The following is a 57,671-nucleotide window of genomic DNA, read 5'->3' on the forward strand; positions in this document are numbered from 1 at the left end:
CGTGTTCGTTATGGCGATGTGGTTTATGCCAGCATGACGCTGAGCGGCAATAATGTCCGCCTTTATTCCTATAAGGACAGCAATGGCGATGTCGACTTCTATAACCAGAAGGGCGAATCGTATCGCCGTGCCCTGATGCGGACACCGATCAATGGTGCGCGTCTGTCATCGGGCTTTGGTGCGCGCAAGCATCCGATTCTTGGTTTTACCAAGATGCACAAGGGTGTGGATTTCGCAGCACCACCGGGAACGCCAATCTTTGCGGCCGGTAACGGCACCGTTGCCCAGATCGGCCGCAATGGGGGTTATGGCAACTATATCCGTCTGCGCCACAACGATTCCTATGATACCGCATATGCCCATATGAAGGGCTTCGCCAAGGGCCTTAAACAGGGATCGCGGGTCAAGCAGGGGGATGTGATCGGTTATGTCGGCACCACCGGCGCATCGACCGGCCCGCACCTGCATTTCGAAATCCTGAAAAACAACGCCCAGGTCAACCCGATCAAGGTCAAGATGCCAAGCGGCAAGACCCTTAAAGGAAACGAACTGAAAACTTTCCTGGCCAAGGCAGAGGGAATGCGCGGGCAGTATGCGGAACTTTCGATGCATAACCGCAAGGTCGCCAGCGCCGAATAAACAGCACTTCCTGAAAATTTAGCAAGCCCGCCATTTGGCGGGCTTTATGCTTTTGGTGCCTGTTCACCACCCAGTATTTTATCCAGTTCAAGAATAAGACCGTCATAGAAATCACGTGCCATACCCGATAACGGCCGCACGTTGGACGTAATGATTTCCAGTGGCTCCATAATGCGAGGACGAAACGGCAGCAACCGGATGTTGGGAAAGTTGAAGGCATCGCTGAAATACCGGCAATTAAGCGCATCTACCAATGTCAAACCCATGCCGAGATTGACAAACGACATGGCATGAACCGTCGTATGGACCTCGATGATACGATTGAACGTGATCCCGGCATCGTCATAAGCCCTGCGCAATTCCCGTGTAGTGGCATTTTCCGAATCAAGTGTGATCCAAGGTGATGTTCCGGCATCCGCCAATGTCACCTCATCAAGCTGTGCCGCAGGATGATCAAGTGGAACGGCACAGAAGCAGGGCAAATCCATCGAAACCGACTCATGGCTAAGCGAGCTTTCCGATTTATCCACCAGTCCGATCTGATACTGCCCGGATGCCACCCCCTGCCGGATCACTGAACAACCCGCATGATGCAGGCTGACCTGCACTCCGGGATTCCTTTTCATGTAATCGGCAATCAGTTCCGGCAAAAAGCGATAGGCAGGGCCAAAGATGGAACAGATCCGAAGACGCCCGCCCTTGTTATTGCGTGCCGCTTTCAGACTGTCTTCAAGATGGCTAAGCCCTTGCAGGATTGAATAAACTTCATCATGCAGGAAGTGCGCTTCGTCGGTCGGCAGGAGTTTACCGTTATGCCGCACAAACAGCTTGTAGCCGATTTCCGCCTCGAAATTCGCCAGCATCTTGCTGGCAGCAGGCTGGCTGACGAAGCTTCGTTCGGCCGCGCGGGTGATGCTGCCAGTGACAAAAACCTCGTGAAATATCCGTAAACGCTTGATATTCATCAATCATAACTCGAAGTTATCGAACCATTAAAAACATTCAATACCATTATTCTCGTTCTTATCCTAGGATCACGATGATTTTGCACCGGGGGCCGGAAATCGCGTCTGATGCAGCAGCATCACAGATTGCGATACGGAAAACCGGTTTGCAGAAACAGCATCAACAAGAATCTTAATCAGGGAAGCATAATGAATAAATTTGCCTCGGCTCTGGCTGTCAGTGCAGCCATGATTTTCGTCCAGACGTCGGCCAGTCAGGCCGAAGAAGGCACATCAACACTTCAGGCCGTCAAGGATCGCGGCAGTGTTAGCTGTGTGATCGGGAACTCCTTCCCGGGCTTTTACAGCCTGAACAAGGAAGGCGAATGGCAGGGCATGGATATCGATATGTGCCGTGGCGTTGCCGCAGCCGTTTTCGGAGATGCAGGCAAGGTCAACTTCCTGCCGGTTCAGTGGGCACAGAGCTTTACCACGATCAAAAGCGGCAAGGGCGACATCCTTTCCAAAGGCATGACCTGGACCCTGTCACGTGATGTAAGTCAGGGCCTCGACTTCCTTGACACCTATTTCTATGACGGTCAGGGCTTCATGGTCCGCAAGGACCTTGGTGTCACGTCTGTCAAACAGCTTAAAGGGGCGACGGTCTGCGTGCTGACCGGCACATCGAGCGAACTGAACCTTGCCGATTACAGCCGGACACATGGTCTGGACCTGAAAACAGTTGTTTTCGATGATTCGGCCGTGCGTAACACCGCGTTCTTTAACGATAACTGCGACGCGCTGACCAATGACAAATCCGGCCTTGCCGCCCAGCGTTCCGCCGCACCGAACCCGGCAGATTATGTTGTTCTGCCCGAAACCATTTCCAAGGAAGCCCTGTCATTTGCCGTCAAACAGAATGACAGCGAATGGGCCAATGTCGTGAAATGGACCTTCCAGGCGATGGTGGCCGCCGAGGAGTACGGCATAACCTCGGAAAATGTTGATGACATGCGCGCCAATTCGGAAAGCCCGATCATCCGTCGTATTCTGGGGGTCGAAGGTGATCTGCATGTCGGTCTGGGATTGCCGCAGGACTGGGCCTATCAGGTCATCAAGAATGTTGGCAATTACGGCGAAATCTATGAACGCAATGTCGGCCCGGACAGCGTTCTTGGTCTGGACCGCGAAGGTACGCTGAATGCCCTTTGGCAGGATGGCGGCCTGATGTATGCAAAGTCATTCCGTTAATTCCGTACGTTCAGACAGGCTGGTGATCCAGCCTGTCTGAGTGCCCCACATTCCCACGGTTACCCCGGTATGAACTTTATTTCGCCATCGCGTCCAAAACCCGGCATCGCGCACAGCATTTTCTCCTGTCTGAACAGGGATTCAACACGTGGCGTGGTCATACAGGCCGCAACGCTTGGCCTTGTGCTGGCAGTACTTTTGTATCTGTTTTCAAATTCGGCACAGAACCTTGACAGGCTCGGTCTGAGTTTCGGGTTTGACTTTCTGCAAACGACCGCCGGCTTTGACATAAGCTGGAGCCTGATCGCCTATGACCCGAGTATGAGCTATTGGCGGGTCTTTCTGGTCGGGATCGTCAACACCCTGTTCCTGTCCTTCTGTGTCATTGTCTTTGGCACCCTTATCGGCACCATTGTTGGCATTTTGCGCCTGTCCCATAACCCGTTGGTATCGCAACTGGCGCGTTGTTATGTCGAGGTGGTCCGCAATGTCCCGCTGCTGATCCAGATTATTTTCTGGTTCACCACCGTCTTTTCCGCCCTGCCGCCACCGCGCAGCGGTTACGGATTTGCCGGGCTGGTCTTTTTGAACAATCGCGGCTTTTACATGCCATCCGCCGTCACCGATATGTCCGGCTGGCTGATTGCGGCAGGAAGCCTGACTTTGTTTGGCACACTCTGGTTCCTGCTGCGTGGCATACGTCGCCAGCAACGCCAGAACGGATCGGTCAGCCGTTCGTACCGGATTGCCTTTGCCCTCTGGGGGCTTGTGGTATGTGGCATGGCCCTGATCGTTGGCAGTTCATTGCGCTGGTCTGTACCCGCGTTGCAGGGCTTCAATATCGAGGGTGGCATGTTTTTGCCCTCGGCATTTGGCGCGGCCTTTATCGCAATGACGGTTTACCGGTCCGCCGCCATTGCCGAAACCGTGCGTGCGGGTATGGAATCCATCAGCAAGGGACAACATGAAGCCGCCGCAACCATCGGCTTTTCACGGTTTCAGACGCTTCGCCTGATCCTGATTCCGCAGGCCGTTCGTGCCATTATTCCGCCGCTTGCCAATTCCTGGCTGGTCGCGACCAAGGATTCGTCGCTTGCCGTTGCCATCGGCTTTCCCGAACTGGTGTCGGTCTTTATGCAGACATCGGTCAACCAGACGGGGCGCGCGATCGAGATCATTACGATGGTGATGGGCTTTTACGTCGTGGTCAGTCTGATCATTTCATATCTGCTCAACAAATATAACGCCCACGTGCAAATCAAGGCGAGGTAAGCAATGTCTGAACAGAAGCTCAAACATTTCGTTCCCACCCCGCCCCGCCTTCCGGCCACGAACGAGCAAAACCTGCTGCGTCGCATTCAAAAGCGCTGCTTTAACAGCATCGGCAACAGCCTGCTGACCATTTCGGTTCTGGTGCTGATCTATTATGTCGCGAAGTCGTTTCTTGACTGGGCTGTCTTCAACGCGGTGTGGAATGCGGCCACCCGGCGCGAATGCATGGATATAAGCCCGGATGGTGCCTGCTGGGCCGGTGTGATCGACTGGTTTAACGGCCTGATTTACGGGCGTTATCCGGATGAAGAACAATGGCGCGTCAATGGCGGTGTCATCATGGCGCTTTTGTGGTTATTGCCCCTGATGACCCGGCGCATTGCCTATCGCAATTCCATCCTGATCAGCTGGATCACCCTGTATCCGTTCCTTGGGGCCTATATGTTTCTTGGCGGCACCATCGGACAGGATGTCGGGATCATTCATATGATCTTTACGTCGCTGGCTGCGGGCTACTTCATCCTGCTGTATCTGAACTGGATGCTGTGTGCCGCCGGGCAGCCATCCCTGCCGGAAAGGCTGACACCGCTGACGTCAAAGCTGTTTCGGCGCGGGCAACATATGAACGGTTTCCTTTTGGTCTGGGCCGTTCTGTCGATCCTTTGCGGCGGCGTACTGGCGCAGGTGCATCTGGAACCGGTTCCGGTGGATCGTTGGGGCGGATTGTTCCTCACACTGATCATTGCATCCTTTGCGATTACCATGTCCATTCCGGTCGGCATTCTGCTGGCACTCGGGCGACGCTCGAAACTACCGGTCATTCACTGGCTATCGATGATGTTGATCGAACTGGTGCGCGCGGTGCCGCTGATTACCGTTCTGTTCATGGCCGTCACCCTTTTGCCGATCTTTTTGCCAAGCGGTGCCGAGCCCGACAAGCTGTCGCAAGTCCTGTTTGCGGTCTGCCTGTTTGCCGGGGCCTATATGGCCGAAAACATTCGCGGCGGCCTGCAAGCCATTCCCGACGGCCAATATGAAGCCGCCCAGACACTGGGGCTTGGCTATTGGCTGACGATGGGCCTGATCATTCTGCCACAGGCCATGCGGCTGATGATCCCCAACATCATGACATCCTTTATCAGCATGCTCAAAGACACGACCCTGGTTTCGATCATCGGCCTGTTCGACATCATGCTGATGGCGCGCAATATCTCCAACGACAAAAACTGGATCGGCCTGCATACAGAGCCGCTTGCCCTGATTTCGATCCTGTTCTTTGTGATGTGCTACGGCATGTCGCAATACAGCCTGAACCTTGAAAAACGACTGAAAGCGCATCGCTCATGACTCTGTCTGATCCGCAGGCACCGGCAGGCAAACTGTCCCGCCCGGCCATTGAAATCGATAACCTGAACAAATGGTTTGGATCCTATCACGCATTGCGTGACGTCTCCCTGACCGTTGGCGAGCAGGAAATCATGGTGGTGTGCGGCCCCTCTGGCTCCGGCAAGTCCACTTTGATCCGTTGCCTCAATCATCTTGAGGAATATCAGGAGGGCCGGATTTGCGTCTTCGGGCAGGAACTTGCCCGCGACCAGAAAAGTGACCGGTTCATTCATCAAACCATGGGCATGGTATTTCAGAACTTTAATCTGTTTCCCCATCTGACGGTTTTACAGAACTGCACGCTTGGCCTGACATGGTTGCGCAAGAAAACCGAAAGCGAAGCCCGCGATATCGCCATGGGATTGCTTGAACGTGTTGGCATCGAGCATCTTGCGGATCGCTTCCCCGGGCAGCTCTCCGGCGGTCAGCAACAGCGCGTGGCGATTTCGCGCTCCCTCGCGATGGACCCCAAAATCATGCTGTTTGATGAACCGACATCAGCCCTTGACCCCGAAATGGTCAAGGAGGTGCTTGATGTGATGGTCAAGCTTGCTGAAACCGGCATGACCATGGTGTGTGTCACCCACGAAATGCAGTTCGCCCGTCAGGTCGCTGATCGCGTGGTGTTCATGCAGGACGGCGAAATTGTTGAAGTTGGCCCACCTGAGCAAGTCCTCTTGCATCCGCAATGGGATCGCACGCGGGAGTTCCTCAATCACATTCTTTAGGTCCTGATCCCCTAATCCCCGATACACGCCCTGAAACGGAACACATCGAGATGTTGGCAAAACATTCATCGAACTATATCCATGCGCCTTATTGGCAGGCGGCCATCGCGCCGAAAAAAACAGAAGCATCGATCAACCACCGCGATCTTCCCAAGCGTGCCGATACTGTCATTGTCGGCGGGGGCTATACCGGCATCTCGGCCGCCATCACCCTTGCCCGTGCCGGGCAGAAAGTCGTTGTTTTCGAAGCCGACGCGTTCGGTAACGGCGCCAGCAGCCGCAATGGCGGAATGCTTGGCCCGAGCTTCAGCAAGCTGGGTGAAAATGGCCTTGAACGCCAATATGGCCGCGAACAGGTTCACGCCACGATCCGCGAAAGTCTCGCCGCCTTTAACTGGCTGGTCGATTTCATCCGCAACGAACAGATCGACTGCGACCTTCAGATTTGCGGCCGTTTTCGCGGCGCCAGTCACCCCGCTCACTATGCCGGTCTGATCGAACAGGCCAGCGAAATCGCCAAGATTGTCGACTTCCCCGCGATTGAAATCAGCCGCACCCAACAGGGCGACGAAGTCGGATCGAACGCCTATTACGGCGGCGTGGTTTATCCGACCGATGGCGCGGTCCATCCGGCCAAGCTTTTTCACGGTCTGTGTGAAATTGCAAAGCGCGACGGGGCATTACTGTTTGATCACAGTCCCGTACGTCAGGTGATCAAAAACAACAGCCAGTTCAACATCAGCATCGATGACAAGAAAATCACCGCCGATCATGTCATCATCGCGACCAACGGATATACCGGCGGGCCGTTCGGTAAATTCAAACGCCGCCTGATTCCGATCCGATCCGCGATGATTGCAACCGAAGAACTGCCGGAATCCGTCATCCGGTCGGTGTCACCCAAACTACGCTGTCACGGCAGTACCGAACGCCTGTCGGTCTATTACCGTCCCTCCCCCGATGGCAAACGCATCCTGTTTGGCGGTCGATCGCTTGGGTATGGAGATTGCCCGCAGATATATCATAAATACCTGCAGGACTTCATGACGCGCCTGTTCCCGCAGCTATCAAACGCAAAACTTGATTACGTCTGGTCGGGCAAAATCGCCTACACCTTCGATCATGTCCCGCATATCGGGGTAATGGATGGCATGCATTATGCCATGGGCTATTGCGGATCGGGCGTCGGACGGGCGAATTACTTCGGACGCAAGATTGCGCAAAAGGTGCTTGATCAGGCCGAAGGTTACACAATCTTTGAAGAATTCCCCTTCAAGACCCGCCCGTTCTATACCGGTCATCCGTGGTTCCTGCCCGCGATCATGAAATGGCACAGCTTGGCGGATCGACTTGGGTTTTAGGGGCGGCATTAATCCCCCTCGGAAATAAGAAAAGGGCGGCCCGACGGAGCCGCCCTTGCTTGTCTTTTAATCCATAGCCGATTGCTGGGGCCTATGCCGCATCCTGTTCGAACTGCAACCTGGCCAGACGGCCATAAAGCGGGTTTGATTCCATAAGTTCCTGATGGGTCCCTATGGCAATCAGCTTTCCGTCATCAATCACGGCAATCCGGTCGGCATGCAGCACGGTTGCCAGTCGATGGGCAATCACAAGGGTGGTGCGTGTTGCCATGATGGTTTCAAGTGCCTTCTGGACCACCTGCTCGCTTTCGGCATCCAGCGCACTGGTGGCTTCGTCAAGCAGCAGAACCGACGGATTGCGCAGGATTGCGCGTGCAATCGCGATGCGCTGGCGCTGCCCACCCGAAAGACGAACGCCCCTTTCCCCCAGGAAGCTGTCAAAACCGTCGGGCAACCGATCAAGGAATTCGGTTGCATGGGCGGCATCGGCCGCCGCCCGGACGTCCTCGTCGGACGCGTCAGGGCGGCCATAGCGGATGTTTTCCCACGCATTGGCGGCAAAAATCACCGGATCCTGCGCCACCAGACCAATCCGTTCGCGCACGGCTATCGGATCAGCCGTACGGATATCGACGTCATCGACTTTGATCACGCCGTTCGCCGGATCGTAGAATCGCAGCAGAAGCTGAAACACCGTGGTTTTGCCCGCACCCGACGGGCCGACAAGTGCGACGGTTTCCCCCGGTTTGACCTGCAACGAGAAACCGGTCAGTGCCGAGCGGTCCGGGCGCGCCGGATAATGGAAAGTGACGTTTTCAAAACTGACATGGCCAAGATGTTTTTGCGGCATCTGGACGGGGTTTGCCGGTGCGGCAATCGCCGGTTCGGTTTCAAGCAACCCCATCAGGCGTTCAGCCGCCCCCGCCGCGCGTTGCAGATCACCGATCACTTCACTAATGGCACCGACGGAACCGGCAACAACAATGGCATAGAACACAAACGCCGAAAGGTCCCCGGCCGAAATCGTGCCATCAAGCACGTCATGCCCGCCGATCCACAAAATCGTCCCCACCGCGCCAAACACCATGACGATGACGATGGCAGTCAGAAGGGCGCGCGCCGAAATACGCGAAATCGCGGTTTTGAATGCGCCTTCGACGAAGCCATCAAACTTGTCGCTTTCAATCTTTTCGTGGGTATAGGCCTGAACCGTCCGCAGGGCATTGAGCGATTCTTCGGAAAAGGCACTGACATCGGCAATGCGATCCTGTGCCTCACGCGACAGGCGGCGTACCCGGCGCCCGTAACCGATGATCGGCACAACCACCAACGGCACGACCAGCAAAACAAGTGCGGTCAGTTTGGGGCTGGTGATCGCCAGCATGGTCAGACCGCCGACAAACATCAGGATATTGCGCAGCGCAATCGAAACACTTGATCCGATCACGACCTGCAAAAGGGTGGTGTCTGTTGTCAACCGCGAGAGGACTTCACCCGTCCGGGTAACCTCAAAGAATCCCGGATCCAGCCGGATGATGTGGGCGTAAACCGCCGAACGGATATCGGCAACCACGCGCTCCCCGATCCACGATACCAGAAAGAACCGGGCATAGCTTGCCCCGGCCATAAGCAGCGTTACGGCAAACAGAACAAAAAGCGCCTGATCAAGCAGGGAGGCATTGCCATCGGCAAACCCCTGATCAACAAGCATGCGCAACCCGCTGCCAAGCGCAAGCACCGTGCCCGACGCAACAACCAGTGCCACCATCGCACCGGCAACCTGCAACCTGTAGGGCCGAACGAAGGGGATAATGGCGCGAAGAGCGGAGAAATTACGACTGGAGTCCCTGTCTGCAAGACGGGGTGAAGTACGAGGATTTAATGCCACAGCAGCCTTCCAGTTTACGCTTTTCCTGCCATTTCCATGATCGGATCAGTCGAGATCAAGTCGCCGACCGGTCTTCACCGCAAGATCAGCCGAAAGCTGATCGGTCAGCGTCGTCGACCCGCGGGTCGAGGTCCAGCTTTCATTGTCTTCATCGAAATCATAATGGCTGGCCCCGCTGACCGGCGAGGACATCCATATCTGGCGGTTCGGACCATGTTTATTGATGATGAACTGTTCACCCGAGTCGAGCTCGATCGTCAGGATTCCCGATTGCAGATCGACATCAAGATCATCGCCCATCTCGTCATCTATATGATCCGAGAGGGTTTCGATGGTGTCATCAGCAAGCTGATGGAAGCGGGTTTCATCAAGGGCCACGATCAACACTCCGTCTGTCAAAAGGGGCAAAACGCCCCCTGGCAAGGCGACAATTCCATATGCTGGCGCACCATACTATATAAAGAGTCTCGCGCAAGTCCGCATCACACAGGAACCACGGATTATTACCCGATGCGGTGTGCAATATCACCCTGCCCGCTGGGAAAAAACGCCTATCGCAACCGTTAATCAGGCTTTATCCAATAATTCCCGGATACAGGGGTTGCATAGGTCGATTTTTTACCTTATACACCGCGCTTCAAATTCCGGAGTGATAGGCGATGAAAAAAGACATCCATCCCGATTACCATGAAATCACCGTTCAGATGACGGACGGCAGCAGCTTCACCACCAAATCGACCTGGGGCAATCCGGGCGACGTTCTGAAGCTTGACATCGATCCGAAAAGCCATCCGGCTTGGACTGGTGTTCATCGTCTGCTCGACAGCGGCGGTCAGCTCGCGAAGTTCAAAAAACGCTTCGCCGGTTTCAATATCGGTAATAACTAAGCAAATTTCGCCTTCCTGGCGATTTATGGGATCAGCGCCCGCTAGCGTCTTCATGATGCTGCGGGCGTTTTTCTTTTCCGGATGCAGAATCAAATCACATGCAACCCAGCCATACGCGGCCTCTAACCATATTTAATGGTCATCCGGACATTTTCTTGCCATAATCTTCAACCGGCGCTATACCGCGCGGAGAACGGGGATGGGGTCCCCCTATTGTCAGGAAGACTGGGCTAAGCGAATGAACCAGGTGATTGCGCGCACCCAGGTCAGTTATGAGGTCTATGTAAAAGACCGTTCAGGGCGTTGGGAAATTCACGCCCACTTTACCGGTGCGCAGAAAAAGCAGGCCGAGGAAGAGGCACGCTCGCTTGAAAAGATGGCGCATGTCTCGGCTGTGAAGGTCATTCGCGAAGTCTATAACCACGCGACCAATGCCGCGGATGAATATGTCATCTATGAAACGCGGCAAAGCGGCGCAAAAGACAAACCCCAGAACGCACCAAAGACAGCACCAACCCGCCCGGCCCCGGCGCGTGCGCCAGCAAGCCCCCCCGAACAGGTTTCCCCCCCGGCCCCAAAACCGGCCCGGACAAAGGTCAAAACCGCCAGCCCGGATGAAAGCCCGGGCCTCATTGCTGTGGCGCTGAAACTGGTGATGGCGTTTTGCATCGCGATTGCCATCGGTCTGGCTGCGATGCTTGGCGCATCTCACGGGCTTGAATATCTGCCGCGTATGGGACTTTCGATCAGTCAGGGCTTCTACGACAAGGCCAATTTCATATCCTTTATTGTCGGCTTCCTTGCCAGTGCGACACCGATGCTGATGAGCATCACAAGCAAATTCAAGGGCAAGGCACGAACAGAGCCGGCGCAACAGCCCGTGGCCAAACGTTCCGCCAGACCGGGGCGCAAGACGGCATCGCCGAACCGCCCGTCCTTATCGGGCAGCTTTGCAGAAATGGCCGCCGAGGTTGCGCGTTCTGAAAATGAAGCAATGCCCGACATCGATGCGGATGAAACCGACGATACCCAATCCGCATCCGAACCGCGCGATGACGGCATCCCCGATCAGCCAATGACCGTAACGCCAGCCCTTCAGGCCACGCGCGAGGTCATGAAATCCTTCATCGCCGGTTCGATAGAAGCCATCAAGCGGACCGTTCCGAACATGGACGCCTATCACAAATTCGGCGTCAATCTATACGTTGCCGGTGCCTGTGACGCCTGTAGCGAGAAGAACGCCCTTGGCACCAGTCAGGGACGAAGTGTTCTGAAGGACTGCATTTCCGCACTTGGGGCAACCCACAATATGGCCGACACATTCTGCAAGAATGTTGACAGCTATATCCTGGAACCAAAATACAAGGACATGTATGGCGCGGGCAGAAGCTCGATGGATGCCTACATGAAGGACGAGCAGAGCATCACCACATCGGTGTCGCGTGCGATTGCGTCATGGTCGGAAAAGCCGACTGGCGCGCCAGCAAACGCGAATAACAAGCTGCATGCGCTGATGTTTACCGACATCGTCAATTCGACCCAGATGACCCAGCAACTGGGTGATGTCGGCGCCCAGAAGATGGTGCATATCCACAACCAGATCGTGCGCACTGCCCTGATCAATAATTACGGCAAGGAAGTGAAGCATATGGGGGATGGCATCATGGCCGTGTTCCCGTCGTCTGCAAGTTCCGTCGAAGCCGCCATCGAAATTCAGCGCAACATGGCGCAGCATAATGGCCGCGAGGACCTGAAATTCCAGATTCGCATCGGCATCAATGCCGGCGAGGCCATTGCCGAAGAAAACGATCTGTTTGGCAGCGTCGTGCAGCTTGCCGCACGTGTCTGCGCCCAGGCCGGTGGGGATGAAATTCTGGTATCGCAGAACGTGAAGGATACCTACGCCGGCAGCCGGGCGACCTTCACATCGAAAGGCACACGCCAGATGAAGGGCTTTGCCGAACCGATAGAAGTCTTTGCCGCGACCCCGCGCGCCTGAAGCATTTTGCCTTTAATCTGAAGAAGGTCGCTGAACCGTTGCTCAGGCTGAACAGCGTGCCGCGACCTGAAGCTCCATCCGCGCCGTTCGCATATAAAGCGAATGGGCCCGTTCCATAAGATCGCGAAGGGCGGGGGGAAATCCTGTTTCTTCGTCGCAGTCGTCACGAACACAGATTTGCAGATCGACCATCAGATCATCAATATCAACCGCATCTTCCCAATCAATCTCGCCCTCTTCAACCGCCCGCACCGCAAGCAGCCACGCCATCGCCCGAATCAGGCGGCTGGTCATGCGCATCTCCTCAACGAATTGCTTCATTTTGGCACTGCCGTGAATCCCATGGCGCGATGCGGTTCGATTTGCGGAAAGATAATTACGCGCCTCCACCAGCAGGGTGAAAGCCTCGTCATAGGTTCGCGAAAGAGGAACAATCGCGAAGTTGCTTTGATAGGGTTGCCCGATCCCGGTCGGGTGATCCTTTTTTGCCATAAAGCTTATATGGGAAACGGACACCGGGCTTCAAGCATCCGGTAAAATTTGCTCTGAATTTGCCCCGAAATAGCCCGAAATAGAAAGACCGCCCCAAAGGGCGGCCTTGCCTCAACCTGCTAAACTTGCCGGACTTTTTTTTATTCTTGATCTTGTTTGTGGCCGAACTCTAGCTAGCGGTTGGCAAGGGGTCAAGGTAATAAGTGTCGGAAATATGACAGTACGTATTAATACGTACCGAAATACGTATAAACAGTACGTAAAAGGCGAAAACATAAAAAGAACCGCCCTGAATTCGGGCGGTTCAGTTTAACAGGGAGGCATCGAAACATCACGTTCGACAAGGGGCCAAACAGTGGCCCACTACCCATATATAAGACGGTAAGTTTAAGATTCAATTAACCGGAGGTTTAAAAATATATCCTCACGTTTAATGTTTTGGCGTACCCGCCCCCGTCAGTTCTTGAAAAGCGCTTCCGCCCCGGCACGAACACCATTGCGATGCTCCATTGCCGCATCAACCCGCACCAGTTCCTGCTCCAGGGCGGCTCGATAATCGACAAGGTTTTCAATCGACATTCCGTCAAGGCTCCGCGGCAGGCCGAACATCGCGGCCAAAGGTTTTTGCAGGTCGTCTTCTTCCACAGTCATCCTCCTTTGACATTTTGCCCCTGGCGGTTTTGCCGCTATTACATAGGGATCGAATTTATCATTCGCTATGGAGTTTTGTCATGACCTTGCCAGACGACCTTGCCCCAAGCCTTGCCCCAGACCTTGCCAAAGACATGCAGGCAATCGAAATCCGTATTGACGGCGAAAACCGCTATCTTGCCACGGGCAAGGTCGCGATGCCGGAAATCGCGCAGGGCGAGGTTCTGGTGCGTATTCGTGCCGCCGGGGTCAACCGGCCCGATCTGATGCAGGTGGCCGGGATGTATCCCCCGCCCCCCGGCGCGTCGGAAATCCCGGGGCTTGAACTTTCCGGTGAAATTGTCGCCACCGCCCCCGATGTCACGACATGGAAGGTTGGTGATCAGGTTTGCGCGCTGGTCACCGGCGGCGGCTATGCCCAATATGCCGCGGTCCCCGCCGCCCAATGCCTGCCGGTCCCGGCTGGTCTTTCCATGACAGAAGCCGCAAGCCTGCCTGAAACATTCTTTACCGTCTGGCATAATGTTTTTGACAAGGCCGGGCTGAAATCCGGCGAAACCTTCCTTGTTCATGGTGGCACATCGGGGATCGGCACCACCGCGATCCAGCTTGCCAAGGCATTTGGCGCGCGCGTTATCACAACCGCCGGCAGCGATGACAAATGCCAGGCCTGTCTGGACCTTGGTGCGGATATCGCCATCAATTACAAAACACAGGATTTCGTCGAACAGGTAAAATCCGCAACCGATGGCAAGGGGGCCGATGTCATCCTTGATATGGTGGCGGGCGACTATGTTGGCCGCAATTTCAAGGCGGCTGCGATGGAAGGCCGCATCCTGATCATTGCCTTCCTGAACGGACCAAAGGCCGAAACCAACTTTATCCCGCTTCTGTTAAAGCGCCTGACCCTGATGGGATCAACCCTGCGCTCCCAGCCGGTTGCAAACAAGGGTGCCATCGCCCAAAAGCTTCGCGAACAGGTCTGGCCGCTATTTGAAAACGGCACGATCAAACCGGTCATTTACCAAACCCTGCCGATGGATCAGGCCCAACAGGCGCATGAGATTTTGCAGGGTGGCGCACATGTTGGAAAAGTGGTACTGGAAGTGCCTTGATCGTTTACGGATCCGGGTTGAAGGCATATCGATCACCATCGACTTCACCCTTTCCCGGCAACAGGCCTTCGATTGCGGGTCGAAAAGAAATATTCTTTTCGATAACCTGCAACAGATTGTTGCTTTTAACCGCACATTGATCGAAAAGAGCGCTGTGGCGGTTCCAGCGACGCGCGGCACTCACCTTGGGTTGCCTTTGCTGCGTTGCCGGAACACCAAAACAGATTATATTCTGGGGCAGATATTCCCGCGTATTTGGGGTTCATCCCATCGCCGGTCTCCAGAGAGAGAAAGAGTAAACAGGAGGAATTATGGCTCAGCCCCTCATGCCCAAAGCAACGGCCGTATGGCTTATCGACAATACCGGTTTGTCGTTCCGGCAGATTGCAGCCTTTACCGAGCTGCATGAACTGGAAATTCAGGCCATCGCCGATGGCGATGTCAATCAGGGGATTGTCGGCCTTGATCCGGTTGCCAATGGTCAGTTGACCAAAGACGAGATCGCGCGCTGCGAAGCTGATCCGCGTGCATTGCTGAAAATGGCAAAGTCCGACCTGCCGCGTCCGCGCGCGCATGGCAAAGGCGCACGTTACACCCCGGTTTCAAAACGCCAGGATCGCCCGAATGCGATTGCATGGCTGCTCAAACACCACCCGGAACTCTCGGATGCGCAGATTTGCAAACTGATCGGGACCACCAAGGACACGATTGGCAAAATCCGCGACCGCACGCATTGGAATTCGGCCAACCTGACGCCGCGCAACCCGGTGACCATGGGGCTTTGCATCGAACTTGACCTTGAAAAACAGGTCGTGATCGCACGCAGCAAGAACCCGGAAAAGGTCGTCAAGAATGTCGAGCCCGATCCGCTGCCCGAAGAATTGCAGATCAACCCGGAACCGGATTATCCCGGCAAAAAGGATGATCGCAAGAAAGACGAACCCAAAACATCCGATTACATGGAAGCAGCAGAAAACCTGTTCCGCTCCTGATCGATGCAAAGGCCGCCCACCGGGGCGGCCTTTTCTCTTTGGCGACCAACCCAAAAGCGAATATGTTTTGTTTCATATGAATGCCGTGAAACGGTAATATTCCTGAAATGAACACGACATAACATTCGTTCAAACAAAACCGCGAAACAACCGCCAAAGAACCCCTCATGCAAAAACGTCCGACTGAACGTCAGGCCAGTATCGTTGAACTTGTCCGTGCTGACGGTTTCAAGACCATTGAACAGCTTGCCGAACGTTTTCAGGTAACCCCGCAAACCATCCGCCGCGATGTAAACGCCCTTTGCGACGAAGGATTGCTGCGCCGTCGCCATGGCGGGGTTGAACCGGCGCTCGAACATGAAAACATCGCCTATCGGGCGCGCAAGGTTCTGCATGTGAATGAAAAGCGCAAGATCGCGGCCCTTGTCGCGCGCGCCATTCCCGATGGCGCATCCCTGTTCTTTTCAATCGGCACCACGCCGGAACTGGTGGCAAGTGCGCTTTTGCAGCATCGCGGTTTGCGGATTTTCACCAACAACCTCAATGTGGCCTATGTCGCTGCCACCAATGACAGCTTTGACGTCACCCTGATTGGTGGCCGGTTGCGCAATCGGGATCGCGATGTTCTCGGGCCGGAGGTCGAGGCCTTCTTTAACAGCTACAAGGTCGATTACGGCATTTTCGGCGTTGGCGGCATTGATGCCGATGGCAGTCTGCTGGACTTTGACGAACAGGAAGTCCGCGCACGTTCCGCCATTCTGACCAACTCGCGCCAGACCTATCTGGTCGCCGATCATACCAAGTTTGGCCGCAATGCCGTGGTGCGCGGCGGCTCTGTCACACAGGTCACCGCCTTCTTTACCGATTGCGCGCCGCCCGATGCCATCGTCCAGATGATCGAAAAGAACGGGGTTGCCCTGCATATCCCCGAACCAAACGCCGAATTCCCGACCTTCTACGTCCCCGAAGAAGACTGAGTTAGCGTCCAGTCGCGGGCCGCCGCAATCAATCCGTTGCGGACTTCACGCAATCCGCTGCCCATCACCTTGTCGCGCCGGACAACAAGCGCAAGACGGCGCGCAAGGTCCGGGGCAAGCTTGCGGGTTTTGATCGGGAACTGTGTCCGGCCCAACCGCGCGCCCATGACGGGCAAAATCGTTGCCCCCAACCCGGCCCCGACCAGCTCCTTGATCGCCTCGACACTGCCAAGTTCCATGATCGAATGCCCGGCAACACCGGCGGCCCGCAGCCAGTCATCAACAATCGTGCGCGTCTGCCCACCGCGTTCATACAGAACCAATGGAATATCTGCCAGATCGGCCGGCCGGACCAGATCGGGCACATCCATCCCGTCGGCAAAGATCGCGACAAACGGATCGGTCAGAACCGGCACGATATCCAGACTGCGCCCGCTGGCCGGTAATGTCACCAGCCCGATATCAAGGCTGTTTTCCTCAATCGATTTCAGAACGTCGCTGGTATTGCCGGTCCGAACGATGATTTCAAGCCCCGGAAAACGCCGCTGCAACTGTTCCAGAACCTTTGGCAGGAAATAGATACACGCCGTCGCACCGGTTCCAATCCGCACCTGCCCGACCGTGCCATTGGCAAATCCCGCCACCGCGTCCAGGGCGTTCTGAACCGATGCGTCAATCTCCCCCACCCGATCCAGCAATGCCTGCCCGGCGGGTGTTGGCATCGCGCGTTTGCCGACGCGCTCAATCAACCGCACGCCAAGACGATCTTCAAGCTGGCGGATCTGTTGACTGATCGCAGGCTGGCTTAAATTCTGCCGTGCGGCGGCGGCTGAAAAACTGCCAAGTTCGATCACATCGGCAAAGGCATGCACCTGATCAAGGTTAAGGCCACGCATCTAAAACTATTCCTTATGATCCGCATAAGAATACAAATCTTATCTTATTTCAGACGACCGGCTAATGTCACGCCATACCGTCAATTTCTGATATGGAACCCCGATCAATGTCGACTGATACACTGCCCGTCGCCACCAAAACGTCCGATCTCGTCATACGCGATGCCGATCATGCCGACATTGCCGCGATCACCGCAATTTACCGCCACCATGTCCTGACCGGCACCGCCTCGTTCGAAGAAATCCCGCCGTCCGAGACCGAAATCACCAATCGCTTTGATGCCATCCGCGCCAATGGCCTGCCCTATCTGGTCGCCCTGCGCGGTGGTGTTATCGTCGGCTATTGCTATGCCAGTCTCTATCGCCCGCGGTCGGCCTATCGCCACACCGTCGAAAATTCGATCTATGTCGCGCCAGGTTGCATCGGCAACGGGATCGGTGCGGCTTTGATGTCGGCCCTTCTCGAACGCTGCGAAGCCGGTCCATGGCGGCAGATGGTTGCCGCCATCGGCGATAGCAAAAACCACGCATCGATTGCCCTGCATCGGAAATTCGGCTTCGACATGACCGGGACGTTTCATAATGTCGGCTACAAGTTTGGCAAATGGCTGGACTCGGTTCTGATGCAGCGCCCGCTTGGTTCGGATAAACCGCTCATCCCGGGCCCGACGGATAAATGATCACCCGCGCACTTGTCATAAAGCTGGGGCTGGGGCAACTGATCAGTTGGGGCACGGCCTATTATCTGATTGGCAATTTCGGAACCCTGATCGCCCAACATCACGGCTGGTCGAGCAGCGTGGTTTATGCGGGCTTCTCGCTAAGCCTTCTGACCATGGCGGTCATATCCCCCTTTTGCGGCAGGATGATCGACCGTCACGGCGGGCGGATCATCATGACGCTGGGGTCATGCCTCAATGCCCTTGGCTGTCTGATCCTTGCATTCGCCGATCATCAGATCATGCATTTCATCGGTTGGATCATTCTTGGGCTTGCCATGCGTGCCACCCTTTATGATGCGGCCTTTGCCACCCTCGCCCGGATTGGCGGGCGCGATGCCAGACGGGCGATGGGGCAGATCACGCTTTTTGGCGGCTTGGCCTCAACCGTCTTCTGGCCGCTCGGGCATTTGATCCAGTCGGAATTCGGCATTTCAATCGCCCTTGTCGCCTATGCCGGTTTCGCCCTCTTGACCGTCCCGATGTATGCCGCCATCCCCGATGCCCGACATGGCAAACCTTCGGGAACCACCCTTAATTCCACCGATAATACCAATGACACCAGTAATGCCGATGACCATGGACTGCCAACGCATCAACGCCTGTGCGGCTTTCTGTATGCCGTGATCGTCACCCTGCTCAATGTCGTGAATGCCGCGATGTCGGCCCACATGATCGCGATCCTGATCGGACTTGGCTTAACAACCGCCGCCGCGATCAATGCCGCATCGCTCCGCGGTATCGGCCAATCCGCGGCGCGTGCCGCCGAAATCCTGTTTGGCAAACGCATCGCCCCGGCAAGCCTGACTTTGTTTGCCACGGCCGTTTTACCGCTGTGCTTCGTCCTTGCCTTCTGGGGCGATCGGTTTGCGATTGCCGCCATGACCTTCACCCTGCTTTACGGGGTGGCAAACGGCGTCCTGACAATCACGCGCGGAACCCTTCCCCTGATGATCTTTGGCAATGCCCGATACGGTCATCAGGTCGGGCGTTTGCTGGTACCGGGTTTTATCCTCTCCGCCCTTGCGCCCAGCCTCTACGAACGCGCCATCGCACACTGGGGGCCGACGGGCGCACTCTGGCTTTCCATCAGCCTGCTGGCCTGTGCCTGTGGCGCAGCCATGTGGCTTTACCTGCTCTTACGCCCGCAAAGGTCTGAAACCCGCCCTGCGCTGATTGCCCGATAGATATTTCTCATAAAAAAAAGCCCGCAAATCAAATTTGCGGGCCTCACTAGCATCGCGTCGCGTTCAGAACTTCAGGTCTAAGGTAATCATCACATCTGCGCGCTGCGCAGCCGGATCACCGGAAAGGCTCAACCTGCTCGAAAATCTGTCATCAATATCCGCAAGCATTGCGCCCGCGGAAATTTCAGGTGTCCCGCTATCAGACAGGCTGGTACCGACATAGGGCGACGCCGTTACGGCAAAGTTTCCATCCCGACCCGTAAACGAAATACCATAAGCAACCAAACCGCTCAGCGTATATTCGCGGTAATCATCACGCCCGACCATGCGCGACCCTTCGATTGAGCCCGACAGACCCGTCCCGCCCGAGGCAAACCGCACACCACCGCCAAGGTCAAACGCCCCGGCATCGCCGTTGGTCTGGTCGGTGAAATCGTGGATATAACCCGCTTTGACATATGGCGTCAGGGACGTCTCGCTTATCTGGAAAGAATAGGCCAGCTCGGCATTCGGCTTTAACTGAACGGTATTGACCGAGGATTCAGCAACCCGGCTACCGTCACTTTCGGTGTAGGCAGCAAGCGTATTGCGCGACGTCAACGCACCAAGCCCGCCCGTCACCCGAAACGGGCTATCTGCAATCGGCTGGAAAGTTTGGCGTGCATCAACCTGCAGATACCAGCTCTGGCTGTCGGTGTTTCCCGTCACAGTGCTGTTGCGGCTTCTGGCGACATCCCCGAACGCATAACCCGCAATCGCCGAGAAGGTCAGCATGTCCGACGGTCTATAGATCACATAGGGCGAGAGGTTCCACGTATCCTCTTCGTAAGTGCCGTTCTCAAAGGTGGTCGTAATGTCTGTCTGGGCGTAGCCGACGGACATACCCGCCACCAGTGCGGGCGAAAAACGATAATCCGCACCGACATTGTACCCCCAGACGCTGCCGTCATAACGGCTGTCCTCGCCCGCCCGGTTGCGCGTATTCTCGATATCGGTAAAGGACCCATGCCCCCAGACCGTAATCGGACTTTCGCCAGACAGTAGCGTGCGCTGTTCCGGCCCATCCGTCGGACTATCAGCGTTTTGCGCAGCAGCAAGCCGCGATGTATCGAAAGACGCAAGCATCGCCAGCCCGCCCAGGGTTGTGCCCTCCGTGCGCGTTTTCTTGTCCATCGGATCATCAAGCAAGCTTGAGGAAGCAAAACCGAATTGCTGTGTCGGTGTCGTGGTATCTGGCACTGTTCCGATATCTGGGCCGGCTGTCACATTGGCCACCCGTGATCCGAAATTCTGGCCGATGATAACGGACTGCGACCGCGTTACCGAACCTTGAAGCGCGCGCAGGGCGGCGGCCGAGCTCTCCGAGGAGGACGCAGCATCAGACGCAGCATCAGCAGTCGTGATTGTTACCGATGCACTGTTGAAGGCCACAGTACCTGCTCCCCCTGATCCGGAAAGCGTATAATTGACGGTCATCCGGATCGTCGCCCCGTTCTCCCCATCAATGGTGACCGTCGCGGTTTCATTAGTGACATTAACGCGGTCAGTTGTGCAAGCATTACCAGCAGTGGCGTTAAAAGTGCCAAGACTACATCCTCTATGCGCGCTGTTGCTGCTGCCACCGCCAGTTCCGATCTCGAATATCTCGTTTGCCGCGAACCTGTTGTCGACTTGGAAGACGATGTCGCGCAATGCGGTGCTGGAGCCAAGACCGTTTCCCGCGACACAGGTACCGTCACTGTCGTCGTAGGTCACATTAGTGATACTTGCATTGGCTGCGGCGAGGTTGGTGCAGGTGATTGTCGTCGTTGCCGCAAATGCGTCGCGCCCATCACTGATCATAAGGCCGCAAAAGATGGTCGTCGCCAAAAGCAGCGACGATGGCAATTTAGCAATATTAATCATACAGGTCCCCGAACCATTCCGCCCCAAACAGATTTATCGCACGCAACACCGCGTTGCATAACAACCTCCCACGCAACACTGCGTTGTGTAATAACCTGATTAGCTAAAATTTTTATTGTGATCAACCTTTTAAGAGCCACAAAAACAACGCGCGGTTTCACCAAGCGGAAACTTCAGGCCCTGTGTCGCTTCTTTTTGGTTGGGGGTGCATCTTCAACCCACGGTGGCTTAACCGGCCTTCCATGCGGTTTCCAGCATGTCGGAAATCGCCTTGCAAAGATGCTCCGACACGGGCAGGGCGGGCGGAATGTTTTCGGCAATCATCGGACAACGAATCATCCATCAGCACCTTGAACGCATCACGATAATAAATCATGTCATCAATACTCATTCCCGACACATTGGCCATCTGCCCGTAACTGGCAGTTCAAACCCCGCCAAGGGCTGGATAAATCAACGCCGCCCCGGAACCCGGCCCCCAAAGCTCTCTTCGCGCACCCGGACCGCAATCCCGGCAGCCAGAACGATCTTCTTGCCTGAATGCACCCGGCGATCTGATCCGTGCCTTTGCCGATCCGCCGGTCTTGCATTTCACGGGTTGGGTTGGGTTGGGTTGGGTTGGGTTGGGTTGGGTTGGGTTGGGTTGGGTTGGGTTGGGTTGGGTTGGCTCTGCTCGGCTCTGCTCGGCTCTGGCCCTGCCATGCCTGCCCCGCCATTCCGATGCCGCCTTTGTGACATTGGCCGGGCTTGGCGGACGTGATGCTGCACGGGCAACGGGCAAATCCCCTGCCCGGCCTTCGCATGGTCTGGCGGTCTGGCGGTCTCGCGGCCTGACGGTTTCGCAGCTTGGCCGTCTGGCGATCTGAAATCGACGGAGCTGCCGCACCTGCCGATCTGATCCGGTCGCAATTCGGCCCTGCCGCAACCACAGTCATTGCCATCGCCACCCCTGTCGGGTTTGCCTCTTTCGCCTTCCCGACACTTCCGGCACGTCCCGATGCCCGAAGGACACATTTCTCCCGTCATGATTAACAACCGTTTTCGCAAATGCCCCCCGAAACTTATCGAGGCTATCGGGCGTCAACGCCCGGACGCACGTCCCCCGTAATGACTTTTCCATCCGCCGCCAATGCCCCTGTGGCAACGTCGTCGTCGCCCTGCCGCCCCATCAGATCGCTGAACAATCATCGTCACTTTCCTGTCTTTCCGGCCCGAATACGCAAAAACCCGCGAAAGCGCATCACGCTTTGCGGGTTTTTGATCCGGGTGCATTTGTCCCGTTGACTTTGCCTTTATGGCACAAATAAAAGAACAAATCAAGAACATTTTTCGGAAAAATTCATTCCCGTGAAAATGGTATATTTTTCAATATATTAGGAAGGCCCGCCCGCAGGATAAATCAGAATAAATCCGGCGGGCGGTGATGCTGCCCCGGCCCCATACCAGTCCCGGCATCGGGAATTTTCATGCCGTCATGATGCCGCTGATTTGGCGTAACCGATATCTTTCAGGGCTTCGGCAATTTCCGGCAAAATCCCCGGATCATCGATGGTTGCCGGGGCGTTATATGCCTCCCCATCCGCGATGGATCGCATGGTCTTGCGAAGGATCTTGCCCGACCGGGTTTTGGGCAGACGATCGACGATGGTTGCCTGCTTAAACGCCGCAACCGGCCCGATCTGATCGCGCACCATGGCAACCACTTCCTTGATGATCGCCTCATGCGGGCGATCCACCCCGGATTTCAGAACCACAAAGCCAAGCGGCAATTGCCCCTTAAGGTCATCATGCACCCCGATCACCGCACATTCGGCAACATCAGGATGCCCCGAAAGCACTTCTTCCATCGCCCCGGTCGACAATCGATGCCCCGCGACATTGATGATGTCATCGGTTCGCGACATCACATAGATATAGCCGTCCTCATCGATAAAACCGGCATCCCCGGTGGCGTAATAGCCCGGGAATTCTTCCAGATAGGCCGACCTGAACCGGTCATCATTCTGCCAAAGGGTCGGAAGTGTTCCCGGCGGCAAGGGCAGCTTGGCGACCAGTGCGCCGATCTTGCCGCGTTCAAGCGGCTTGCCGCCCTCATCCACCACCTGCACGTCCCAGCCACAGGCCGCGACCGTCGGCGATCCATATTTGATCGGCAGCATTTCAATACCGCGCGGATTGGCACAGATCGACCATCCGGTTTCGGTCTGCCACCAATGGTCGATCACCGGCACGCCAAGGCTGTCTTCGGCCCAGTGCAGCGTATCGGGGTCTGACCGTTCACCGGCAAGATAAAGCGCCTTGAGGCATGAAAGATCATAATTGGCCATCAACGCGGCCTTGGGATCATCGCGCTTGATCGCGCGAAACGCGGTTGGTGCGGTAAACAGGACCTTGACCCGATGCTGCGATATCACCCGCCAGAATGCCCCGGCATCTGGCGTTCCAACCGGTTTGCCTTCATACATCACCGTCGTGCATCCGGCCAAAAGCGGCGCATAAACGATATAGGAATGCCCGACGACCCACCCCACATCGGATGCCGCCCAATACACATCACCCGCCTCAACGTCATAGATATTTTTCATCGACCAGTTAAGCGCCACCATATGGCCGCCATTGTCGCGCACAACCCCTTTGGGCTGGCCGGTCGTGCCCGATGTGTAAAGGACATAAAGCGGGTCGGTCGCGGCCACCGGCACACAATCAGCCGGGGCGGCCTTGGCGCATTCCGCCATCCAGTCAAAATCACGCCCGTCAATCAGGGGGGCCGAACATTGCGCGCGCTGGAACATCAGGACCGTTTCGACCTTGTGCTTCGCCTGATCAATCGCGCGGTCCAGAAGCGGCTTGTATTCGATCACCCGCGATCCTTCGATGCCGCAACTGGCACTCAGGATCAGCTTTGGCTTTGCGTCATTGATCCGGGTCGCAAGCTCGTTCGATGCAAAGCCACCAAACACGACCGAATGGATCGCACCAATGCGCGCACAGGCCAGCATCGCCATCGCCGCCTGCGGGATCATCGGCATATAGATGATCACCCGGTCGCCCTTGGTCACACCCTTGGCATGCAGGGCCCCGGCAAGGCGCGCAACCTCATCACGCAGTCGGTTATAGGTGAATGTTTCAATCGTATTTGTGACCGGGCTGTCATAAATCAGGGCCGCCTGTTCACCACGACCGCCTTCGATATGACGATCCAGCGCATTAAAACAGGTATTGACCATCCCGCCTTCGAACCAGCGACAAAACGGCGCATTGCTGTCATCAAGCACCCGGTCCCATTTCTTGTACCAGGACAGACTTTCCGCAGCTTCTGCCCAGAAACCTTCCTTGTCCGCGATCGAACGATCATAGATTTCCTGATAGCGACCCGTCATTTGTGAAACTTCCTCCCGCGCGTCTGGATCTTTGCCCAAATATACGCGTCTGGCTTGTGTGCTGCGTTACCGCGACATCATCATCCGCAAATGTTGTGACATCGCCTGCCCGATCCGTATCAAGGGCCAGCCCCAAGGCCGCCCTAATTCGGCATCATAATACCGATTTAAATTTCCAATGCCCCTTAGACATTGGTAGAGGGCAGAAAACCGGGATTTTTGCGGATTTAAATCAATCCAGAAAACATCTTTCCACGTATGTTGCTTTATGAAGGTCAGAACGCAGAAGGATGCTTACAAGAATGCCGCCTCTCGTTGTGGGCGACAAGCGGAGGCGGCAAAAAATGAAGGAACTGATCCTGTCGTCAGGAGATGCATTTTTCAGGAAATCGGCACAGCCTTACCATCACGCCATGCGGATTTTGCCAGCATCCTCTTGACGGCTAATGGGTTATTCGACTTATCTCGTCCTTGATTTCGAGCTTGCGGCGTTTAATGTCTGCGACACGGGAATTGTCTGGCGCCGGGCGGCGCTGCTCGTAATGGAGTTCCTGCTCAAGTGCAGCATGTTTGGCAGTGAGAGCTTCGACATGGGATTGAACACTCATTCGCCTACTCCTCAGTTCTGACTTTGCCCACACAAAGATGGTAGTAATTCTGTAATATGATTTCCAGTCTTTCGACGACGCAATCGTTCAAATAGTGACCCGGATAACACATAAAATGTCTCAAAAGGATCGACTTATCATTGGCATAACCGGCGCGTCCGGGGTGATTTATGGCATTCGTTTTTTACAGCTGCTGAAAAATTCGCCAATCGAGACTCACCTGATCCTTTCGAAGGCGGCAGAACGCACAATCGCTTATGAAACCGATTTTAAAATCCGCGATATCAAAGAGTTGGCAGACGTTGTCCATGACAATGCGGATATCGGTGCCTCAATCGCATCCGGTTCTTTTCGCGCACGCGGCATGGTCATCGCCCCCTGCTCGATGAAGTCCCTGGCCGAGGTCGCAAGCGGAGTCGCCGACAATCTGATCGCACGCGCCGCCGATGTGATGCTCAAGGAACGCCGCCGACTGGTTTTGATGGCGCGTGAAACGCCGTTGCATGCCGGCCACATCCGCAATATGGCACTGGCGACTGAAAACGGTGCGATCATTGCCCCGCCGGTTCCCGCCTTCTATGCACGCCCGCAATCGCTTGATGAAATGGTCACGCAAAGCTGCGGCCGGATCCTTGATCTGTTTGATATTGATCTCCCGGAAACGGCCCGCTGGGGCGACACGGACGCCGAAAACCACATCCCGGTCACCGGCAAACCGCGCAAGACGGATTAAGCTATCAGGCCGCCCTGCGCCTTCGGACTTAACTTCATGCAGGCGCAAAGCTGTTCCAGCGCAGCATCGCATTCCGACTGGCTCATCTTAAAGCGGGTCGGCGATAAATAGGCCCGTGCCGGTGCCATCGGATCACCGGCCGGGACGGTTTCAACGGCCTTGCACAGAAGTTCCTGTTCGATACGTTCGGCGGCAACTTCGTCATTCTTGACCTTGCCACGCAGTTTTTGCGCACTGCTCCAATCGGCATTGCGCAAAAAGCGACGGGTATTGCGCAACGGCACAATCACCTGTTCACGCCAGTCCCGCACCGCATTTTCAAGGGCGGATATGCTATGCGGTGCCTGCCCCTTCTGGCCAAGATAGAACATGAACAGCAACATGTTCACATCCAGATCACAACGTTCCTGCAATTCAAGACAAAGCGGCGCAACGCCGTCCCGTCCATACATCTCGACCGTAAAGGCCCAGACTTCCTCTGCGTTCATATCCAACCTGTGCGTTTTTCGTTTTTATAAGCATGCGATCTTTTGATCAGACCGTCTTTGCCGTCCGCGCTGTTTCTGGCGGATGCCCCAGATAGGCACCAAGCCCTTTTGCGGTCGATACCATGGTTCCCTTGGTATCGACAAGACGCGGCCCGACAATCACATCGGCCATCGCAACATCGATCACCTTGCGCTTTGACCAGGCGACGACACGATCAAACCTTTTCTGCGCAATCAGGTCCACCGCATGCACCCCGAAGGCTGATGCAATGACCCGGTCGCGCGGCGATGGAATCCCGCCGCGCTGTACATGGCCCAGCACGGTGACGCGGGTTTCCCAGCCGGTTCGTGCGCCCAACTCATCGGCCAACCAATGACCGATCCCGCCATAACGTATTTTCTGGCCATCATCACCTTGCGTCACCGCCGCACCGTCATCACGCTTGACCGCCTCGGCAACGATCACCAGCGCATGATTGCGCCCGCGCTTGCGAATGTTCAGGCAATGCTCGGTCAGGGCATCCAGATCGTAATCCATTTCCGGGATCAGGATCGCATCCGCCCCGCCCGCAACTCCGGCAAAAAGGGCAATATGCCCGGCATCGCGCCCCATGACTTCGAGGATCATGATGCGGTCATGGGATGCGGCTGTCGGCTGCAACCGGTCAAGTGCCTCGACCGCCACATTGACCGCCGTGGTAAAGCCGACGGAATATTCCGTCAGTGCCAGATCATTATCGATGGTTTTGGGGATACCCACCAGATTGATGCCACCCATTTCGGCCAACCGATGCAGGATCGCCATACTGCCATCCCCGCCAACCCCGATCAGGGCATCAAGGCCAAGCTTGTGATACCCGGCAATCACATCGGCGGATCGGTCGGCAAAACTGCCATCAGGCATCGGATAATGGAACGGATCCCCCTTATTCACGGTGCCAAGAATCGTACCGCCCAAACGCAGCATTCCGTCATTATTGACGTAATCGTTCAGATCAATGGCCTGCGGCGGGTCCTGCATCAAACCGTGCGTCCCCTGCCGGATGCCAACCACGTCCCAGCCATAACCAAGTACCGCACGGCGTACAACCGCCAGAATAACCGCATTCAGGCCCGCGCAATCGCCGCCACTGGTCAGAATTCCGATCCGCATCCGTATCCTCCGTCCTATCCGATCTTACTTAACAAAGCAGATTACAAATCATATGGGTTGCCAACCCGAATTCTGATAGTATTACAGGCTCTTCGCGTCGCTAACCAAGCTGGATCAAAAATGGACGAAATCAATCAGATCGCGGTTGAAAAAAGACTGCTGTTTCTGCGCGAGGAACATCGTGATCTCGATATCGCAATCGAACAACTGGCCCACGGGGCCCATCACGATCAGTTGCGGCTGGGGCGCATGAAAAAACGGAAACTCGCCCTAAAGGACGAGATTCTGTATCTCGAGTCGCAGCTCGTACCCGACATTATCGCCTGATAAACAATCCGGTGTTTCCGGCAGAACACCCCTTTTGGAAAGACACGAGCGGCACGGCAGGACGCCGTTCTCGCCTCAAAGACCGCTTGGAATACGTTGTAATTGTGCTGATTTCATTTCTTTTTCAGCACGCAGGGCATAGTCGACAGATACCAGCGCTTCTTCGGCGGTTTCCCCCGATTTGACGTGATAAATGCCAAATACCGGAACGATGGTGATGTATTTTCCGTTCCAGAAATAAGGATGCTTTCTTAACCGGCGTGTAATTGCGTCTGCCCGCTGCCAGGCATCCTGTTCATCCATATTGTAAAGCAACGCGATAAAATCGTTGCAGCCAAGATATCCGACCTGATGGGGCGGCATGATGAATTCGGTAATCGTGCGATACAAAAACGTAAACACCCCTTCCTTGCATCCATGACCGTGACGCTGCAACACATCATCAAGATTGGCAATCTCGCACAGCAACAGCGCGCGCGTCGTTCGATCCGATCCAACCAGCACCATTTCATTTTCAACAATCTGCATGAAACTGGTGCGGCTTAACGCGCCGGTAAATGGATCACGCCCTTCTGCGCGGGCCAGTTCGACCTGATGACGCTGCAATTCGCTCAGATGGTCCGAAAGCCCGTTAACGCGCAGCATCAAACGCGAAATCGCCCGTTCCACAGCCGGGGTCACCTGTTCATCAGGAATGCCCAGAACATCGGCAATGTCGTGGATGTTCGCGGTAACAGCCGGTTCGGCATTCAGGATATCGCGATTGACGATATCAACCTGATGCTGATCGGGATCAGGCGCACCTTTTTTGCGCACCGACCTGCCATAGGTGTACGCCGCATAGGGATTGGATGGATACCGTCCATCGCCCGCCCCCATTGATGACGGTGTGGCGGCACCGGGTCTGGTGACTTTCATGTCTGCCCTCTCTTGTGCTACCTGCACAGAGACAAAAATTAAGATCAACAACTATAAACCCAAAATACTTATACTTCACTTAAATTATCAACTGTAAGCAAGGATAGTATCCCTACCCTTATAGCTACCCATTCGCAATATTGCGCGCCGCGCAGAATGCTGCGCGAAACGATGTCATACCGCGCCATTGGCGGGCTTGCATGATCACCCTTCCTGCCTATAATGCGGGCCTTCTGATAACGCCCGAAAACGGAGCCGCCAGCATGAGCGATCAACGCCCGGTCATCGGCATTATCATGGGAAGCCAGTCTGACTGGGAAACCATGAAAAATGCAGCAGATGTCCTTGATGCGCTGCACGTCCCCTACGAAACCAAAATCGTATCAGCCCATCGCACCCCTGATCGCCTGTATGACTATGCCAAATCAGCAAAGTCGCGCGGCCTTAAGGTGATTATTGCCGGTGCTGGTGGTGCGGCCCACCTTCCGGGCATGGCCGCGGCCATGACGCCGCTTCCGGTTCTGGGCGTTCCGGTACAAAGCCGCACGCTTAAAGGCCTTGATAGCCTTCTGTCGATCGTTCAGATGCCGGGCGGCGTTCCGGTCGGAACACTGGCAATCGGTTCGGCCGGGGCAAAGAATGCCGGCCTGATGGCCGCCGGGATCATGGCGCTGATGGATGATGCGCTGGCCGGTCGCCTTGACGACTGGCGCGCACAGCAAACCGATGCGGTTGCCGATGAACCGGTCGATCCCGCACCGTGACATGAATGAAGCGCGCCCGAACGGGCGCGTTTTTCTTTGGCATCATTCAGATCAATGATGCCCGCCCCAACCGGGGATTGTGAAGGAATTCGAGGAATAAATGACGCAGGATTTCGCGACACGCATCATCGCACCGGGCAGCACGATTGGCATCATGGGCAATGGCCAGCTTGGCCGGATGGCCGCCCTTTGTGCCGCCGAACTTGGCTATAAGGTCCATGTTTTCGGCCCCGGCACCGATAGCCCGACCGAACAGGTCTGTGCCAAGGCAACAATTGCCGATTACACCGATCTCGATGCGCTTCGTGCCTTTGCCGCCGATGTCGATGTCGTGACGTTTGAATTTGAAAACGTGCCGCATGACAGCGTGAAACTGTTATCCGAACTGGTGCCGGTCCGTCCGGGCTGGAAATGCCTGCATCTGTCGCAGAACCGTCTGCGTGAAAAGACCTTCTGCAATGAAAACGGCATCGGCACGGCACCTTTTGCCGCCGTCCGTTCGCTTGCCGATCTTGAGGCCGCTGTTGCCAAACTTGGCCGCCCCGCCGTTCTTAAGACCACCGAAATGGGGTATGACGGAAAGGGGCAGGTCAAAATAACTGACGCAACCAGCCTTGCCGACGCATGGGCGGAAATGAACGGTGCCGAGGCCATCCTTGAGGGCTTCATCTCGTTCGAACGCGAAATCTCCGTCATTGTCGCGCGCGGGGTCAAGGGGGACACCGCCTGCTTCTGCCCGGTTGAAAATGTGCATACCAATCACATTCTTGATGTCACCATCGCCCCGGCGAAAATTCCCGCCGATCTTGCCCGAAAGGCCGAGGACATCGCCACCCGTCTGGTCGAGGCGATGGAATTTGTCGGGTTGCTGGCGGTCGAGATGTTTGTGACCACTGATGGCGACGTTCTGGTAAACGAAGTTGCCCCGCGCCCGCACAATTCCGGCCACTGGACGATTGATGCCTGTGTCACCAGCCAGTTTGAACAGTTCATCCGTGCTGTTTGCGGATTGCCGTTGGGCAATCCGGCCCACCATTCAAATGCCCGGATGAAGAACCTTCTGGGCCATGACATTGATGACTGGCAGGCAATTTTGGCCGAGCCGGATGCAAAACTGCACCTTTATGGCAAGGCCGAAGCCAAAGCCGGGCGCAAGATGGGTCACGTCACCTGGGTCCTGCCCAAAGAGGACTGATATCCATCCAAGTGCAATTTATGCCAATGCCCCGAACCATGCTGGTTTCGGGGCATTTTTCATTGGATCACAGATGCTTCGCCTGGCAGGCAGTTTCTTCCTGCCAAACTGGCATTGCGCTTGCTGATATCCCGTCAGGAAATACTTTTCGGGTAACAGGCGTGATGAAAAAACTTCTTCTCATCCTTGCAGTCATAGCCGGCTTTGCATCAGCCACCGGCACAAATAACGCCGCCCACGCCGCACCGGGGGCCGCGGGTTTCCCGGATGTACTGCAAGGCGATCAGCTTCGGTTCGGCAATATGATTGTCGAACTGTTTGGCATCCGCGCCCCGCGACCGGGCATGATCTGCCGGGCGGGCAGTGTCGAGTTTCAATGCGGGGCCGCCGCCGCACAGGCACTTGACCGCATCATTGAAAATTATGCCATCGCCTGCCAGCAGGTCTCAGACTCCCAGCTATTCCCGATGCTGACCGAATGCCGCATGGGTCAGACCGACATCAACCGTTTGCTGCTGCGCGCGGGCTGGGCAATTGTCGATATGAACAGCTGCGATGGCAACCCGAACTGCCTGACCTATCTGGGGGATCAGGCCCATGCCAAGGAAAACCGCAAAGGCATGTGGATGGGTGACCTGCCCTATGAACTGGTTGCATTGGCCGCCAAACCAAAGCCGATTGATATCGACAACGCCAATGGCGAAACGGAAGTTGCCAACGACAACGGTGCACCGTTCAGCATCAATCTTGCCGCCGAAATGGAACAGGCGAACAAGCCCGACACGACGCTTCTGAGCTTTCTGATGCGCTAGACGCAGTCACACCAGTCTTGTCTCCAAAGTCCTCCCCAACGCAAAACGCCGCCCGATGCAGGGCGGCGTTTTGTCTATGGATATAAATCAGAGCCGGTCTATGCGCCGAACTGGCGACGGACCCGACCCGGCGTTGGCATGCATTTGGCCAGCTTCGCACCAAGCTTGAACGGGGTTGCCGCGAATTTCCCGGCCTTTTTGACCGTTCCGGTGATTTTCGGAATCTGCATGACATTGCCGATCCGGCGATCCAGAAAGGCCCAGCTATCCGCGTGACCTTCGGATTTGTCATCCAGCCAGTAGGCAAGGGTTGAACCATAAACCCCCGCCAGCAACATCCGTTTGGTGTACCAATTGTGATCGGTCGATGTATCACCGGCCGCGATCCACATCTTGTCCACCGTCCCATGCGTAAGCTTAAGGCTAAGCGGAACGTTTTGCGGCAATGCCAGATAGGCAAGGGCTGCCCGCACCGTATCCTTTTCATGTTCCACCAGCGACAGACGGGTTTTGACCGCGGTCGCAATCCGTTCGCGGATTTTCATCGATGGCAGATCAAGCTTGTCGAGTTCCTCGACCATTTTGCGATCTGTCATCTCGACATAGGTAATGATGGCCTGACGAATGCCCCCAGGCAAAAGACGATCCACCTCGCCCGGTGCAAGTTCAAGGTCCTCGGCACCGCTGCGAAGGGCGGCCATGCTCCAGCCGTCAAACGGGATATGTTGAAGTGCCGCCGCAACCAGCGCCTCACGCTGCGTACGCAGGCGGTTCATGCTTTCGGAAACGGTCATTTCAGGCCTCCTTGCTTTCGTCATTGGCACCATCACCGGAACTGTCAGCAGATGATGCCCCCTGTCTGAGGGGCGTCTCGGGCGGGTTGTCGCGCAACTCGTCGGCAAAGCCCAGCAACGTCATGTCTTCCATACGTTCGGGATACATCACCCCGATCAAATGATCATATTCATGCTGAACCACGCGCGCATGGAATCCACCGGCAATGCGTTCAACGTCATTGCCATATTCATCTAACCCGCGGTAACGGATTTTGTTCCAGCGCGGCACCACGCCCTGCAACCTGGGAATCGACAGACATCCTTCCCAGCCATCAACGATTTCATCGCCAATCGCCTCTATTTCCGGATTGATCAGCACGCTTAACGGCACTTCCGCATCATCGGGATCATCGCTTTTGCGAAAGGCCGGGACATAAAAAACCATGATCGCCTTTGACTGAAACACCTGTGGCGCCGCAAGGCCAACGCCCCCGGCATCCTTCATGGTGTCCTTCATATCCGCGATCAAACGCTGGATTTCTGGATCAAGCGGGTTTTCGACCCGGTCCGCGACCCTGCGCAGAACCGGGTGGCCCATCCGGGCAATTTTAAGGATCGACATGGCTCTATATCCAACCAAAACGCCCCGACTGTAAAGCCCCTACGCATGATCCGCCGCCTAATGAGCCGACAAAACCAACGTCTGTAGCGGCCAGAGCAGCGCCTGAATACGCAGGAGTAAGGCATGCACGATCCCGACCGTCTGCACCATATGCAGGAACAACCATTCGCCCGTACCGATTTCCGGGTTTTCAAGCTGATCATGGGTATTGGTATAGGCATTGGCAACGCACTGGCTGCCCCTTGGCACATCCTTGATCTGCTCAGGATAAAGCGGGATCATTTTGGCAAGGAACGTACCCGGTACGGCCCGTTCCGAGATATCTAGCAATCTGTCTGTCGGGCGGAACTGACCGGCAGCAATCACCGGTTGCACGCTGGTTACCAACATCGGGATGACTTCAAACGGCAGCGACGCACACGACATTTCCGCAAGAATCCCGGCTTTGACAACCTGGGCGGAAACCTGCTGAAAACCGGCTTGGAATATGACCTCCTCGGGTTCGGCTGGTATAAGGATACCGGCCGGACGTAACAACGGATTGACGATATCACCGATCTGCAATGCAAATTGCTGTATCACGCCATCGACACCGGCCCGGACAACGGTTTTGCCAAGGGCAACCTCGGCCGAACGAAGCGACGCTTCCGCGCTGGCAAGCTGGGCTGGCAGAAGGGTTTCCATTCTGGTTTCGACGGCATTGACATTGGCCTTGGCCGCATTAACCGATCCCTGTCGTGTGGTTAAGGCCACTTCAAGCCGTTCGACCTCCCGCCGGGAAACCGCATTGGTACCGCGTGACAAAAGATCAGCCTTGACCGCCAATTCCTCGCGCACCTGCTCATACGCCCCTTGCGCTTCTTCAAGATTGCCGTTCGCCACCGCAAGATCAGCCTGCGTTACCGCCATCTGCGCACGGATTTCCTGCACCTGCTGCCGGGCGATTTCGACCGCCTCGGTTTCTGTCCGGTCATCAAGGCGGAATAACGGTTCGCCCGATTTTACCTGATCATCGTTATCGACATAAATCTCGACCACCCGGCCATTTTTCTCCGGCAAGATGGTCAGGGTCCGATAGAACGACGCAACGTTATGACTTGACGGGTGGTAATAAAAAATCAGCGTAATCAGCGAAATTGTCAGGATCGCACAGCCGACAATCCCGTAGCGCAGCTCATACCAGACCGAAAACAGCGTAATTTCCTTGCCAATGCGCTTGCCTTGCCGATATCGGCGAATCAAGTAATCAGGCAGGATCGTAAAAATGGAACATAGCATAAGTTCAAACATCTTTACGGCCCTCCTGCACATTCATATCGGCGGAGATCGTCGATGCGTCACCATCGGTGACCGGCTTTGGCCCGGTGGATTCGCTCATTACCCCCTTTTCCCGTGCCATGGCCTTCACGGCATCAGCAATCGCATTAATCGGGGTGTAAAAATCGGGAACCTGAACCACGGCAATCACCAAAGCCGCCAGCCAGAACAGGTTGTTATGGGTAAACAGCGCCAGAAGCGTCAGGATACTGATAAGCTGGATCTGGGTGTGATTGGCATGATGGGCCAACCGTTCAGGCAGGGCATGCAGGCTCAGATAAAGAGCCCCCAACCCAAACACCCCCAGAACGACAGACCAGACAACAATCATGAACAACACATCCGACTGTCCGGGCCCGGTAATGAAGAACGGCGCATGTGCAATTGCCGTCTCTCGCAATGAGCTTTCCATGTGCAAATATCCCACCGTTATGAGGGCTCTGCGCGGATGCAAACCTACGCCACCGGCGGCATACCCAAACTCACCCCCAGCGATAAGCCCAATTTTGTCAAAGCATTATATCAACTTTTGAGATTTTTTCGGACATACAATTCGCGCAAAGCGCAACACCACAAACCCAGAGTCTGGAAATTCGTGTTTTGCCTTGGCGTTTTGCGCCTTTGGCTCAACAAACGCCAAAGGCGAATATCTCCTTCCCTCTTTTCTTTTGCTCCGCTTTGGACTATATAAAGCCCACGGTCATACAGGCCGTGCTACCAACCGGAGGGCATGCTGCCTTATCCGGGTGTTTTTGTTTTTTTGAAAGGAGCGTGGTTTCCGTGCAGGTAATCGTTCGCGACAACAATGTCGATCAGGCTCTGAAAGCGCTTAAGAAAAAGATGCAGCGCGAGGGCATTTTTCGTGAGATGAAACTCCGCCGCCACTTTGAAAAGCCGTCGGAGAAGAAAGCTCGCGAAGGGGCGGAAGCAGTCCGCCGTTCCCGCAAGCTGGAGCGCAAGCGCATCGAGCGCGAAGGCTTCTAGTCTTTTTCACTTTCGGGGTTCCTCGAACGTGACTGTACGATCGGTTTTGGCTTGCTAAAACCGGACCCGTGCGCCAAGCCCGCCTCGGAGCAATCCGGGCGGGTTTGGTTTTTTATACCCCTTTTCCAAATGTCTCCCCGGATCGCATAGCTGTCATTCCTGCTAAGTTTTTTGCCTTGGCATCGGATTGTTTTAAACAATTCCCCGGCAGGTCTTCACCCGCCATGCGCAAACACCTTTGCGCCACCACCAACCAGTCAATCGGGGAGACATGACTGTGAACACACAAACCGATACCGGCAACGCCCCCGCCGGATCCGACTTCAATGGATATTACCGACTGACCCGCGTCCTGCCTGTCATCGCTGTGATGGCCGCGATCTATGGCATTGCCGCACTGGTCGATTACCACATCAATGCTGTTTTACTGACCATCGTTGTCATGATCGCGCTGTGTCTTTTGCGCGTTCCAGTGCCGATTGCGCTGATTTCCGCCGCCTTGCTGGGTGCACTCCATGCCGGGATGGACACAAACACCGCCATCGGCGCGCTTAATGACAACCTTCTGGTCGGCGCGCAGGTCGGCATGACCTATGTGATGATCGGTGCCTTTGCGGTTGCGATTGCACGTTCGGGCATTCTTGATCTATTTGCCCAAAAGATCGCCGCCCGTGTCGGAAGCGATGCGCAAAGCACCTCAAAGGGCCTTAAATGGTTCCTGTTTGCGATCTTTATTTTCTGTTCGTTGATTTCGCAGAACCTGGTGCCGGTTCACATCGCCTTTATTCCGGTGATGATCCCGCCGCTTCTGGCGGTATTCAATCGCCTGCGGATTGACCGCCGCGCCGTTGCCTGCATTCTCGCCTGCTCGATCAGCTTTTCCTATCTGCTGCTGCCGACCGGTTTTGGCGCGATTTACCTTAATGAAATCCTGATGGCCAATGTCAACGACGTTGGCTCGGCCTATGACCTTTCCATGACGGCCGATATGGCACCAAAGGCCATGTTCCTGCCGGTTATGGGGATTGTTGCCGGGATGCTGGTTGCGGTCTTCATCACCTATCGCAAACCCCGCGATTATGTGACCGATCCATCTGCCGAGAACCATATCAACCTGGCCAAGCCCGTATCGATCAATCCACTTCAACTGCTGGCAACCGTTACGGCCCTTGCCGTTGCGCTGATCTGCCAGTTGCAGTTTGACAGCCTTCTGGTCGGGGCAATGATCGGCTTTGTCATTCTGGCGGCGGCGGGCATTTTCCGCTGGCGGGCTCAGGATGATGTCTTCACCGAAGGCATGCGGATGATGGCCCAGATTGCCGTGATCATCACCATCGCATCGGGCTTTGCCGGGGTGCTTGATGCCACCGGCGAAATTGCTCCGCTGGTGCAGGCCAGTGCCGAACTGATCGGCGATAACAAGGCAGTTGGCGCGCTGATCATGCTTCTGGTCGGCCTTTTCATCACCATCGGCTTTGGCGACAGCTTCGCCAGCGTGCCGATCCTGGCTCCGATCTATATCCCGCTGGCACTGGCCCTTGGCTTCTCGCCCATGGCGACCATCGCGCTTCTGGGGGCATCGGCTGCCCTTGGCGATGCCGGATCACCGGCATCCACCATCACGCTTGGCGCAACATCGGGCCTTAATGCAGATGGGCAGCATGATCATGTAAAGGACTCAGTGATCCCGACCTTCATCCACGCCAATTTCGGCATGGTTGTGTTTGCGTGGATCGCGGCGATGATCCTTTGATCAAATCCGCACAATAAAGCCGGGGCCAAACAACAAACCCGTCCGATATTCGTCGGACGGGTTTTAATTTTCCGACTGAAACCCGGGCATCATTTCGACCCGAACAACCAGTCAAACACCCCATCAACAGCTCCCTTTCTTGCGTCATTCGACTGTGTAACGTCTTCGCGCACCAAAAGCCCGAACTGGCTTTTATAGACCGTATAAGTATTGGCGACCGCAATATCGGTAAAAGTCGAACTGCCATATTCCGCATCAATCAGGAAATTCCAGTCCGCCACCAGCTTGCCGATATCAATGCCCTTGGTCGCACCAAGGTCATAGGCCATATGCGGGCGGGTGTTCTGATCTTCGATATCCTGATATCGACCTTCCAGCCGCACCAGCTTGTACCGGGAATCCACGCCAAGAATATTGGCCCACGGCTTGATCTTCACAAACTCCGCGTCAATACGCCACTGATCGCCGTAAATCACGTATTTGCCGGGAATGTCGTTGCCGGGCAATGTCAGATAGGCATTGTATTCCTGATCCCCGACTTCCTCGAACGTAATCCGCGCCACCGGCTCCTCGGCGGTCAGCCGAAAATAGGTGATGAAAATACCCGAAACCGACGCCACTAGCGCGAGCGACAACAGGACAATCGTAAAGACGGATACTTTCAGAAGTCGGAACACTTAGCCCTCGGATATGATTTCTGACTAAAAGACAGCAAAAGTCATGTTTCGTTTCACATAGAAAAAGGGCGACCAAATGGCCGCCCCTCTCCTGTTTCAACAGTGAAGCCAAATCACTCGTCGAGATGCATCACAATCTCTTCGCACATCTTTTTGGCGTCACCGAACAGCATCATCGTGTTGTCCTTGAAGAACAGTTCGTTCTGGATACCGGCGTAACCTGCCGACATTGAACGCTTGATGAACAGCACGGTTTTGGCTTTTTCGACCTCAAGGATCGGCATGCCAAAGATCGGCGATGACGGGTCGGTTTTGGCCGCCGGGTTGGTGATGTCGTTGGCACCAATCACAAAGGCCACATCCGCCGTGCCGAAATCGCGGTTGATTTCTTCCATTTCAAGCACATCGTCATAAGGCACATTCGCCTCGGCCAGAAGCACGTTCATGTGGCCTGGCATACGCCCCGCCACCGGATGGATGGCATAGCGGACATTAACGCCCTCGGCCTTGAGGATATCCCCCATTTCACGAAGCGCATGCTGGGCCTGTGCCACCGCCATGCCGTAACCCGGCACGATGATCACGCTCGACGCGTTTTTCATGATGAAGGCCGCATCGTCGCTTGAGCCCGATTTGACCGAACGGTCGCCATCGGTTCCGACCGCCGGGCCTGCATCGCCCTCGGTCCCGAAGCCGCCAAAGATGACGTTAAAGATCGACCGGTTCATGCCCTTGCACATGATGTAGGACAGGATCGCACCCGATGCACCAACCAGTGCGCCGGTGATGATCAGGGCATTGTTCTGAAGCGTAAAGCCGATGCCGCATGCCGCCCACCCCGAATAGGAGTTCAGCATCGAGACAACAACCGGCATGTCCGCCCCGCCAATCGGAATGATCAGCGTCACGCCAAGCACCAGAGCAAGCACCACCAGAATCCAGAAAGCCGTATGGCTTTCGGTGGTCACAACGATGATGCCAAACACCAGGATACCGATTGCAATCGCAAGATTGAGCATATGCTGCCCGGTAAAGCGAACCGGCGTACCCGATACGATCCCCTGCAACTTGCCAAAGGCAACAAGCGAGCCGGTGAAGGTAATCGCACCAATGGCAACACCAAGGCCCATTTCAATCAGGCTGGCCGCCCCGATATTGCCCGCCGTGCCAATGCCATAGGCCCCCGGCGAATAAAGGGCGGCGGCGGCAACAAACACCGCTGCCAGACCCACCAGCGAGTGGAAGGCGGCAACAAGTTGCGGCAATGCCGTCATCTTGATCTTGAGCGCGATGACCGTACCAATGGCCCCGCCAAGCAAAATGCCGACAATGATGGTGGTATATGACACGACTTCGGGTGATGCCAGGGTGGTCAGAATGGCAATCGCCATCCCCACCATGCCAAGGATATTCCCGTTACGTGCCGTTTCCGGTGAAGACAGACCGCGCAGCGACAGAATGAAGCAGACGGACGCCACCAGATACAGGAAAGCCGACAGGTTTTCCGACATTGTGTGTTCCCCTACTTCTTTTTCTTGAACATGTGCAGCATGCGCTGTGCGACGATGAAACCGCCAAAGATGTTGACCGACGCCAGCACCACGGCAATGAAGCCCATCGCCTTGGACAGGTTCATATCAATCGGGCCAGCCGCCAGAAGCGCACCAACAATGATCACCGATGAAATGGCATTGGTCACCGCCATCAACGGTGAATGAAGGGCCGGGGTGACTTTCCAAACAACGTAATAGCCAACAAAGCAGGCCAGAACGAACACCGTCAGGCCAAGCACCGTCGGGCTGACACCGCTTGTATGGACAACCGTGTTGGCCGAGCTGGCCATATCGCCCGCCTGATTGGCAAGGCTATCGGCAAGCTTTGCGGCCTTTTCGGCCAGACCAAGGGCCGCATCGCGCAGCTCGTTGGCATTCTCGGCGGCATTCTGGGCCGCATTTTGGGTTACGGATTGATCAGCCATTTGCGACCTCCTCACCACCGAATTTCGGATGAACAACCTTGCCATCACGGGTCAGCATGGTTTCGGCAATAATCTGGTCTTCGGCATTGAAGGCCAGCGTGCCTTTTTCCTTGTCAACGGACAGCGTGATGAAATTCAGAAGGTTTTTGGCATACATCGCCGTTGCATCGGTTGCGACGGAACTGGTGATGTTTTCAGGGCCAATGATTTTCACACCATTATCGGTCACAACCGTTTCACCAAGTTTCGCACCCGCAACGTTGCCACCGCGTTCAGCCGCAAGATCAATGATGACCGATCCCGGCTTCATGCCCGCGACCATATCGGCGGTAACGATTTCCGGTGCCGGACGGCCCGGAATCAATGCTGTTGTGATGACGATATCGGTCTTTGCCAGAACTTCCTTAAGCTTGGCGGCTTGTTTGGCCTTGTATTCGTCCGACATTTCCTTGGCATAACCGCCTGCGGTTTCGCCGTCGGCTGCGTCGTCTTCGACCTCGATAAACGTCCCGCCAAGCGATTGAACCTGTTCCTTGACTGCCGGGCGCACATCAAACGCGGAAACCACCGCGCCAAGGCGCTTGGCGGTCGCAATCGCCTGAAGCCCGGCAACACCGGCCCCGACGATAACAACGCGTGCGGGTGGCAACGTCCCGGCCGCCGTCATCATCATCGGATAAATCCGGCCAAATTCATGGGCGGCATCAAGCACCGCACGATACCCCGCCAGGTTGGATTGTGACGATAGCACATCCATAGACTGGGCACGCGAAATGCGCGGCATCAGTTCCATGGCAAAGGACGAAACCCCCGCCGCCGCCATTTTTTCAATAAGATCCTTGCGATCATACGGATCAAGCAAGGCAATGATGGCGGCACCCTTTTTATAGGCGGCAAGCTCGTCGGTTTTTCCATCAACAACCGGCGGGCGCACCTTCAGGATCACATCGGCATCCTTGACGGTGGTTTTCATCGTTTTGGCAATGGTTGCACCAGCATCGGTAAAGCGATCATCCGGTATCGCGGCGTTAATTCCGGCACCAGCTTCGATTGCAACGTCAAACCCAAGACCAATCAGTTTCTTGACGGTATCTGGTGTAACGGCAACGCGCCTTTCCCCGGGCCATATTTCCTTTGGAACGGCCAGTTTCATCGCGTTCAACCTCCTTCCCTACAATTATGAATAAGCACGGCATTTTTGTTTTTATAAAACGCGGTCCGCGTCCGGTGCCTGCGCATCAGACTGGCCACGATTACCCTTGCCCGGCAAGAAAAAAGGCGGTTCTTCCGCTTTAACAGAAGAAACCGCCCACTTTCCCACCACGCATTCCGAGGCAAAAAGCCTTGGCGACAAGTCAGGTCCCACCCGCCATTGGTGCTCAGGACAAACAATCAATGACGCCCTGCCTTGTCTGCGTTGAATGCAAGATGCGATTTCTTCCGGCCTGCGACAACATCAAAACCCTATAAAAAATCACTTTAACTTAATTTCAGTTTATATTGTCTCAAAACACATGTGAGCGGATTTTCGCACATATTATTTCCACCCTGTAACAGGTCCTTATCCCGAACAGATAGAATCAATCCCCTGATTTATGGAAGTTTCCCCTATTTCACGCCATCGCAGTAAGTGAATATTATTTGAAAAACACACCCGCAGGTTTTCACCAAACCCATCACAACGCAAGCAAAGAAAGGAAAAAGTTTTCAACACCCGGGGTCGTTCAAGTCGGGAAATTTCGGATTAAATAGCCGAAAAAGGATCATGCAAAACTGTATTGTTTCGAAATAGCCGATCAATTAGCAAATCGACCCAACCGATTCTTTCGATCCGGAACGTCAAAAATAAAATTATAAAACAGGGAAATCGGATCAGTTTTCTGGACGATCCAGCCCGACTTTGGAAAGGGCAGCATCCTGGTTGCGGGCCAATATGTCCGCATCAAAGTTTCCGACCAGATCGTTGAATATCTGATACCAGTTCAGATGCGCATCAAGGCGCAGGAACACCGCACCAAGCCCAACGGCCGCACGATCCACCAGAACAAATTCGCGCGGCGGCTTGACCCCACCGACGCGGCGCAACTCACGGTGCACCCTGCCCGCGACCTCCGCCCCATAGGCCACCGAATTGGTTTCATCCATCCGGCGTTCGCGATCATCAAGGATCGGGCCATAGACAAAACCAGCCCAGATATTAAGAACATCAATCAGTTCTCGTGACGGGTTATCGAATCCCCAGCTTTGATAGGCATGAACCGCCTTTTCCTCGTCCTTATCCCGCAATGCTTCATAAAGCGTGATGACGGCATTGACGAAAGCAGGCGGGAAAATACGGATACAGCCGAAATCAAGCAGATTGACCGACAGATCATCGCGCAGCGAATAGTTCCCCAGATGCGGATCGCCATGAATCACGCCATAACGGTAAAATGGTACATACCACGCGCGAAACATTTTCAGCGCCACCTGATTGCGTGCTTCCTGCGACGGATCACTATCAAGGAATTTCTGGAATTTCTGCCCAGTCTGCCACGTCATGGTCAGAAGCCGCTTGGTCGTAAGATCCATCACCGGTTCGGGCACATGCACACAATCCTCATCGGCCAGCATGTGGCGATACAGCAGCATGTTTCGGGCTTCACGTTCATAATCAAGTTCCTCGCGCAGGCGCGCGGTCAGTTCAAGCTGAATATTTTCGGCATCAATCGCGCTGTCATACCGGCGATAGATCGCAAATGCAGCGCGAAGCTGCTTAAGATCGGCTTCCACTGTCGCCGACATATCGGGATATTGCAGCTTGCAGGCCACCGTTCGACCATCATCAAGTGTGGCACGATGAACCTGCCCAAGCGATGCGGCGGCCACCGCATCGCGGCTGAAATCGGTGAATTTTTCCTGCCATCCCGCCCCCAGTTCGGTGCGCATCCGGCGTTTGACAAACAGCCATCCCATACTGGGGGCATCCGCCTGAAGCGTTGCCAGTGCCTGGGTATATTCCTTTGGCAGGGCATCGGGGATGGTCGACAGGATTTGCGCAACCTTCATCAACGGGCCCTTAAGCCCGCCCAAGGCGGATGTCAGTTCGGCGGCATATTTCGAATGATCGATATCACCGCCGAACATTTTTCCCGTGGCAAGGCGTGCAGCCAGCTTTCCAGCCGACGCCCCCACCTTCGCATAACGACGAACCCTCCCGCCGAACCGATTGCTCTCGTTTTGGGCGGTGAAATCTTCGTCGTCATTGCTCATCTCAGGAAAGTTCCTCCAACTCGTCGATCATGCGTTTGATCATGTTAAGGCCGCGCTGCCAGAATGCCGGATCGGAGGCGTCCAAACCGAACGGTGCCAGCAGTTCCTGATGGCGTTTGGTGCCACCGGCTTTCAGCATTTCGAAATATTTCTGCTGGAAACCGTCTTCGGCATTTTCATAAACGTCATACAGCGAATTCACGAGGCAATCGCCAAACGCATAGGCGTAAACATAAAACGGCGAATGGATGAAATGCGGGATATAGGACCAGTAATATTTGTACTCGTCCTCGTACCGGATCGCATCACCCAGACTTTCATGTTGTACGGCAAGCCAGATCTCGCAGATCTCATCGACCGTCAATTCTCCTTCGCGGCGTTTGGTATGAACGCGTTTTTCAAATTCAAAGAACGCGATCTGGCGCACGACGGTGTTGAGCATATCCTCGACCTTGCCAGCCAGCATGATGCGTTTCATCTTCGGATCGGTTTCCGCACGCAGCATCGACTGGAAGGTCAGCATTTCACCAAAAACAGACGCGGTTTCCGCCAAGGTCAGCGGCGTGTCAGACAGGAAATAGCCCTGCTCCCCGGCAAGAACCTGATGAACCCCATGGCCAAGTTCGTGCGCCAGCGTCATCACGTCGCGCGTTTTGCCGTGATAGTTCAGCAGAAGGTACGGGTGGGCTGACGGCACGGTCGGATGAGCAAAGGCCCCAGATGATTTGCCGGCACGCGGCGGCACATCAATCCACGGATTATCAAAGAATTTCTGACCGACTTCAGCGAGCTCGGGCGAAAATTCACCATATGCCTTAAGGACGGTTTTACGCGCCGTGTCCCAATCGATATGGCGATCATCATCATCTGGAAGCGGCGCATTGCGATCCCAGTAATCAAGCTGATCAACGCCAAACCATTTGGCTTTGAGGCGGTAATACCGATGCGACAGATCGGCATGACTGCTGGCGACTGCGGAATTCAGCGCCTCGACAACATCGTCTTCGACCTGGTTTGACAGGTTGCGCGCCGACACGGGGGTTGCGAATTTACGCAGCCGGTCGTCAATTTCCTTGTCCTTGGCCAGCGTATTGGTGATATGGGCCAGAAGCTTGATGTTTTTGCCCAGGACATCGCCAATCGATTTTGCCGCTGCCTTGCGTTCCGCCACCTTGGTCGAAGACAGCATATTGGCGACATCCGACATGGTCAGTTCTTCGCCATTCATCGGGAAACGCAGATCGGCCATCGTCTGATCGAACAAACGCACCCATGCACTTGAACCGGCAACGCGGCGTTCATGCAGGACCTGCTCGACCTCGTCCGAAAGTTGGTGCGGACGGAAAGCACGGTTTTCATCAAGCCACGGGCGATAACGGCAAAGGGCGGCACTTTCGTTATATTTTGTCGAAAGCACCTCTTCCTCAATCCGGTTGATTTCAAGCCCGAAGAACAGCGACAGGCTGGAAATGCTGGTCATTTCTTCCTGAACGGATTGGTAGAATTGGCCAATCGCCGCGTCCGAGCTATCACCTGCATACAGCAGCTGCGCGAACGATCCGATCCGGCCACAGACTTCGCTGACGGCTTCATATTCGGCAATTGCGGCGGCAAGTTCATTCCCCGAAAGACCGGCAAGCTTGCCCTGATAGTTTTTCTGGAAGGCGTCCGAGCGGGCTTTGGCATCATCAAGATCACGCCGGATGGCCGGGTCTTTGGGATCGTTATAGAGATCGGACAGATCCCAGGTCGGCAAATTCTTGTCGGTCGCGTTCATTTGTCCTCCAGACAGTCGATTATGTCATCATGCCTTTTGCATTCAGGCCCGAAACATCCATGCCCCGATATATGCTGGCCGGGGGGCCTGCGCCAGTGCCGATCACAGCTTTGTCTGTGCGCGCACATCAAACGGGGCGAATTTCAGTACCGACAATAGCGTTTTGAACCCGGCTTGTGAAATCGCTATCATCGATGGAACCCAACGATTTTTTCCTAAGGTGTGAAGTCGCACGCATTTGAACGGTTCAAAGATCATTTTCCGGCTGCGTAATGCCGCAATCCCTGATAACAAAAGCAATGTGGCCCCGTGCATCTGTGATGGAAGCGCCGAACTTTTGATAGTTTGCGATCACAATGCGGTGACAGACGTAAACAGTGACACCAAGATCACTGTATGAAGGTAAGAGAAACGACAACAAGGCAAGGAAGCGTCATGACGAATTTGCAGGATTATGCCGATTGGCAGAACTTGCCGTCGATGTTTTTCAAACAGGCTGAAAAATACGGGGATGCACCGTTCTTATGGACCAAGGATGGTGAGACAGATGAGTTTGTCCCGACCAGCTGGAATGACGCCGCCGATCAGGTGCGCGCATTGGCGCGCTCACTTTATAAAATCGGGGTTCGCCCCGGCGATCGGGTTTTGCTGGTGTCGGAAAACCGCACCGAATGGGGTATTGCCGATCTGGCGATCATGTGTGTTGGTGCCCTGACCGTTCCCGCCTATACCACCAATACCGAACGCGATCATCTGCACGCGATCGAAGACAGCGGTGCAGGCATTGCCATCATATCGACCAAAAAACTCGCCCAGCCGTTCCTGCATGCTGCCCTTGATAGCGGGCGCTGCCGCCATGCGATCATGATGGAAGACTGGGGCCAAAGCTTTGTCGGTGACATCACCATCACCCGCTGGGAAGATATGATTTCGCAGGGGCGTGGACTGACTGATGATGTCGATGCATGGGTTGCCAATATTGAACGCGATCAGCTTGCCTGCCTGATATACACATCCGGCACGGGCGGCGCGCCCAAGGGCGTTATGCTCAGCCACGGGGCGATCCTGTCAAACTGCATGGGGGCGTTTGATATCATCGAAACGCTGGGGATCGAGGAAGAGGTCTTCCTGTCCTTCCTGCCGCTGTCGCATTCCTACGAACATACCGCGGGCCTTTATTTTCCGATGAGCATCGGCGCACAGATCTATTACGCCGAAAGCCTTGATCGGCTCGCGGCAAACCTTGCCGAAGTTCGTCCGACCATCATGACGGCGGTGCCGCGCCTTTATGAAATGCTCTATCAGCGCATGAGCCGCATGGTCGAAAAAGAAGGCGGCTTCAAGCAGAAGCTGTTTAATCTGACGCTCAAGCTTGGTCGCAAGACTTACGAAAAACAATCCCTCAGCCTGATTGAAAAAATCCAGAATTTCGTTTGCGAGATTCTGTTGCGCCGTAAATTACGCCAGCGTTTCGGCGGCCGGATCAAGGCCATGGTATCGGGTGGCGGTCCGCTGAACTACGAACTTGGCGTTCTGTTTGTTTCGTGCGGCATTCGTATCCTTCAGGGATATGGCCAAACCGAATTTGCCCCAGTCGTTTCGTGCAACCGTGCCGAAAACAACAAATTGCGTACTGTTGGCCCGCCGATGGTCGGAGCCGAAGCAAAAATTGCCGATGACGGTGAAATCCTGCTGCGCGGCGAAAGCATGATGAAGGGGTACTGGAACCTGCCCGAAGTCACTGCTGCCACCATCATAGATGGCTGGCTGCATACCGGGGATATCGGCAAGTTCGACGAAGAAGGCAGCCTTGTCATCACGGACCGCAAAAAGGATATCATCGTCAATTCCGGGGGCGACAATATCTCGCCCCAACGGATCGAGGGTCTTCTGACGCTGGAAACCGAAATTTCCCAGGCGATGGTTTACGGCGACGACAAACCTTATCTGGTTGCTGTCCTGTGGCCGGACGAGGATTTCATGCGCGAATTCGCCAAGGAAAACGGGATCGAGAACAATATTGATCTCCTTGGCGAGAACGAGGAATTCCGCAAAAAAATCCGCACCGCGGTTGATCATGTCAATCGCCGTCTTTCGACGATTGAAAAGGTCAGAAGCTTTACCTTCGCCGAAAGCCCGTTCTCGATTGATAACGAGATGCTGACGCCATCAATGAAAATCCGCCGCCACAAGATCAAGGCAGCCTATGGTCAGGCTCTTGATGCCCTGTATCAGCGCAAGCGTGGTGGGCAGTAACAGGAACCAATGGCAAATCATTTGGCGGACAAACCGATATTAACCCTGATCCGGGGCCTTCCCGGATCAGGAAAATCAACCCTTGCCGCCGCGATTTGCCAGATAACCGATGCAGTCCATCTCGAAGCCGATCAGTTCATGATCGACCGCAGCGGCAATTACCGGTTTGATAGCCGCAAACTGCGTGACGTTCATGCACGCTGCGAAGCCGAATGCGACGGGCATCTATCAGCCGGGCAAAGCGTCGTTGTTTCCAACACATTTAGTGAAATCTGGGAAATGCAGGCCTATCTCGACATGGCGGAACGCCACCATGCCGCATTGCAGATCATCGAATGCCATGGACGATTTGGCAATATCCATGGCGTCCCCGATGATAAAATCAACGCCATGCGCAAACGCTGGCAACAGCTTCCCGAACGTTATAGCTAAGCCGTTCAGTTCACAGTCGAAAAGACCTTTTTCAACACATCCGTTGTCCAACGCGCCGGGTCGTTGCGGATATCGGCTTCCTGTTTTGCGATGTAATAAAACAGGCCATCCATCGCCTTGTCGGTGGCATGATCGGAAAGTGATGCCTTGATATCGGGCACCATCGGCAATGTGTCGTACTGCCCCATCATCTGATCATAAAGCTGCAACGCGCCGGTTTCGGCCAATGCTTCGCCAATTACCGGCCGCAATCTGCTTTCGATATCCCCGCCCGATACACGGCGCAGATATTTCGTCGCGGCATCTTCCGGCCCGTCCAGAATGCCTTTGGCGTCTTCAAGCGTCATGCGGCTGACAGCATCGGCGAGAATATCACCGGCATCCCGCATGGTCTGTTCGGCCGCACGGTTCATTCGCAATTCAATTTCCTCGCCATAACTGCCAAGCCCGGCAGCACTTAGCAGGGATTGCGCATGCTTGACGCTATCAGGCAGCGGAATATGCGCCACCGGATCGGCATTGAAGCCATCCGTCACGCCAAGATCGGTGGTGACAACCTCAACCCCCTTATCAAGCGCCTGACGCAGGGCATCGGAAACCGTTTCATCGGACACCCCCGCCATCGACGCCGAACTGCTGCCCGATCCGCTGCCAGTCGTGTTCCCTGTCACGCTGCCAAGTGCTTCCTTAGCCTTGTCAAAAAACGATTGCGCAGATGCATCGACCGATAGTCCGGCCATCAGGGCCAGAAACGACGCGGACACAATCAATCGGGTAAAGGTCTTGGGTTTTGGTGGCAGTGATCGCATGGATGTCCCCTTGGATTTGGTATTTTCATCATCCTGCAGGCAGATCATAGCCTTGAAAAGACAAAACCCCGATCCGGGACCGGGGTTTTGCAAGATTTCAAATCTGCGATGATCAGTCGACCAGTTCGACCTTCTTGCCGTTCAGAAGTAACTGACCGCCTTCAGCAGAAACCGGGATGGTATCGCCATCCTTGATCCCACCTTCAAGGATTTGCATTGCAAGCGGGTTTTGCAGATAGCGCTGAACAACCCGTTTAAGCGGACGCGCACCATAGACCGGGTCATACCCCTTATCGGCCAGCCAGCTTTTGGCGAACTCGTCAAGCTGCAGGGTGATTTTGCGATCAAACAGCAGCTTTTCAAGACGACCCAACTGGATATCGACAATCGTATCCATCTGGGCACGTTTCAGGCGATGGAAAAGAAGCACTTCGTCCAACCGGTTCAGGAACTCCGGGCGGAACGACGCCCGCACGACTTCCATCACCTGGCTGCGCAATTCGCTGCTGTCATGGCCTTCTTCCTGATTGGCCAGAATGTCGGCCCCCAGGTTCGACGTCAGGATGATCAACGTATTACGGAAGTCGACCGTGCGTCCCTGCCCGTCGGTCAAACGACCTTCGTCAAGAACCTGCAACAGAACGTTGAACACATCGGGATGGGCTTTTTCAACTTCGTCAAACAGCACCACCTGATAAGGACGCCGCCGCACAGCTTCGGTCAGCGAACCGCCTTCTTCGTACCCGACATAGCCCGGAGGCGCACCGATAAGCCGCGACACCGCATGTTTTTCCATGAATTCCGACATATCAATGCGAACCATGGCCTGTTCATCATCAAACAGGAACTGTGCAAGCGCCTTGGTCAATTCGGTTTTACCAACCCCTGTCGGACCAAGGAACAGGAACGATCCCATCGGCCGGTTCGGGTCCTGCAACCCGGCACGCGCACGGCGCACCGCATTCGAAATCGACCGCACCGCTTCATCCTGACCGACGACGCGTTTGCGCAGGATATCTTCCATCCCAAGCAGTTTTTCACGTTCGCCTTCCAGCATCTTGTCAACCGGAATACCCGTCCAGCGCGACACGACCGAAGCGATGTGCTTTTCGGTCACCGCTTCTTCTTTCATGCCGTCGGCCTGATCGTCTTCGGCCTTTTCAAGCAACCGTTCCAGTGCCGGGATTTCTTCGTATTGAAGCTGCCCGGCACGGTCCAGACGCCCGTCACGCATCGCGCGTTCAAGTTCGCCGCGTGCCTGGTCAAGCTGTTCCTTGATATGGGTCGATGCCGCCAGTTCCTTTTTCTGGGCTTCCCATTTCGCGGTCAGCTCCGCCGATTTGCCCTCAAGTTCGGCCAATTCCTTATCAAGGCGTCCTAGACGATCTTTCGATGCCCGGTCTTCCTCCTTCTTAAGGGCTTCGCGCTCGATCTTCAGCTGAATGATGCGGCGATCAAGTTCGTCGATTTCTTCGGGCTTGGAATCAAGTTCCATCCGAAGACGCGACGCCGACTCATCCATAAGGTCAATCGCCTTATCGGGAAGGAAACGGTCGGTAATGTACCGGTTCGAAAGCGTTGCCGCCGCTACCAGCGCATTATCGGCAATACGCACCCCGTGATGGAGTTCGTATTTTTCCTTGATGCCACGCAGGATCGAAACCGTGTCGGAAACACTGGGTTCTGAAACAAAGACCGGCTGGAAACGACGGGCAAGAGCCGCGTCCTTTTCAATATGCTGCCGGTATTCGTCCAGGGTCGTTGCCCCGACACAGTGAAGCTCACCGCGCGCCAGTGCCGGTTTCAAAAGGTTGGAGGCATCCATCGATCCCTCTGCCTTTCCGGCTCCGACCAGCGTGTGTAATTCATCGATGAACAGAACAATCTGCCCTGCTTCGGCCTCGATCTCGGACATAACCGCTTTCAGGCGTTCTTCAAACTCGCCGCGGAACTTGGCACCGGCAATCAGCGCACCAAGATCAAGCGACAGAAGCTTTTTGTCCTTAAGCGTTTCAGGCACGTCACCCTTGACGATGCGCAACGCCAAACCCTCGGCAATGGCGGTTTTACCCACGCCGGGCTCGCCGATCAGAACCGGGTTGTTTTTTGTCCGGCGCGACAGCACCTGAATCGCGCGCCGAATTTCTTCATCACGGCCAATCACCGGATCAAGTTTGCCTTCTCGTGCCGCCGCGGTCAGATCACGCGCGTATTTCTTAAGCGCGTCATACTGGCTTTCCGCACCGGAACTATCGGCCGTGCGGCCTTTGCGGATATCGTTAATCGCCCCGTTAAGAGCCTGTGCGGTCAATCCTGCATCGGCCAGAACCTTGCCCGCAACCGATTTCGGATCAAGTGCAATGGTCAGCAACAACCGTTCAGCGGTGACATAGCTGTCACCGGCTTTCTTGGCGACTTCCTGTGCCTGATCAATCAACCGGGCAAAGTCGGACGACAGATAAATCTGGCCATTGCCGCCCGATACCTTGGGCAGTTTTGCCAATTCCTGCGCACAGCGATCCTGTGCCGTTTTCGGCTTTCCGCCCGCCGCCTTGATAAGATTGGCTGCCAGACCTTCTTCGTCGTCAAGCAGCACTTTCAGAAGGTGGATCGGCACAAACTGCTGATGGTTTTCACGCAGCGCCAATGATTGCGCCGCCTGAAGAAAGCCTTTGGACCGGTCCGTAAATTTTTCGAATTCCATGCCTGTCACTCCTTGAGCCAACAGTATCGTAACATGCGGACCTTCTTGGAAGCATCCGCGACCTTAAGTGGTTTTATCCACAATGGAAATTATCACCCTTTCCATTGCCGACGTCTTTGATATGTCTCAGTTTCAGGGCTTTGCAAGACGATACCCCTACAAAAGTTGCAAGAATTAATTGTGCATCGCAAAACCGTTTTCTGGCATCATTCAAGATTGCGACGAAAAGCACTGTCATTCCCGGCAAATCCGTTGCGCAAGACCGCACAGGAAGTCTTGCCCTTGGGAATGCAAGGCATTAACGTCGCCCTTCATATTTTTACGGCTTGCAACCCGGCCCGCCCCGTTTGCCGATATGCATATTATGCCACACAGGATCGAATGCCATGACTGTCCAGCTTAAAGCCATCAAACGTTACCCCGTCAAAGGGCTCAGCGGCATTGAAATGCCTGCCGCCGACATCACTGCACACAAGATGCTGCAAGATGATCGTCGCTTCATCATCGCCACCCAATCATCGGTTGGTCAGGACGGTGTGCATGAATGGGCGCGCAAAAGCAATTTCCTGCAACTGGTTAACACGCCCAAGCTGGCCGAACTTGGCATCGAATATGACGATGCAACCACGACGTTGGCAATCCTTCGCAATGGTCGCGTGATCTGCAAAGGCAATCTTGAAGACAAGATGGGCCGCACCGTGGTCGAGGATTTCCTCTCGGCATTCCTGAAAAACGAGATCGCCGGAACGCCCAGAATTTATTCTGTCCCCGATGTCAGCTTCGGCGACATGAAGGAACCCTATATCTCGATCATCAATCTGGCATCGGTGCGCGATTTCGGCGACCGTGTCGCCCAGACAGAAATCGATCCGATGCGCTTCCGCGGTAATCTGCTGATTGACGGGCTTGAACCATGGGCGGAACTGAAATGGGAAGAAGGCCAGATCATTCAGATTAATGGCGTAGATTTCCGCGTTATCCACCCGATCACGCGCTGCAAAGCAACCAGCGTCAACCCCGGCACGGCAGAGTCCGACATCAATGTGCCCCTGCTGCTGCGTAAAGGTATGAACCACCTTTATATGGGGGTTTATGTCGAAGCACTCGGTTCCGGTGCCATCCATCCGGAGGATGTAGTCACAGTTGCATAACGCTAGCTGAATGTCGGGGCATGTACGGCCATGCCCTGAAACATCTCGTCATGGTACCAGTCGATCCGGTACGCCCGGATCGGCGGGGTTCCTTTACGAAACAGGATCTGTTCTTCGACCGGGAAGCGCGCAACTTCGGTTGATCGCAGGATTGGCTGATTGTCCTGGGGTCGCAGATGCACCGGGCGATCACCGCTTACACCACCCCCGGTATCGTCAAATTTCGACATCGCAGTCAGTCCGGCAACCCAATCCAGGTTGAAAGCCCCATCCTGGCTCAGCACCGAAATCGCATCCGCCTTCCCGACAACATTTTCCCAATTCAGGCAAACATCCATCAGGCCGCTAACACCGGAAAAACCGGGCCAGATGATCATGCCATCGCCAAACCCGCCACCCAAAAGACGTTCAAACAACGGCATCCGGCCAACGGCCTCGATACCGTCCAGCAACACCAGAAATTCTGCATCCCCGCTTTTCCAGTCCCGGCGGGCAATCAGCTGCATCATCGCACCAATCATCACCCGGCTGAATGCGGTTTGGGTGGCCGGTGTGTCACCTCCCATTTGACCGACAATGAAAATGGATACCGGTCGCCCCGTCAGATCATCCATACCAAATGTGCTATTGCTGACGACACGTGCAATCGCCGGATTGTCAAAATCGGCCGTTGCCATCCGGCACGCCTTGATAATCGACATCCGCTGATCTTCGGTCATATCAAGGATCGTCAGGGCAATATCAGAAATCCTGCCATCTGCGGATTCAATCCCCATCAGATCCTCAAGTATTTTATAGAAACGGTGCGATGGCATGACCAGGTTGCGGCGAACTTCGGCAAGGCTTCTGCTTTCTTTCAGGCTGGTTTGCATTGTGTAAACAATGAACCCCTGCAAAAGGGTGCGTGCCGCGCGTGTTTCCTGCTCGTCCAGTTCCTGTACAAATGCCGGTGCCAACAATGTATCGGCAATCAAACCGGCATCGGCAATTAATCCTTCGCCCTGCTGGCGTATAAAATCGCATGGATTGAACTGATCGGTTTCTGCGCCGGCCTGACCATGCGGATCAATCACGATGATCCGCTGCCCAAGTTTTTTGCGGCGCTCATGCACCGCACGATAGATGCTGCCATAACGTTCATAAACAAACAGCGCACCAGTATGGAGCAAGGCGTTTGGCTCCGCCGAAGCGCGATAATATTCTTCCGGCTTGCTGGCGAATGTTATCACTCGGCGCAATCCCGATGCCCCGATCAGGCGCTTTTCAGCCCCCCAGCGTCCCAGAACGATTGACGGCTTGGGATCAAGAAGCTTTCGCGCTTCCAGGTCTTCGGCCTTGGCCCATTGGCCCTCGGCTTTCATCTTGGCCGCTACCATTGGTGATACAGATTGTTTTTTCTTCGACGGGGATGATTGCGCACGATTAAGCACGATCACAACCAGCGGCAGGAACATCGGAATGATAAAACAAACCGCCCCTAACAAAGCCAGCTCATAATCACCGTTAAAAACGCCAAGCGCGACAACCATAGCGCCAAGCGCCCACAGCAGTACCATGATGACGCGGAACAAGCCTGCCCCCATCATTCACCCCCCAAGAATGTTTACCTGTCTTTTAGCGAAGAGACCCCAATGCATTAAAATGCCTTTCGATCCTCCAGCAGGTCATACTTCCATCAAGTGATAGCAGTTAAAATCTGCAGTTGCATCATATTAACTATTTATGGATGCGGGGTTTCACATCAAGAAGTCCAATTGACAGCACCGTAAATAAAGCTGTGGCAACGTGGCACTTCGAGGGCCCGGAAACAACAAACCCCGCGGGATTTCTCCGGCGGGGTCTGTTGTAATCGTGACAAGCCAAATGATCAGGCGGAAACCGGTTCCGCTGATTTGTCTTCGCTTGTACCTTCATCGCCATCTTCGCGACCGGCAGCACGGCTGCGGCCACGACGCGCTGTCGGATGACGGCCACGTGTGCGGCTTGTTCCGGCAGCAGCTTTGCGCGGTTTCTTTTCTTCGCCGTCCGCCGACGTATCGGTATCAGCATCGGCATTATCAGCTGGGCCAATATCCAAAGATGGCTGATCGCTGTCTTCGGATGCGGCTTTTGGCGGGCGACCACGCGGCGCAGCACGGCGTGCACGCGGTGCACGTTTTACCGGTGCAGCATCACCATCGTTGTTGTCCGTGGAAGAAGCAGCAGAAGAAGCTGCAACATCATTGCTATCGGCCGAATTGGTGCCGGTATCATTGGACGTATTATCTGCCGACGCCGCAACATCATCCTGATTGACAGAATTGTCGCTGCTGTCGTCCCCATTCTGGTTCTCGCTGCGCTCGTCACGGTTCGGGCGGTTGTTGCCCCGATCGTTACGGTCATTGCGATCATTTCGCTGCGGACGCGGGCTGTTATTGTCGCCACGCTCTTCACGACGCTGGTTTTCCCAGTCAATCGCGGCTTGCAGAATACGATGATAGTGTTCCGCATGCTGGTAATAGTTTTCAGCAAGGACCGGATCGTCAGTACAATCCTTCGCCAGCGAAACGTATTTTTCGTAAACCTGCTGGGCGTTTCCACGAACGCGCCCGTCCGGACCGTTACTGTCAAAAGTCTGAAATTTCGGATTTACAGGACGTTTATTCGGCTGCTGCCGACCGCGCGGACGCTTATTGTTGTTGTTGTTGTTGTTGTTATTTCTCATATCAACATGTCTTTGGTGTTGAAGGACAAATCCGGATTCATAAAGGAATCCCGGAACCACTCCGTCTGAAAAACATATTTCCCGCTAAACAGCACCGATTGAACGGCACTACGACAAACCTGCCGAAAACCTTAAAGGGAACGGAGATTCATTACTGTTTACAGGGGAACACGGCGCTTTCATAGCGCGTCGGGCACCCGGCCCGTAAAAACAACCTATATGGCTTGACGCCTTATTCCAACTGTTTTTTTCAATGCCCGTATTTTTTTTGCAATGACGTGGCAGATCGGTCAGATCACACAGCGCCCGACAGAACAGCGGGTCTTTTTGGCTGCAACGCAGCGCACGATGCCCCCCAAATCCTCCCGATATTCCACGCCGACAAATCCGGCCTCGACCAAAAGACGGGCAACGTCTTCTTCCTGCCCTTGCCCGATTTCAAAAATCACGAACCCGGCCGGTTTGACGAGTGAAAATGCAACCTGTGACAGAATGCGATACGCGCCAAGCCCGTCACCTTCATCGGTCAGCGCCATACGCGGATCATATTCGCGTACTTCAGGCGATAATATTTCCATATCTGCCCGTGTGATATAGGGCGGGTTGGACACCACCAGATCAAAACCTTCCTGGCGTTCCTCGTCCGTAATCGCACTGTCCCAGTCCGACACACGAAACTCAACCTGATCGCCAAGATCAAGGCGGTCGGCATTTTCGCGTGCGCAGGAAACTGCCCCCGCACTGATATCAACGCCAAGCCCACGGGCATTTTGCAGATCGCCGACGATGGATAACAACAGACATCCCGTGCCGGTTCCGAAATCAATAACCGTCGGCGCGTCGCGGTCTTCAAGCCAGTCCAAAGCCAGTTCGACAAGCGTCTCGCTATCGGGGCGTGGATCAAGGGTTTCGGGGGACAGCTTGAAACTGTGACGCCAGAAATCCCGTTGCCCCAAAATGCGTGATACCGGTTCGCGCTTCAAACGGCGTGCGACCATGTCCCGGAATTTTGCTGCACGGTCATTGGCAACCACATCCTCGGGCCGTGCCGCAATCCGGCTGCCATCGACTTCTGCTGCGTCGGATAAAAGAATACGGGCATCCATTCGGGCATTTTCGATACCAGCATCACGCAATGCGCCAACCGCCTCGGCCATCAGCGCGCCAAGGGTTACCGAGTTGTCGGTCGTGGTGGCATGGTCTGCCGTCATGGGATCAATTCTCGATCTCGGCCAGTTTCTGGGCCTGATCTTCCGCAATCAGGGCATCAATCATTTCATCAACCGACGGTCCGCCCGTAATGAAATCATCCAGTCGATAAAGGGTCAGGTTGATACGATGATCCGATACACGCCCCTGCGGGAAGTTATAGGTGCGGATGCGTTCAGAACGATCCCCGGAACCGACCTGCGATTTGCGGTCGGCTGCGCGCGCGCTGTCCTTGCTTTCACGCTCCTGATCATACAGACGCGAAAGCAGCATCTTCATCGCCTTTTCCTTGTTCTTGTGCTGCGACTTTGCTTCCTGGCTGGCGGCGACCACACCGGTCGGAATATGGGTGATACGCACCGCACTGTCCGTGGTGTTAACGTGCTGGCCACCCGCCCCTTGCGAACGATAGGTATCGATACGCAAATCTTTTGGATCGATATGGATGTCGACCTCCTCGGCTTCGGGCAGAACGGCAACGGTTGCCGCCGAGGTATGAATGCGCCCGCCACCTTCGGTCACGGGCACACGCTGCACCCGATGCACGCCACTTTCAAATTTCAGGCGCGCAAACACGCCCGAACCCGATACGTTGACGATGACTTCCTTGTATCCGCCAAGATCGTTTTCATTGGCGTCCATCTGCTCGAACTTCCAGCCGCGGTTTTCCGCGTAACGCTGATACATGCGATACAGATCGGCGGCAAACAGGGCAGCTTCCTCGCCACCGGTACCGGCGCGAATTTCAAGGATGGCGTTCTTTTCGTCCGCATCATCCTTGGGCAGAAGCATCAGCTTCACGTCATGCTCGGCCTTCGGCAGCGCGTCGAGGATTTCATATTTCTCGGCTTCGGCCATTTCGCGCATATCGCGATCAGAACCCGCATCGTCAAGAATTTCCTGCGCACCTTCCAGATCAACGCGAAGCTTTTTGACCTTTTCGACCGCTTCGACAATCGGGGACAGCTCGGCATATTCGCGCGACAGTTTGGCAAACGAGTCACCATCCACCGCTCCACCTGACAGCAGGGATTTGAGCTCGTCGAACCGGCGTACAACGCCATCAAGTTTACCGGGGTCCAGACTCACTCTTTTTCCTCCTTCGGGGGTTCATAATTCTGTTCGGCTTTGGTGCCATTCGGTTCGGACTGCAACGCGAACAAACGCGTCAAAAGCTTTTGCGCCTTCATCCATTCGACCGTTCCCGCACCATCCGTGGTTGCCGCAAGGTCTTTAAGCGCTTGGGTCGGTGCATGCAACAACCTATTGATCAAAAGCCGGGTTGCCTTTTCAGCATCACCGTGGCTCTCGCGCAGCGCATCATCACGCACCGTTTCGAAATGCGTTCTTAAATCCGCCATCGCCGGGATCGCGGCACGCTCGGCCCGGACACGGACGAAATGTTCAACCTCTTCCTCGATCAGCGCCCAGGCTTCGTCGGCCTTTTCTTCACGCCCGCCACGCCCTTCGGCGGCAATTTTTTCAAGATCATCCAGCCGGTAAAAGAACACTTCGTCGATTTCGTCAACCTGCGGGTCGATATCACCGGGAACGGCGGTATCGATCATCAGAACCGGCCGATATCGTCTGCGTTTGATTGCGG

Annotated in this window: 53 protein-coding genes (2 of these 53 cut by a window edge); 24 read left to right on the forward strand and 29 right to left on the reverse strand. The window is 55.1% G+C overall.

Annotated elements, in window-relative coordinates; translation table 11 throughout:
- Window positions 1-639, forward strand: partial view of a peptidoglycan DD-metalloendopeptidase family protein gene (locus tag IT971_RS15440; protein WP_063093123.1) — the 3' portion only. It extends 567 nt beyond the left edge of the window; 639 of the gene's 1,206 nt are visible here — the last part of the coding sequence; its start codon lies off the left edge, out of view; it ends in the stop codon at window positions 637-639.
- 44 nt (window positions 640-683) lie between these two features.
- Here the strand turns inward: IT971_RS15440 and IT971_RS15445 are convergent, their stop codons facing one another.
- Window positions 684-1,604 carry a LysR family transcriptional regulator gene (locus tag IT971_RS15445; RefSeq protein WP_037990137.1) on the reverse strand — a complete coding sequence of 307 codons (921 nt, stop codon included), beginning with the start codon at window positions 1,602-1,604 and terminating at the stop codon, window positions 684-686.
- A gap of 189 nt (window positions 1,605-1,793) precedes the next feature.
- On the opposite strand from IT971_RS15445, the gene IT971_RS15450 reads away from it, so the two are divergent.
- The 5 genes from IT971_RS15450 (at window position 1,794) to IT971_RS15470 (ending at window position 7,581) form a co-directional block, all read left to right on the forward strand.
- The gene (locus tag IT971_RS15450; RefSeq protein ID WP_037990218.1) at window positions 1,794-2,834 is read left to right on the forward strand and encodes an amino acid ABC transporter substrate-binding protein; all 1,041 of its coding nucleotides are present in this window, start codon (window positions 1,794-1,796) and stop codon (window positions 2,832-2,834) included.
- A gap of 69 nt (window positions 2,835-2,903) precedes the next feature.
- On the forward strand, window positions 2,904-4,106 hold the full coding sequence (locus IT971_RS15455; RefSeq protein WP_051682258.1) for an amino acid ABC transporter permease: 1,203 nt from the start codon (window positions 2,904-2,906) through the stop codon (window positions 4,104-4,106).
- Window positions 4,107-4,109: 3 nt separating this feature from the next.
- Entirely contained in the window at window positions 4,110-5,453 is a 1,344-nt protein-coding gene (locus tag IT971_RS15460; protein WP_063093121.1) for an amino acid ABC transporter permease, read from the forward strand.
- Complete coding sequence (locus IT971_RS15465) at window positions 5,450-6,220, forward strand: amino acid ABC transporter ATP-binding protein (RefSeq protein WP_007092404.1); 771 nt, start codon at window positions 5,450-5,452, stop codon at window positions 6,218-6,220. The genes IT971_RS15460 and IT971_RS15465 overlap by 4 nt, the downstream gene beginning before the upstream one ends.
- 50 nt (window positions 6,221-6,270) lie before the next feature.
- Window positions 6,271-7,581, forward strand: a complete 1,311-nt coding sequence (locus IT971_RS15470; RefSeq protein WP_063093120.1) for an FAD-binding oxidoreductase — start codon at window positions 6,271-6,273, stop codon at window positions 7,579-7,581.
- A gap of 91 nt (window positions 7,582-7,672) precedes the next feature.
- Here the strand turns inward: IT971_RS15470 and IT971_RS15475 are convergent, their stop codons facing one another.
- Together IT971_RS15475 and cyaY are read right to left on the reverse strand one after the other, a co-directional pair.
- Window positions 7,673-9,469: an ABC transporter transmembrane domain-containing protein gene (locus tag IT971_RS15475; RefSeq protein ID WP_037990143.1), complete on the reverse strand. Its 1,797-nt coding sequence runs from the start codon at window positions 9,467-9,469 to the stop codon at window positions 7,673-7,675.
- 45 nt (window positions 9,470-9,514) lie between these two features.
- On the reverse strand, window positions 9,515-9,847 hold the full coding sequence (gene cyaY / locus IT971_RS15480) for an iron donor protein CyaY (RefSeq protein ID WP_007092401.1): 333 nt from the start codon (window positions 9,845-9,847) through the stop codon (window positions 9,515-9,517).
- Between the two features lie 281 nt (window positions 9,848-10,128).
- Here cyaY and rpmE point away from each other — a divergent pair, with 281 nt between their 5' ends.
- On the forward strand, window positions 10,129-10,356 hold the full coding sequence (rpmE, locus tag IT971_RS15485) for a 50S ribosomal protein L31 (RefSeq protein ID WP_007092400.1): 228 nt from the start codon (window positions 10,129-10,131) through the stop codon (window positions 10,354-10,356).
- Between the two features lie 238 nt (window positions 10,357-10,594).
- Window positions 10,595-12,355 carry an adenylate/guanylate cyclase domain-containing protein gene (locus IT971_RS15490; RefSeq protein ID WP_063093119.1) on the forward strand — a complete coding sequence of 587 codons (1,761 nt, stop codon included), beginning with the start codon at window positions 10,595-10,597 and terminating at the stop codon, window positions 12,353-12,355.
- A gap of 42 nt (window positions 12,356-12,397) precedes the next feature.
- Here IT971_RS15490 and IT971_RS15495 read toward each other — a convergent pair whose 3' ends face one another.
- Both IT971_RS15495 and IT971_RS15500 read right to left on the reverse strand, forming a co-directional pair.
- Window positions 12,398-12,871 carry a DUF1465 family protein gene (locus IT971_RS15495; protein WP_223305187.1) on the reverse strand — a complete coding sequence of 158 codons (474 nt, stop codon included), beginning with the start codon at window positions 12,869-12,871 and terminating at the stop codon, window positions 12,398-12,400.
- A 432-nt stretch (window positions 12,872-13,303) separates the two neighbouring features.
- On the reverse strand, window positions 13,304-13,498 hold the full coding sequence (locus IT971_RS15500; RefSeq protein ID WP_007092397.1) for a DUF1192 domain-containing protein: 195 nt from the start codon (window positions 13,496-13,498) through the stop codon (window positions 13,304-13,306).
- A gap of 80 nt (window positions 13,499-13,578) precedes the next feature.
- Here IT971_RS15500 and IT971_RS15505 point away from each other — a divergent pair, with 80 nt between their 5' ends.
- From IT971_RS15505 to IT971_RS15515, 3 genes are all read left to right on the forward strand, one after another.
- Window positions 13,579-14,613, forward strand: coding sequence for an NAD(P)H-quinone oxidoreductase (locus tag IT971_RS15505; RefSeq protein WP_082822706.1), 1,035 nt, complete (start codon window positions 13,579-13,581; stop codon window positions 14,611-14,613).
- A gap of 311 nt (window positions 14,614-14,924) precedes the next feature.
- Complete coding sequence (locus tag IT971_RS15510) at window positions 14,925-15,605, forward strand: DUF1013 domain-containing protein (RefSeq protein WP_040060006.1); 681 nt, start codon at window positions 14,925-14,927, stop codon at window positions 15,603-15,605.
- Between the two features lie 167 nt (window positions 15,606-15,772).
- Complete coding sequence (locus IT971_RS15515; RefSeq protein ID WP_063093118.1) at window positions 15,773-16,582, forward strand: DeoR/GlpR family DNA-binding transcription regulator; 810 nt, start codon at window positions 15,773-15,775, stop codon at window positions 16,580-16,582.
- Here IT971_RS15515 and IT971_RS15520 read toward each other — a convergent pair.
- A complete protein-coding gene (locus IT971_RS15520) occupies window positions 16,561-17,478 on the reverse strand; it encodes a LysR family transcriptional regulator (RefSeq protein ID WP_063093117.1) in 918 nt (305 codons plus the stop codon). The two genes, IT971_RS15515 and IT971_RS15520, sit on opposite strands and share 22 nt — an antisense overlap.
- A gap of 107 nt (window positions 17,479-17,585) precedes the next feature.
- Here IT971_RS15520 and IT971_RS15525 point away from each other — a divergent pair, with 107 nt between their 5' ends.
- Together IT971_RS15525 and IT971_RS15530 are read left to right on the forward strand one after the other, a co-directional pair.
- Window positions 17,586-18,158, forward strand: a complete 573-nt coding sequence (locus IT971_RS15525; protein WP_063093116.1) for a GNAT family N-acetyltransferase — start codon at window positions 17,586-17,588, stop codon at window positions 18,156-18,158.
- Window positions 18,155-19,384 (forward strand): MFS transporter, encoded by a 1,230-nt coding sequence (locus IT971_RS15530; protein WP_063093115.1) that lies wholly within the window; start codon window positions 18,155-18,157, stop codon window positions 19,382-19,384. Before IT971_RS15525 ends, IT971_RS15530 begins: the two co-directional genes overlap by 4 nt.
- A gap of 63 nt (window positions 19,385-19,447) precedes the next feature.
- Here the strand turns inward: IT971_RS15530 and IT971_RS15535 are convergent, their stop codons facing one another.
- A complete protein-coding gene (locus IT971_RS15535) occupies window positions 19,448-21,289 on the reverse strand; it encodes an autotransporter outer membrane beta-barrel domain-containing protein (protein ID WP_063093114.1) in 1,842 nt (613 codons plus the stop codon).
- 653 nt (window positions 21,290-21,942) lie between these two features.
- Between IT971_RS15535 and IT971_RS15540 the strand changes: the two genes are divergently transcribed.
- Window positions 21,943-22,155 (forward strand): hypothetical protein, encoded by a 213-nt coding sequence (locus tag IT971_RS15540; RefSeq protein WP_156487992.1) that lies wholly within the window; start codon window positions 21,943-21,945, stop codon window positions 22,153-22,155.
- A 606-nt stretch (window positions 22,156-22,761) separates the two neighbouring features.
- Here the strand turns inward: IT971_RS15540 and IT971_RS15545 are convergent.
- Both IT971_RS15545 and IT971_RS15550 read right to left on the reverse strand, forming a co-directional pair.
- Complete coding sequence (locus IT971_RS15545) at window positions 22,762-24,708, reverse strand: propionyl-CoA synthetase (RefSeq protein WP_223305189.1); 1,947 nt, start codon at window positions 24,706-24,708, stop codon at window positions 22,762-22,764.
- A 404-nt stretch (window positions 24,709-25,112) separates the two neighbouring features.
- Window positions 25,113-25,277, reverse strand: a complete 165-nt coding sequence (locus tag IT971_RS15550; protein ID WP_007091085.1) for a YdcH family protein — start codon at window positions 25,275-25,277, stop codon at window positions 25,113-25,115.
- 115 nt (window positions 25,278-25,392) lie between these two features.
- On the opposite strand from IT971_RS15550, the gene IT971_RS15555 reads away from it, so the two are divergent.
- Window positions 25,393-26,010 carry a UbiX family flavin prenyltransferase gene (locus tag IT971_RS15555; RefSeq protein ID WP_063092388.1) on the forward strand — a complete coding sequence of 206 codons (618 nt, stop codon included), beginning with the start codon at window positions 25,393-25,395 and terminating at the stop codon, window positions 26,008-26,010.
- Here IT971_RS15555 and IT971_RS15560 read toward each other — a convergent pair.
- Both IT971_RS15560 and IT971_RS15565 read right to left on the reverse strand, forming a co-directional pair.
- Window positions 26,007-26,498, reverse strand: a complete 492-nt coding sequence (locus IT971_RS15560; RefSeq protein WP_007091087.1) for a TIGR02444 family protein — start codon at window positions 26,496-26,498, stop codon at window positions 26,007-26,009. The genes IT971_RS15555 and IT971_RS15560 overlap by 4 nt on opposite strands.
- Window positions 26,499-26,544: 46 nt before the next feature.
- On the reverse strand, window positions 26,545-27,651 hold the full coding sequence (locus IT971_RS15565) for an ATP-dependent 6-phosphofructokinase (RefSeq protein WP_007091088.1): 1,107 nt from the start codon (window positions 27,649-27,651) through the stop codon (window positions 26,545-26,547).
- A 120-nt stretch (window positions 27,652-27,771) separates the two neighbouring features.
- Here IT971_RS15565 and IT971_RS15570 point away from each other — a divergent pair, with 120 nt between their 5' ends.
- Entirely contained in the window at window positions 27,772-27,978 is a 207-nt protein-coding gene (locus tag IT971_RS15570) for a YdcH family protein (RefSeq protein WP_007091089.1), read from the forward strand.
- Between the two features lie 75 nt (window positions 27,979-28,053).
- Here IT971_RS15570 and IT971_RS15575 read toward each other — a convergent pair whose 3' ends face one another.
- Complete coding sequence (locus IT971_RS15575) at window positions 28,054-28,896, reverse strand: diguanylate cyclase domain-containing protein (RefSeq protein WP_007091090.1); 843 nt, start codon at window positions 28,894-28,896, stop codon at window positions 28,054-28,056.
- A 263-nt stretch (window positions 28,897-29,159) separates the two neighbouring features.
- On the opposite strand from IT971_RS15575, the gene purE reads away from it, so the two are divergent.
- The 3 genes from purE to IT971_RS15590 all read left to right on the forward strand — a co-directional run bounded on the left by purE (window position 29,160) and on the right by IT971_RS15590 (window position 31,667).
- Window positions 29,160-29,660, forward strand: a complete 501-nt coding sequence (gene purE, locus IT971_RS15580) for a 5-(carboxyamino)imidazole ribonucleotide mutase (protein ID WP_063092395.1) — start codon at window positions 29,160-29,162, stop codon at window positions 29,658-29,660.
- Window positions 29,661-29,760: 100 nt separating this feature from the next.
- Complete coding sequence (locus tag IT971_RS15585) at window positions 29,761-30,855, forward strand: 5-(carboxyamino)imidazole ribonucleotide synthase (RefSeq protein ID WP_063092387.1); 1,095 nt, start codon at window positions 29,761-29,763, stop codon at window positions 30,853-30,855.
- Between the two features lie 164 nt (window positions 30,856-31,019).
- Window positions 31,020-31,667 carry a thermonuclease family protein gene (locus tag IT971_RS15590; RefSeq protein ID WP_037990184.1) on the forward strand — a complete coding sequence of 216 codons (648 nt, stop codon included), beginning with the start codon at window positions 31,020-31,022 and terminating at the stop codon, window positions 31,665-31,667.
- 98 nt (window positions 31,668-31,765) lie between these two features.
- On the opposite strand, the gene IT971_RS15595 is transcribed toward IT971_RS15590, so the two are convergent.
- From IT971_RS15595 to IT971_RS15610, 4 genes are read right to left on the reverse strand one after another with little or no spacing between them, the layout of a single operon-like run.
- Window positions 31,766-32,461: a COQ9 family protein gene (locus tag IT971_RS15595; RefSeq protein ID WP_063092386.1), complete on the reverse strand. Its 696-nt coding sequence runs from the start codon at window positions 32,459-32,461 to the stop codon at window positions 31,766-31,768.
- Window position 32,462: 1 nt separating this feature from the next.
- Window positions 32,463-33,065 (reverse strand): peptide deformylase, encoded by a 603-nt coding sequence (gene def, locus IT971_RS15600; protein WP_063092385.1) that lies wholly within the window; start codon window positions 33,063-33,065, stop codon window positions 32,463-32,465.
- Window positions 33,066-33,122: 57 nt separating this feature from the next.
- Window positions 33,123-34,355: an HlyD family secretion protein gene (locus IT971_RS15605; protein WP_063092384.1), complete on the reverse strand. Its 1,233-nt coding sequence runs from the start codon at window positions 34,353-34,355 to the stop codon at window positions 33,123-33,125.
- Complete coding sequence (locus tag IT971_RS15610; protein WP_007091097.1) at window positions 34,348-34,794, reverse strand: hypothetical protein; 447 nt, start codon at window positions 34,792-34,794, stop codon at window positions 34,348-34,350. The genes IT971_RS15605 and IT971_RS15610 overlap by 8 nt, the downstream gene beginning before the upstream one ends.
- 368 nt (window positions 34,795-35,162) lie before the next feature.
- On the opposite strand from IT971_RS15610, the gene rpsU reads away from it, so the two are divergent.
- The gene (gene rpsU, locus IT971_RS15615; RefSeq protein WP_007091098.1) at window positions 35,163-35,366 is read left to right on the forward strand and encodes a 30S ribosomal protein S21; all 204 of its coding nucleotides are present in this window, start codon (window positions 35,163-35,165) and stop codon (window positions 35,364-35,366) included.
- 271 nt (window positions 35,367-35,637) lie between these two features.
- On the forward strand, window positions 35,638-37,119 hold the full coding sequence (locus IT971_RS15620; RefSeq protein ID WP_082822645.1) for a Na+/H+ antiporter family protein: 1,482 nt from the start codon (window positions 35,638-35,640) through the stop codon (window positions 37,117-37,119).
- 89 nt (window positions 37,120-37,208) lie between these two features.
- On the opposite strand, the gene IT971_RS15625 is transcribed toward IT971_RS15620, so the two are convergent.
- From IT971_RS15625 to IT971_RS15650, 6 genes are all read right to left on the reverse strand, one after another.
- Window positions 37,209-37,796 carry a hypothetical protein gene (locus IT971_RS15625; protein WP_063092383.1) on the reverse strand — a complete coding sequence of 196 codons (588 nt, stop codon included), beginning with the start codon at window positions 37,794-37,796 and terminating at the stop codon, window positions 37,209-37,211.
- A gap of 113 nt (window positions 37,797-37,909) precedes the next feature.
- Complete coding sequence (locus IT971_RS15630; protein ID WP_007091102.1) at window positions 37,910-39,307, reverse strand: NAD(P)(+) transhydrogenase (Re/Si-specific) subunit beta; 1,398 nt, start codon at window positions 39,305-39,307, stop codon at window positions 37,910-37,912.
- A gap of 11 nt (window positions 39,308-39,318) precedes the next feature.
- A complete protein-coding gene (locus tag IT971_RS15635; RefSeq protein ID WP_007091103.1) occupies window positions 39,319-39,774 on the reverse strand; it encodes an NAD(P) transhydrogenase subunit alpha in 456 nt (151 codons plus the stop codon).
- Complete coding sequence (locus IT971_RS15640; protein ID WP_063092382.1) at window positions 39,767-40,927, reverse strand: Re/Si-specific NAD(P)(+) transhydrogenase subunit alpha; 1,161 nt, start codon at window positions 40,925-40,927, stop codon at window positions 39,767-39,769. The genes IT971_RS15635 and IT971_RS15640 overlap by 8 nt, the downstream gene beginning before the upstream one ends.
- 719 nt (window positions 40,928-41,646) lie before the next feature.
- Window positions 41,647-43,026, reverse strand: a complete 1,380-nt coding sequence (locus IT971_RS15645; protein WP_063092381.1) for an AarF/ABC1/UbiB kinase family protein — start codon at window positions 43,024-43,026, stop codon at window positions 41,647-41,649.
- Window position 43,027: 1 nt separating this feature from the next.
- The gene (locus IT971_RS15650; protein WP_063092380.1) at window positions 43,028-44,803 is read right to left on the reverse strand and encodes a M3 family oligoendopeptidase; all 1,776 of its coding nucleotides are present in this window, start codon (window positions 44,801-44,803) and stop codon (window positions 43,028-43,030) included.
- Between the two features lie 435 nt (window positions 44,804-45,238).
- Here IT971_RS15650 and IT971_RS15655 point away from each other — a divergent pair, with 435 nt between their 5' ends.
- Together IT971_RS15655 and IT971_RS15660 are read left to right on the forward strand one after the other, a co-directional pair.
- Window positions 45,239-47,059 (forward strand): long-chain fatty acid--CoA ligase, encoded by a 1,821-nt coding sequence (locus IT971_RS15655; protein ID WP_063092379.1) that lies wholly within the window; start codon window positions 45,239-45,241, stop codon window positions 47,057-47,059.
- A gap of 9 nt (window positions 47,060-47,068) precedes the next feature.
- Window positions 47,069-47,491, forward strand: a complete 423-nt coding sequence (locus tag IT971_RS15660) for an ATP-binding protein (protein ID WP_082822644.1) — start codon at window positions 47,069-47,071, stop codon at window positions 47,489-47,491.
- 5 nt (window positions 47,492-47,496) lie between these two features.
- Here IT971_RS15660 and IT971_RS15665 read toward each other — a convergent pair whose 3' ends face one another.
- Window positions 47,497-48,300, reverse strand: coding sequence for a DUF4197 domain-containing protein (locus IT971_RS15665; RefSeq protein WP_223305190.1), 804 nt, complete (start codon window positions 48,298-48,300; stop codon window positions 47,497-47,499).
- A gap of 112 nt (window positions 48,301-48,412) precedes the next feature.
- The gene (gene clpB, locus IT971_RS15670; RefSeq protein ID WP_063092377.1) at window positions 48,413-51,004 is read right to left on the reverse strand and encodes an ATP-dependent chaperone ClpB; all 2,592 of its coding nucleotides are present in this window, start codon (window positions 51,002-51,004) and stop codon (window positions 48,413-48,415) included.
- 386 nt (window positions 51,005-51,390) lie between these two features.
- Between clpB and IT971_RS15675 the strand changes: the two genes are divergently transcribed.
- The gene (locus IT971_RS15675) at window positions 51,391-52,155 is read left to right on the forward strand and encodes an MOSC domain-containing protein (RefSeq protein ID WP_007091112.1); all 765 of its coding nucleotides are present in this window, start codon (window positions 51,391-51,393) and stop codon (window positions 52,153-52,155) included.
- 2 nt (window positions 52,156-52,157) lie between these two features.
- Here the strand turns inward: IT971_RS15675 and IT971_RS15680 are convergent, their stop codons facing one another.
- The 5 genes from IT971_RS15680 to hemA form a co-directional block, all read right to left on the reverse strand.
- Window positions 52,158-53,741, reverse strand: a complete 1,584-nt coding sequence (locus tag IT971_RS15680) for a type IV secretory system conjugative DNA transfer family protein (protein ID WP_223305192.1) — start codon at window positions 53,739-53,741, stop codon at window positions 52,158-52,160.
- Window positions 53,742-54,022: 281 nt separating this feature from the next.
- The gene (locus IT971_RS15685; protein WP_037990215.1) at window positions 54,023-54,859 is read right to left on the reverse strand and encodes a DUF4167 domain-containing protein; all 837 of its coding nucleotides are present in this window, start codon (window positions 54,857-54,859) and stop codon (window positions 54,023-54,025) included.
- A 290-nt stretch (window positions 54,860-55,149) separates the two neighbouring features.
- A complete protein-coding gene (gene prmC, locus IT971_RS15690; protein WP_007091115.1) occupies window positions 55,150-56,070 on the reverse strand; it encodes a peptide chain release factor N(5)-glutamine methyltransferase in 921 nt (306 codons plus the stop codon).
- A gap of 4 nt (window positions 56,071-56,074) precedes the next feature.
- Window positions 56,075-57,157 carry a peptide chain release factor 1 gene (prfA, locus tag IT971_RS15695; protein WP_007091116.1) on the reverse strand — a complete coding sequence of 361 codons (1,083 nt, stop codon included), beginning with the start codon at window positions 57,155-57,157 and terminating at the stop codon, window positions 56,075-56,077.
- Window positions 57,154-57,671: the end of a glutamyl-tRNA reductase gene (gene hemA, locus IT971_RS15700; protein WP_063092374.1), read on the reverse strand. 832 nt of this gene lie beyond the right edge of the window; the window shows 518 of its 1,350 coding nt (coding positions 833-1,350); the start codon falls outside the window, past its right edge — the gene reads right to left on this strand; its stop codon occupies window positions 57,154-57,156. Before hemA ends, prfA begins: the two co-directional genes overlap by 4 nt.

Origin of the sequence: Thalassospira sp. B30-1, assembly GCF_015767575.1 — a bacterium.
GTDB classification, from domain to species: domain Bacteria; phylum Pseudomonadota; class Alphaproteobacteria; order Rhodospirillales; family Thalassospiraceae; genus Thalassospira; species Thalassospira xiamenensis.

Bases quoted from the DNA above. Each gene is read 5' to 3' on its own strand.
- IT971_RS15445 (WP_037990137.1), bottom strand. From the start codon at position 1,604: ATGAATATCAAGCGTTTACGGATATTTCACGAGGTTTTTGTCACTGGC.
- IT971_RS15450 (WP_037990218.1), top strand. From the start codon at position 1,794: ATGAATAAATTTGCCTCGGCTCTGGCTGTCAGTGCAGCCATGATTTTC.
- IT971_RS15455 (WP_051682258.1), top strand. From the start codon at position 2,904: ATGAACTTTATTTCGCCATCGCGTCCAAAACCCGGCATCGCGCACAGC.
- IT971_RS15460 (WP_063093121.1), top strand. From the start codon at position 4,110: ATGTCTGAACAGAAGCTCAAACATTTCGTTCCCACCCCGCCCCGCCTT.
- IT971_RS15465 (WP_007092404.1), top strand. From the start codon at position 5,450: ATGACTCTGTCTGATCCGCAGGCACCGGCAGGCAAACTGTCCCGCCCG.
- IT971_RS15470 (WP_063093120.1), top strand. From the start codon at position 6,271: ATGTTGGCAAAACATTCATCGAACTATATCCATGCGCCTTATTGGCAG.
- rpmE (WP_007092400.1), top strand. From the start codon at position 10,129: ATGAAAAAAGACATCCATCCCGATTACCATGAAATCACCGTTCAGATG.
- IT971_RS15490 (WP_063093119.1), top strand. From the start codon at position 10,595: ATGAACCAGGTGATTGCGCGCACCCAGGTCAGTTATGAGGTCTATGTA.
- IT971_RS15500 (WP_007092397.1), bottom strand. From the start codon at position 13,498: ATGACTGTGGAAGAAGACGACCTGCAAAAACCTTTGGCCGCGATGTTC.
- IT971_RS15505 (WP_082822706.1), top strand. From the start codon at position 13,579: ATGACCTTGCCAGACGACCTTGCCCCAAGCCTTGCCCCAGACCTTGCC.
- IT971_RS15510 (WP_040060006.1), top strand. From the start codon at position 14,925: ATGGCTCAGCCCCTCATGCCCAAAGCAACGGCCGTATGGCTTATCGAC.
- IT971_RS15515 (WP_063093118.1), top strand. From the start codon at position 15,773: ATGCAAAAACGTCCGACTGAACGTCAGGCCAGTATCGTTGAACTTGTC.
- IT971_RS15520 (WP_063093117.1), bottom strand. From the start codon at position 17,478: ATGCGTGGCCTTAACCTTGATCAGGTGCATGCCTTTGCCGATGTGATC.
- IT971_RS15525 (WP_063093116.1), top strand. From the start codon at position 17,586: ATGTCGACTGATACACTGCCCGTCGCCACCAAAACGTCCGATCTCGTC.
- IT971_RS15530 (WP_063093115.1), top strand. From the start codon at position 18,155: ATGATCACCCGCGCACTTGTCATAAAGCTGGGGCTGGGGCAACTGATC.
- IT971_RS15535 (WP_063093114.1), bottom strand. From the start codon at position 21,289: ATGATTAATATTGCTAAATTGCCATCGTCGCTGCTTTTGGCGACGACC.
- IT971_RS15550 (WP_007091085.1), bottom strand. From the start codon at position 25,277: ATGAGTGTTCAATCCCATGTCGAAGCTCTCACTGCCAAACATGCTGCA.
- IT971_RS15555 (WP_063092388.1), top strand. From the start codon at position 25,393: ATGTCTCAAAAGGATCGACTTATCATTGGCATAACCGGCGCGTCCGGG.
- IT971_RS15560 (WP_007091087.1), bottom strand. From the start codon at position 26,498: ATGAACGCAGAGGAAGTCTGGGCCTTTACGGTCGAGATGTATGGACGG.
- IT971_RS15565 (WP_007091088.1), bottom strand. From the start codon at position 27,651: ATGCGGATCGGAATTCTGACCAGTGGCGGCGATTGCGCGGGCCTGAAT.
- IT971_RS15570 (WP_007091089.1), top strand. From the start codon at position 27,772: ATGGACGAAATCAATCAGATCGCGGTTGAAAAAAGACTGCTGTTTCTG.
- IT971_RS15575 (WP_007091090.1), bottom strand. From the start codon at position 28,896: ATGAAAGTCACCAGACCCGGTGCCGCCACACCGTCATCAATGGGGGCG.
- purE (WP_063092395.1), top strand. From the start codon at position 29,160: ATGAGCGATCAACGCCCGGTCATCGGCATTATCATGGGAAGCCAGTCT.
- IT971_RS15585 (WP_063092387.1), top strand. From the start codon at position 29,761: ATGACGCAGGATTTCGCGACACGCATCATCGCACCGGGCAGCACGATT.
- IT971_RS15590 (WP_037990184.1), top strand. From the start codon at position 31,020: ATGAAAAAACTTCTTCTCATCCTTGCAGTCATAGCCGGCTTTGCATCA.
- IT971_RS15595 (WP_063092386.1), bottom strand. From the start codon at position 32,461: ATGACCGTTTCCGAAAGCATGAACCGCCTGCGTACGCAGCGTGAGGCG.
- def (WP_063092385.1), bottom strand. From the start codon at position 33,065: ATGTCGATCCTTAAAATTGCCCGGATGGGCCACCCGGTTCTGCGCAGG.
- IT971_RS15605 (WP_063092384.1), bottom strand. From the start codon at position 34,355: ATGTTTGAACTTATGCTATGTTCCATTTTTACGATCCTGCCTGATTAC.
- IT971_RS15610 (WP_007091097.1), bottom strand. From the start codon at position 34,794: ATGGAAAGCTCATTGCGAGAGACGGCAATTGCACATGCGCCGTTCTTC.
- IT971_RS15620 (WP_082822645.1), top strand. From the start codon at position 35,638: ATGACTGTGAACACACAAACCGATACCGGCAACGCCCCCGCCGGATCC.
- IT971_RS15630 (WP_007091102.1), bottom strand. From the start codon at position 39,307: ATGTCGGAAAACCTGTCGGCTTTCCTGTATCTGGTGGCGTCCGTCTGC.
- IT971_RS15635 (WP_007091103.1), bottom strand. From the start codon at position 39,774: ATGGCTGATCAATCCGTAACCCAAAATGCGGCCCAGAATGCCGCCGAG.
- IT971_RS15640 (WP_063092382.1), bottom strand. From the start codon at position 40,927: ATGAAACTGGCCGTTCCAAAGGAAATATGGCCCGGGGAAAGGCGCGTT.
- IT971_RS15645 (WP_063092381.1), bottom strand. From the start codon at position 43,026: ATGAGCAATGACGACGAAGATTTCACCGCCCAAAACGAGAGCAATCGG.
- IT971_RS15650 (WP_063092380.1), bottom strand. From the start codon at position 44,803: ATGAACGCGACCGACAAGAATTTGCCGACCTGGGATCTGTCCGATCTC.
- IT971_RS15655 (WP_063092379.1), top strand. From the start codon at position 45,239: ATGACGAATTTGCAGGATTATGCCGATTGGCAGAACTTGCCGTCGATG.
- IT971_RS15660 (WP_082822644.1), top strand. From the start codon at position 47,069: ATGGCAAATCATTTGGCGGACAAACCGATATTAACCCTGATCCGGGGC.
- IT971_RS15665 (WP_223305190.1), bottom strand. From the start codon at position 48,300: ATGCGATCACTGCCACCAAAACCCAAGACCTTTACCCGATTGATTGTG.
- clpB (WP_063092377.1), bottom strand. From the start codon at position 51,004: ATGGAATTCGAAAAATTTACGGACCGGTCCAAAGGCTTTCTTCAGGCG.
- IT971_RS15675 (WP_007091112.1), top strand. From the start codon at position 51,391: ATGACTGTCCAGCTTAAAGCCATCAAACGTTACCCCGTCAAAGGGCTC.
- IT971_RS15680 (WP_223305192.1), bottom strand. From the start codon at position 53,741: ATGATGGGGGCAGGCTTGTTCCGCGTCATCATGGTACTGCTGTGGGCG.
- IT971_RS15685 (WP_037990215.1), bottom strand. From the start codon at position 54,859: ATGAGAAATAACAACAACAACAACAACAACAATAAGCGTCCGCGCGGT.
- prmC (WP_007091115.1), bottom strand. From the start codon at position 56,070: ATGACGGCAGACCATGCCACCACGACCGACAACTCGGTAACCCTTGGC.